The sequence below is a fragment of the Okeania sp. genome (assembly GCF_983059655.1).
This window is the reverse complement of the sequence record NZ_CEZPJD010000001.1, coordinates 18,705-76,375: the sequence shown is the minus strand read 5'-3', so window position 1 is coordinate 76,375 and position 57,671 is coordinate 18,705. Positions and strand designations below refer to the sequence as shown.

Annotated in this window: 38 protein-coding genes and 1 pseudogene (1 of these 39 only partly in view); 25 read left to right on the top strand and 14 right to left on the bottom strand. The window is 36.2% G+C overall.

Features of this window, described 5'->3' with window-relative positions; genetic code table 11:
- From AC3DU7_RS00295 to AC3DU7_RS00280, 4 genes are all read left to right on the top strand, one after another.
- Nucleotides 1-385: the end of a thiazole synthase gene (locus AC3DU7_RS00295; protein WP_488037372.1), read on the top strand. 452 nt of this gene lie to the left of the window's left edge; only the last 385 of its 837 coding nucleotides appear in the window; the start codon falls outside the window, past its left edge; its stop codon occupies nucleotides 383-385.
- A 73-nt stretch (nucleotides 386-458) separates the two neighbouring features.
- Nucleotides 459-632: a photosystem II assembly protein Psb34 gene (gene psb34, locus AC3DU7_RS00290; RefSeq protein WP_124145780.1), complete on the top strand. Its 174-nt coding sequence runs from the start codon at nucleotides 459-461 to the stop codon at nucleotides 630-632.
- Between the two features lie 603 nt (nucleotides 633-1,235).
- Complete coding sequence (locus AC3DU7_RS00285; protein ID WP_488037371.1) at nucleotides 1,236-3,359, top strand: tetratricopeptide repeat protein; 2,124 nt, start codon at nucleotides 1,236-1,238, stop codon at nucleotides 3,357-3,359.
- A gap of 493 nt (nucleotides 3,360-3,852) precedes the next feature.
- Nucleotides 3,853-4,539, top strand: coding sequence for a response regulator transcription factor (locus AC3DU7_RS00280; RefSeq protein ID WP_488037370.1), 687 nt, complete (start codon nucleotides 3,853-3,855; stop codon nucleotides 4,537-4,539).
- 1,311 nt (nucleotides 4,540-5,850) lie between these two features.
- Here AC3DU7_RS00280 and hemG read toward each other — a convergent pair.
- The 3 genes from hemG to AC3DU7_RS00265 all read right to left on the bottom strand — a co-directional run bounded on the left by hemG (nucleotide 5,851) and on the right by AC3DU7_RS00265 (nucleotide 11,034).
- On the bottom strand, nucleotides 5,851-7,287 hold the full coding sequence (hemG, locus tag AC3DU7_RS00275) for a protoporphyrinogen oxidase (RefSeq protein ID WP_488037369.1): 1,437 nt from the start codon (nucleotides 7,285-7,287) through the stop codon (nucleotides 5,851-5,853).
- Between the two features lie 1,144 nt (nucleotides 7,288-8,431).
- Nucleotides 8,432-8,656, bottom strand: a complete 225-nt coding sequence (locus AC3DU7_RS00270; RefSeq protein WP_124145778.1) for a DUF2811 domain-containing protein — start codon at nucleotides 8,654-8,656, stop codon at nucleotides 8,432-8,434.
- 803 nt (nucleotides 8,657-9,459) lie between these two features.
- Entirely contained in the window at nucleotides 9,460-11,034 is a 1,575-nt protein-coding gene (locus AC3DU7_RS00265) for a cryptochrome/photolyase family protein (RefSeq protein WP_488037368.1), read from the bottom strand.
- Between the two features lie 1,514 nt (nucleotides 11,035-12,548).
- Between AC3DU7_RS00265 and AC3DU7_RS00260 the strand changes: the two genes are divergently transcribed.
- The 3 genes from AC3DU7_RS00260 to AC3DU7_RS00250 all read left to right on the top strand — a co-directional run bounded on the left by AC3DU7_RS00260 (nucleotide 12,549) and on the right by AC3DU7_RS00250 (nucleotide 15,722).
- The gene (locus AC3DU7_RS00260; protein ID WP_488037367.1) at nucleotides 12,549-14,669 is read left to right on the top strand and encodes a sensor histidine kinase; all 2,121 of its coding nucleotides are present in this window, start codon (nucleotides 12,549-12,551) and stop codon (nucleotides 14,667-14,669) included.
- 335 nt (nucleotides 14,670-15,004) lie between these two features.
- Complete coding sequence (locus AC3DU7_RS00255) at nucleotides 15,005-15,226, top strand: hypothetical protein (RefSeq protein ID WP_488037366.1); 222 nt, start codon at nucleotides 15,005-15,007, stop codon at nucleotides 15,224-15,226.
- Nucleotides 15,204-15,722 carry a DUF4277 domain-containing protein gene (locus AC3DU7_RS00250; protein ID WP_488037365.1) on the top strand — a complete coding sequence of 173 codons (519 nt, stop codon included), beginning with the start codon at nucleotides 15,204-15,206 and terminating at the stop codon, nucleotides 15,720-15,722. Before AC3DU7_RS00255 ends, AC3DU7_RS00250 begins: the two co-directional genes overlap by 23 nt.
- A 46-nt stretch (nucleotides 15,723-15,768) precedes the next feature.
- Here the strand turns inward: AC3DU7_RS00250 and AC3DU7_RS00245 are convergent, their stop codons facing one another.
- Entirely contained in the window at nucleotides 15,769-16,851 is a 1,083-nt protein-coding gene (locus tag AC3DU7_RS00245) for a TRAP transporter substrate-binding protein (protein ID WP_488037364.1), read from the bottom strand.
- Between the two features lie 105 nt (nucleotides 16,852-16,956).
- Entirely contained in the window at nucleotides 16,957-18,057 is a 1,101-nt protein-coding gene (locus AC3DU7_RS00240) for a TRAP transporter substrate-binding protein (RefSeq protein ID WP_488037363.1), read from the bottom strand.
- A gap of 463 nt (nucleotides 18,058-18,520) precedes the next feature.
- On the opposite strand from AC3DU7_RS00240, the gene AC3DU7_RS00235 reads away from it, so the two are divergent.
- Nucleotides 18,521-19,492, top strand: coding sequence for a protochlorophyllide reductase (locus AC3DU7_RS00235; RefSeq protein WP_488037362.1), 972 nt, complete (start codon nucleotides 18,521-18,523; stop codon nucleotides 19,490-19,492).
- A gap of 250 nt (nucleotides 19,493-19,742) precedes the next feature.
- Here AC3DU7_RS00235 and AC3DU7_RS00230 read toward each other — a convergent pair whose 3' ends face one another.
- The 3 genes from AC3DU7_RS00230 to AC3DU7_RS00220 form a co-directional block, all read right to left on the bottom strand.
- Nucleotides 19,743-20,120: a PIN domain-containing protein gene (locus AC3DU7_RS00230; RefSeq protein WP_488037361.1), complete on the bottom strand. Its 378-nt coding sequence runs from the start codon at nucleotides 20,118-20,120 to the stop codon at nucleotides 19,743-19,745.
- Complete coding sequence (locus AC3DU7_RS00225; protein WP_488037360.1) at nucleotides 20,117-20,338, bottom strand: hypothetical protein; 222 nt, start codon at nucleotides 20,336-20,338, stop codon at nucleotides 20,117-20,119. The genes AC3DU7_RS00230 and AC3DU7_RS00225 overlap by 4 nt, the downstream gene beginning before the upstream one ends.
- A 290-nt stretch (nucleotides 20,339-20,628) precedes the next feature.
- Nucleotides 20,629-20,802: a hypothetical protein gene (locus AC3DU7_RS00220; RefSeq protein ID WP_488037359.1), complete on the bottom strand. Its 174-nt coding sequence runs from the start codon at nucleotides 20,800-20,802 to the stop codon at nucleotides 20,629-20,631.
- Between the two features lie 395 nt (nucleotides 20,803-21,197).
- Here AC3DU7_RS00220 and AC3DU7_RS00215 point away from each other — a divergent pair, with 395 nt between their 5' ends.
- Nucleotides 21,198-21,605, top strand: a complete 408-nt coding sequence (locus tag AC3DU7_RS00215; protein WP_488037358.1) for a hypothetical protein — start codon at nucleotides 21,198-21,200, stop codon at nucleotides 21,603-21,605.
- Between the two features lie 439 nt (nucleotides 21,606-22,044).
- On the opposite strand, the gene AC3DU7_RS00210 is transcribed toward AC3DU7_RS00215, so the two are convergent.
- Complete coding sequence (locus AC3DU7_RS00210) at nucleotides 22,045-22,377, bottom strand: hypothetical protein (protein ID WP_488037357.1); 333 nt, start codon at nucleotides 22,375-22,377, stop codon at nucleotides 22,045-22,047.
- Between the two features lie 78 nt (nucleotides 22,378-22,455).
- Nucleotides 22,456-23,169, bottom strand: a complete 714-nt coding sequence (locus tag AC3DU7_RS00205; RefSeq protein ID WP_488037356.1) for a DUF3747 domain-containing protein — start codon at nucleotides 23,167-23,169, stop codon at nucleotides 22,456-22,458.
- Between the two features lie 458 nt (nucleotides 23,170-23,627).
- Here AC3DU7_RS00205 and AC3DU7_RS00200 point away from each other — a divergent pair, with 458 nt between their 5' ends.
- From AC3DU7_RS00200 to AC3DU7_RS00160, 9 genes and pseudogenes are all read left to right on the top strand, one after another.
- Nucleotides 23,628-25,517 carry an AAA-like domain-containing protein gene (locus AC3DU7_RS00200; RefSeq protein ID WP_488037355.1) on the top strand — a complete coding sequence of 630 codons (1,890 nt, stop codon included), beginning with the start codon at nucleotides 23,628-23,630 and terminating at the stop codon, nucleotides 25,515-25,517.
- Nucleotides 25,518-26,292: 775 nt separating this feature from the next.
- Entirely contained in the window at nucleotides 26,293-28,239 is a 1,947-nt protein-coding gene (locus tag AC3DU7_RS00195; RefSeq protein WP_488037354.1) for a hybrid sensor histidine kinase/response regulator, read from the top strand.
- Between the two features lie 825 nt (nucleotides 28,240-29,064).
- Nucleotides 29,065-29,221 (top strand): annotated as a pseudogene (locus AC3DU7_RS00190) (helix-turn-helix domain-containing protein); the annotation flags it as partial.
- Between the two features lie 907 nt (nucleotides 29,222-30,128).
- Complete coding sequence (locus AC3DU7_RS00185; RefSeq protein ID WP_488037353.1) at nucleotides 30,129-32,819, top strand: ATP-binding protein; 2,691 nt, start codon at nucleotides 30,129-30,131, stop codon at nucleotides 32,817-32,819.
- A 193-nt stretch (nucleotides 32,820-33,012) separates the two neighbouring features.
- On the top strand, nucleotides 33,013-34,362 hold the full coding sequence (locus AC3DU7_RS00180; protein WP_488037352.1) for a hybrid sensor histidine kinase/response regulator: 1,350 nt from the start codon (nucleotides 33,013-33,015) through the stop codon (nucleotides 34,360-34,362).
- A 307-nt stretch (nucleotides 34,363-34,669) separates the two neighbouring features.
- Complete coding sequence (locus tag AC3DU7_RS00175) at nucleotides 34,670-40,090, top strand: trifunctional serine/threonine-protein kinase/ATP-binding protein/sensor histidine kinase (protein ID WP_488037351.1); 5,421 nt, start codon at nucleotides 34,670-34,672, stop codon at nucleotides 40,088-40,090.
- A 97-nt stretch (nucleotides 40,091-40,187) separates the two neighbouring features.
- On the top strand, nucleotides 40,188-40,292 hold the full coding sequence (locus tag AC3DU7_RS00170) for a helix-turn-helix domain-containing protein (protein ID WP_488037350.1): 105 nt from the start codon (nucleotides 40,188-40,190) through the stop codon (nucleotides 40,290-40,292).
- A gap of 139 nt (nucleotides 40,293-40,431) precedes the next feature.
- Entirely contained in the window at nucleotides 40,432-40,920 is a 489-nt protein-coding gene (locus AC3DU7_RS00165; RefSeq protein WP_488037381.1) for an RNA-guided endonuclease InsQ/TnpB family protein, read from the top strand.
- Nucleotides 40,874-41,287 (top strand): zinc ribbon domain-containing protein, encoded by a 414-nt coding sequence (locus AC3DU7_RS00160; protein ID WP_488037349.1) that lies wholly within the window; start codon nucleotides 40,874-40,876, stop codon nucleotides 41,285-41,287. The genes AC3DU7_RS00165 and AC3DU7_RS00160 overlap by 47 nt, the downstream gene beginning before the upstream one ends.
- A gap of 184 nt (nucleotides 41,288-41,471) precedes the next feature.
- Here the strand turns inward: AC3DU7_RS00160 and petN are convergent, their stop codons facing one another.
- Nucleotides 41,472-41,561 (bottom strand): cytochrome b6-f complex subunit PetN, encoded by a 90-nt coding sequence (gene petN, locus AC3DU7_RS00155; RefSeq protein ID WP_124144543.1) that lies wholly within the window; start codon nucleotides 41,559-41,561, stop codon nucleotides 41,472-41,474.
- Between the two features lie 1,213 nt (nucleotides 41,562-42,774).
- Here petN and AC3DU7_RS00150 point away from each other — a divergent pair.
- Entirely contained in the window at nucleotides 42,775-43,263 is a 489-nt protein-coding gene (locus AC3DU7_RS00150; protein WP_488037348.1) for a hypothetical protein, read from the top strand.
- Between the two features lie 213 nt (nucleotides 43,264-43,476).
- Here the strand turns inward: AC3DU7_RS00150 and AC3DU7_RS00145 are convergent, their stop codons facing one another.
- Nucleotides 43,477-43,911 (bottom strand): ferritin-like domain-containing protein, encoded by a 435-nt coding sequence (locus AC3DU7_RS00145; protein WP_202225626.1) that lies wholly within the window; start codon nucleotides 43,909-43,911, stop codon nucleotides 43,477-43,479.
- Between the two features lie 233 nt (nucleotides 43,912-44,144).
- Nucleotides 44,145-44,513: a hypothetical protein gene (locus AC3DU7_RS00140; RefSeq protein ID WP_488037347.1), complete on the bottom strand. Its 369-nt coding sequence runs from the start codon at nucleotides 44,511-44,513 to the stop codon at nucleotides 44,145-44,147.
- Between the two features lie 863 nt (nucleotides 44,514-45,376).
- Here AC3DU7_RS00140 and AC3DU7_RS00135 point away from each other — a divergent pair.
- The 5 genes from AC3DU7_RS00135 (at nucleotide 45,377) to AC3DU7_RS00115 (ending at nucleotide 50,468) form a co-directional block, all read left to right on the top strand.
- Nucleotides 45,377-46,297, top strand: coding sequence for a DUF4382 domain-containing protein (locus AC3DU7_RS00135; RefSeq protein WP_488037346.1), 921 nt, complete (start codon nucleotides 45,377-45,379; stop codon nucleotides 46,295-46,297).
- Nucleotides 46,298-46,572: 275 nt separating this feature from the next.
- Nucleotides 46,573-47,079 carry a carboxypeptidase-like regulatory domain-containing protein gene (locus tag AC3DU7_RS00130; RefSeq protein WP_488037345.1) on the top strand — a complete coding sequence of 169 codons (507 nt, stop codon included), beginning with the start codon at nucleotides 46,573-46,575 and terminating at the stop codon, nucleotides 47,077-47,079.
- A gap of 259 nt (nucleotides 47,080-47,338) precedes the next feature.
- Nucleotides 47,339-47,983: a cobalt transporter CbiM gene (cbiM, locus tag AC3DU7_RS00125; RefSeq protein WP_488037344.1), complete on the top strand. Its 645-nt coding sequence runs from the start codon at nucleotides 47,339-47,341 to the stop codon at nucleotides 47,981-47,983.
- Nucleotides 47,984-48,921: 938 nt separating this feature from the next.
- Complete coding sequence (gene cbiQ / locus AC3DU7_RS00120; RefSeq protein ID WP_488037343.1) at nucleotides 48,922-49,722, top strand: cobalt ECF transporter T component CbiQ; 801 nt, start codon at nucleotides 48,922-48,924, stop codon at nucleotides 49,720-49,722.
- A gap of 11 nt (nucleotides 49,723-49,733) precedes the next feature.
- Nucleotides 49,734-50,468 carry an energy-coupling factor ABC transporter ATP-binding protein gene (locus tag AC3DU7_RS00115; protein ID WP_488037342.1) on the top strand — a complete coding sequence of 245 codons (735 nt, stop codon included), beginning with the start codon at nucleotides 49,734-49,736 and terminating at the stop codon, nucleotides 50,466-50,468.
- 191 nt (nucleotides 50,469-50,659) lie between these two features.
- Here the strand turns inward: AC3DU7_RS00115 and AC3DU7_RS00110 are convergent, their stop codons facing one another.
- On the bottom strand, nucleotides 50,660-51,718 hold the full coding sequence (locus tag AC3DU7_RS00110; RefSeq protein WP_488037341.1) for an ion transporter: 1,059 nt from the start codon (nucleotides 51,716-51,718) through the stop codon (nucleotides 50,660-50,662).
- 2,507 nt (nucleotides 51,719-54,225) lie between these two features.
- Between AC3DU7_RS00110 and AC3DU7_RS00105 the strand changes: the two genes are divergently transcribed.
- Nucleotides 54,226-57,671 (top strand): glycerophosphodiester phosphodiesterase family protein (locus AC3DU7_RS00105; protein WP_488037340.1); only part of this gene is annotated, 3,446 nt, incomplete at its 3' end.

Here is a 57,671-nt window from a genome sequence, read left to right as displayed (position 1 = left end):
TAATGCTGACCCACTATTAGCTCAAAGACTTGAAGAAGCTGGTTGTGTCACAGTTATGCCTCTGGGTTCTCCTATAGGTTCTGGCCAGGGAATCCAAAACGCAGCTAATATTAAAATAATCATTGACAATATTAAGGTTCCCGTAGTTGTAGATGCAGGAATTGGTACTCCCAGTGAAGCAACTCAAGCAATGGAAATGGGAGCAGATGCCTTACTAATTAATTCAGCGATCGCTCTAGCTAAAAATCCAGCAGTAATGGCCAAAGCAATGGGAATGGCAACGGAAGCAGGACATTTGGCTTATTTAGCAGGAAGAATACCCAAAAAAGATTATGCGATCGCCTCTTCACCATTGACTGGAAGGATTAATTCGGCTCAGAGCTAGTAATAATTTCCTATATTCACCAAATTATATGTTAAGCTAAGTAAAGATAAAAAAAAAATAAAGGATCTAAATCATGCCATATACAACAGAAGAAGGTGGACGTCTGAATAACTTTGCAGCAGAGCCAAAAATGTATCAAGCGGACGCTCCAGATCAAAAACAACAAATGAACTATTTAGTTTTAGGAACTCTAGGAGCTGTATTAGTAGGTAGTTTAGTATTTGTTGCTTTTTCTGTTTCTGCTTAAACTTTAGATATAAATTATTTAATGACTCAACCAGGTTCTTGAATTTTCAGGAGTCTGGTTTTTTATTAAGTAGGTAGGCGTTAAAATAGTAATTAGGGCTTGATAATTATTTAGCGGGGGTAGGACATGGGGAAACGGAGACGCGGGGACGCGGAGATGGGAGAACAGGCAACAGTTTAGACTATCTGCTACGGCCAAATCTTCGGCATCGTCAGGGGAAAAATATTAGCATTTTGAGCCTACAATAGCCAAAAACCTTGCACTTTTTCAAGACCGAAAAAGGCTAAAGCCAATATCAGTAAATGCACGCGATATTTAATCGGCAAGCCCTACTTAGTTATTTTTCATGTCTGCCTAACTTACCGAAAGATTCTGGTCTAAAGTATCCCTTTTTAAGGAGATAAAAAGTGGTTGAGGGATAGCGAGGTCCTCGTCATATTCCAATCAACCAAGAGAAAAGAGAATATTTCTGATGTCAAGTCTCCTTATGGCAGAAGTACTGATAACTGATAACTGATAACTGATAACTAATAACTGATAACTGATAACTGATAACTGATATTTAGAACTGTGATAGACATTGGGTTCACAACAATTTCTCAATTGAACTGGCAAATCTATCAACGCTTAAAACAAGCTTTATCATTAAATCTACGTCGCCAAATTTTTATAGCTGTATGTGATAATCAACAACTAAGAAATAACCTAGTTGAAAACTTAGAAGTAGATTTAACCAGTACCATCGACTACACAGAAAAAACGCCCAATAACAATAAAAATATTTTATTTGTTACTCTCAACTTAAATCTAAATCATCCTAATCCAGTAACTCAAATTAACCAATGGCTTACCGAAAATCCTGAATATCAAAAAACACAAGAATATCAAATATTAGGATTTCAAATTATTGGAGTAGAAAGCTTAACCAAACAACCTTCAACAGTTCAATGGTCATTTATTAGTAATCTCAAAAAAATAGAAACAAATCTATCTACCCTAGAATCCAGTATATTACTTTGGATTAATCGACCTTGGCTCAATACTATCAAACAGTCCGCCCCAGAATTTTGGCATTGGCACACAGGAATATTTGAATTTGAAGGAGATCCCACCCCCATAGCTCCTAGAAAAAATAAGTCATCATTGCCAAATCAACAAAACTCTCAATCTTTCTTATATCCAAAAATTAGCCCACCTTCTATCAATACTGTAAGACCATTAATGGCATTAGAACAAAAGTCTTACACTGCTATTGATGTTGAATCAAAAAATCTGACAGTTCATCTTCTTCCTCCCGCTCCACAAAAACTGCCCGAGTTTCCCATTGGCCTTAACCAAGACAGGGAGAATATACCACAGCCACAGTGGGAATTAACTGAACTAGCAAATTTAGTATGGTCAGAAATTTCCAGAAAGTCTGGTGAAGAAAAAACATCCCTAGAAAAACAACAGTTTCAAATTCTCAAACAGATTCAAGATTTAAACAAGTCCAAATATCCATCCCCAGAGCTAGCCATAGGTTATCAAGCTTTAGGGGACTTTCATCGCGATCGCGTCTTAGCAGGGGAAGTCTCAGAACAAAGTCTAATTATTGCCATTCGTGCTTATGAAATGGTAATTGACTGGACATTTCAAGATACAGGACATAAGAGCCAATTTTCTGCATCCCAAATTCCTGTTCTTGACATTCTTAACGATCTTGCCACCCTTTACTGGATGTTATCTCGTCAAATCAAATCTAGTCAGTCTGATTCATTAATTTATTTAGAGCGCAGCATTATTTTATATCAAATGGCTATAGGTGAGATTAACCCATCTCAGGAAGAGACTTATGCCAGATTACAAAAAAACTTAGGTCTAGCTTATGGAGATTTAGCTAATTACCAGGAAGCAGAAAAGAATTGGGAAAAATCAGTTATGGCCTATCAAGAAGCAATCTTGTACTTAGATACAGTGACTCATACTCAAGATTATGCTTCGACTTTAAATAATTTAGGTGCAGCTTATTGGAATTTGGCTCAACATACTCAAGCAGTTGCTCATTTGCAAGGGGCAATTTCAGCTTATGGTGAAGCTATTGATTACTTTACGCCAGAAATTGAACCTCTCAACTATGCTATGATTCAAAATAATTTGGGCATAGCTTATTGGAATTTAGCTCAATTTCAACAAGACTCATCAGAAACTTTGATTTTAAAGGCTGTTGATGCTTATTTAGAAGCTTTAAAATATCGAACTCCAGAAATTGCTCCCCTTGCTTGTGCTGCGACAAAAAATAACTTAGGTACTACTTATTGGCATTTGGCCAATCAATTTGAAAAACCTCAAATACGGAATCAACTTTTTCATCAAGCGATCGCTGCTTATTCCCAGGCTGTTACTATAGCTCAACGTTTTTCTCCTTATCAGCTTACTTTTGATTTATTGGCCACTTATAATAATATTGGACTTGCTTATTATCAAATAGTTATAGAAGCCGACATTACATCAGACAAAGATAGTCAAATGAGTAATTTAAAATCTGCTTTGGATTATCACTTACTGGCTTATACTGAAGAGCAACAAACTAATATTAATAATGAAATAGTACAAGGAAAAGAAACTACTGTGAATTATATTGTTAGGACTATCCGTACATTTTACAATAAGTATGGAATACAAGGGCAAAATGTAGCTCTTACCAAGATTCCTAGGGATATGTTACCTAAAATTTTAAGTATATTGTAATAAAAAAGATAAAAAATATAAGTTATAGTATTATTGCTGCAGAGGGATGAAATCTACAAATTAGTCGATCGTTGTGATAACTCAGACTAAGAATTAGTTTCAGTAAGTTAGTGTTGCTATGATATAATAACTTAGGTATGTTTAGTTGTAAGTATAATTAGTGATGAGTATAAGTACTGTACTTGTCCTATTGCTCATAGTTAGTTAATACCTAACTATTAATCAAATTTCAACTTCTCAAAAATATATCTAAAAAAAATTGTCTCAAGAAAAAATTTTAAACTTTAGTTCTTGATTAGATTAAATAAATGACTAAAATAAATTAATTTAAGCTTTAACTGATCTTTTAGGTTTAGTTATAAGCAATAATCAAAACCATACTTTAGTTTGAAAAGAAAATAACTTTTCCACTTTGTTTGAAGAATATTGCTAATTCTTAATTGAGAAAAGCAATCTAATTATATCGTACTTAGTTTATCCTGATATTTATGTCATGGCCCCTGTAAAAATCCTTGCGGTTGATGACGACCCAGCCATCCGAACTTTAATTCATCGGTATTTGAGTCAACAAAACTATCAAGTAGAGTCTGCTGGAGATGGTAAAACAGCTCTAGAATTATTCAATAAATTTTCACCAGACTTAGTAGTGTTAGATGTAAACTTGCCTGATACAACAGGCTTTCAACTTTGCAAAAAAATGCAAAGTCATACAAACGTATTTGTGCTAATGTTAACCAGTCTTGCAGATGAGGATAGTAAATTACACGGTTTTAAAGAGGGTGCAGATGATTACATCACAAAACCTTTTGGTTTAGTAGAATTAGGCGCTCGTGTCGGAGCCATACTAAAGCGTCAGAGATTAGTTTCCAACTTACAACCTGAGGGTATCCAATTAGGAAACTTGACAATTGATCCTCAGAGTAGAGAGGTGAAAGTAGATGGAGAATTAATTGCTTTGACGGCCCTGGAATTTGATATATTACACTGCCTAGCAGGTAAACCTGGCCGTGCTTGGAAGCGGTCTGATTTAATCCAGGAAGTCTGGGATTATGAATACATGGGAGATGAGCGAGTTGTTGATGTGCATATTGGCCAAATACGCAAAAAGCTAGAGAATAATAACGACAATCCTCCAAAGATCAAAACAGTTAGAGGTATTGGCTATAAGCTTGATGTTTGATTGAGATAATCATACATACATTAAGCTCAGAAAAAAGCTCAATTTGAACAGATAATATTACCAAAAAAAGTTAGGTTAATTGAGAATTTTGTAAGGGTTAACGGCCGTTAACCCCTACCATGATTGTTGATTATGGATTAAGTCCTGATTTAAGTATCAACGCAAAACATTAAGTTTTTCAAACTTACCTTCATCTGCTTACCATTACATTTCAGCAACACCTATTTTTTCTTCTGACATCATGTCCGCTTAATTAGGGCTTGCTGATTAAATACCTTAGCGACAGCTTTGCGTCAGCAAAAGCATTGACTGATATTGGTTGTAGGATTTTTTTGTCTCAAAAAGTGACAGCTTTTCGGTGGCAAGAGCTGCATAAAGCTAGTATTTTGTCAGGCAACGGCGGAAAAATTGGGGGATAATTATTCCAGCTACATATTCTGTAATCCACCATTTCTCCTGACTATTGACTAATGACTACTGACCACTACGAAGACAAAAAGACTTTATCAGCAAACCCTAATTAGGGCTTGCTGATAAAATATCAAAGCTTTGATAGATAAAGGTTTTAGCCTTTTTAGAACGAAAAAAAGTGCAACTTTTTAACCCACATTCCGCACGACAAAATGTAGTATGCAAAGATGGCAAAACTTGAGTAAGTATTTAGACTTATAGTATGGGGTAAGAAGCGATATAGCTGCCGCTAGGCTCCGCCAACGCAAATCATCAGTTGCCGGAACTCACCAATAGACATCTCCAAAAATTGCCAAAATTTCTCTATCACTTGAGCGATCGCATCTTAATCATTGTCAAGTGATTTTGTTTTACACTATTATTCAATCGTTGATTATTTTTGCCGTCTACCTGTTTTTACCTCAAGTTTCTTATTCTTAGAGTAGATAGTATCTTTGACAACTTGGAGGAAAAAACTTTAATAATTCTAAACGTTCTAGAGTCAAATTAGATATACTTTTAACTCCGGAATTAATCAATAAATGAATAGACTGAAAACATTGAAACCTGCATTCCGCACCACAAACATACTACAAGGGTATTTTTAACAAAGAAGGTGGATTACAGCCTCCATTATTGATAATAAGTGTTAAGAATCTGTGTAATATGTATTTTTACTTATAGTCTCCATAATTATTGCTAGCCAAAGCTTTGAATGTTTATTCTAAAAACTACATCTTGTGCTGCGGAATGTGGGATAGATCCGACTACCTCCTCTAAATTCCCTATTCCTTCTAACTTCTGATTTTTAACTTTTGACTTCTAACTGTTGCCTCCCAACTCCTTTCAAACTCTGAAATATCAAGTCTGCAAACCTTGATAAATCTCAGTAGCTACTTCTGTGCCACGGCGAACACAATCTCCCAAAGCTATACCACCAACATAATTACTGCACAGATATAGACCAGGGAGAGATTTTAAACCATTATTAATCCTATCCAATCTAGAATTATGGCCTAAATTATATTGAGGAATAGCACGAGACCATAAATGCACCGCAAGAACTTTTGGTTGTTCGGCATCCTGTTTTAACAGAGTTTGACAAAGGTCTTGATGTACCTGTGCCACGATCGCTTCACTCTCTAACTGAGCAATTTCCGGGTCTGTTGCACCCCCAATAAAATTAGTAAAAATTTGCCATCCTGGAGGTGTTCTACCAGAAAATAAAGTAGAAGACCAAATAGTACCAAGAGTCCGGATACCTTGACTTCTAGGAATCAAATTACCAAAACCGTCTATCTTAACCTTGATAGAAGTATCAGGATATGCCAAGACTACACAGGCAACAGGAGGATAATAAAATTCATTAAAGATAGAAGCAATTTCAGGTTGCAAAGTTTTAAATAACTCTGCACAAACACGAGCAGGAGTCGAAAGAGAAATAGTACGAGTTTCTATTTGCTCAGTACCATTGGGAGTAGAAAATTCTGCTATATAAGTTTGTTGTTCAGTCCGGTGAATACCAGTAAGGTGCCAATTTAATTTAACTGCTTCTCCTAAATAAGAGGCGATCGCTTTTGGTAATGCTTCCAAACCACCTCGAAAAGAACCCAATTCACCAGTTTTAGTCTTAGGAATATTAGGATCGGGAGCAACCTTGAACTTACGATTTCTTTTGGCAGACAGCAAAGCACCAGCTAAAAGTCCACCACCTAAGTCAACCATTCGAGCCATTTTAGCAAAAGCGGCAGCAGCACTCAGTTGACTAGGGTCGCCTGCATAAACACCAGAAACAAAAGGTTCTACAAGTCGCTGCATCACTTCAGCACCAAGATGTCTCTGGAAAAATTGAGATACAGTTTCTTCTCCCCCTTGCTCTGAGAAATTGCCAATAGCAGGTGATACAAAGCCCAAAGCACCAACTAGGGCGCGTAGCTTACCACCATCACTCAGTAACTTAGACTGTAGCATAGCTGTTGGACTCATGGGCACTGGTAATAATTGACCATTCCAGTAAACATAGCGAGGTAGTTTGCGATCGGCAAAAACTAGCTCTTGCTTTAGGCCAACATCTACAGCCAGCTTTAATAATTCTGGTGTGGGAGAAAAACTATTTGGCCCTTCTTCCCAAAGAAAGTCTCCTAAAGAAACTGTTGTGATATTTCCCCCCACTCGATTTTGGCTTTCAGCAACTAAAATCTTTAACGGGGAATTGTTACCTAATTTTGTCAGTGCATGGGCTAAACTTAACCCACTAATACCTGCGCCAACAACTAAGACATCTAAAACTTCAGTCATTTTTTCCTAAGAATATAGTTCTACTATTTAGTATTCAAGCCTAGCTTGTTCAACAATTAATAATTACCTCTTCTATAATAGAAGGATTGGTTAAAAGGATTTTTTTTCGGTTATGTAAATTACTTTAGTCTCAAAGTTTGATGCTTTTAGATCAATTCTGATTTAATTTAGGGCTTGCTAAAAAAGTCTTTTTGCTCTTCGTAGTAGTCAGTAGTCAATGGTCAGGAGAAATGGTAGATTACAGAATATGTAGCTGGAATAATTGTCCCCCAACTTTTCCGCCGTTGCCTGCCAAAATACTAGCTTTATGCAGCTCTTGGCACCGAAAAGCTGTCACTTTTTGAGACCAAAAAATCCTACAACCAATATCAGTCAATGCTTTTGCTGACGCAAAGCTGTCGCTAAGGTATTTAATCAGCAAGCCCTAATTAAGGTAGTGGGAAAAATGTTTCAGATTTGCATTAGTTGAAAATAGTGCAAACTTATACCAATTTCATAAAATATTGCAAAGCGTGAGGACACAGGGAACAGGGAACACCGGAGCTGGGAACAGGGAACAGAGAAAGAAAAACATAAATATTAAAGAGGAAAAAAGGTGGAAATTTTAGAATTTATGGAATTTATAATTTTTTCTTTTAAGAAGAAATCACAAATTAAGATGTAACTGCCTTTTTTGAATTTGGTATTACAACATTTCCTGTTGTTATGAGGTATGAAATTTTAGGTTTGAGGGAACAGCGGCGCGACTGCGTCGGCGTTAGATGCAAGCTGTCAGACCCCGCGTTGCCGTCAGCTCGCTTGCGGAATGCTGACCAAGAGAGGGAACAGAAAAGAATAAAAACGACTGTACCTCATAGCTTCGGAAACTACTATGTTTCATCTTCCTTGTGTAAACATTTCCTGCTAAATGTTTACCTTCTTATTTCAAAATTATTTTCTAGTATTGAACTTTGAAATAGCTCTGCTCTAAAGCAGAGCTGATACCAAATCCGCATATAATAAAAGGTGTTAACTACATAACTAATATAGATACACCTTTTTTTTAACCAGGATTTGGTATGAATCCATACATATAAAAATTTAGTAATTTAGAATACATTAGCATGAGCAGCAAAGATAGGTTCAATATCTGTACCACTACTGCTTATACATGATGTTGGAATAGAGTTTCTAGGTAAACTCTAGCAGCTTGTCGATAACAAAGAGATGTTTCTGGTGTACCGCTATCTCCATTTTGTAATAAGAATAGTGACAAAGCTGCTGAAAATACACGGTCTTGATCCCAGTCAGGGTGGGTTTCTAAGTAGGTTTTAAGAGATTCATGGAGTGCTTCAGGAATTTCGGCCAAAATACTAACGCTTAAGTTCATGTTTAAGTAAGATTCTCTGTATATTTTTTCTTCTTCATAGTCCCTAGTTGTGGCCAAAAGCCACTGACTTTGAACTACCAATGTCGCACTATTGTGTACTAAGGGGGGGTATAGTTGTCAATGTAGAGAAATGTTACAGCAGGCTTTCAACAAATAAAAGATTTACGAAATAATCAGTATTTCGGGGTACTTTTTGTTATAAAACTTTATAAAAACTGGTTAATATGAAGCTGTTTACTACCCACTGAACAAAATCCCCAATTCATTTGCAAGAGTATTATGATGTCGTTGAAGTCTGTGGAAAAACCTGTTTAATCTGTGGAAAACATTGAACTTGCTTGTGGAAATACTGTGGAATCTATGTGGAAAATTATGGCAAAAAATAAGAATTCTGAACTCTTTGCTAAAGTCAAGTTTAAACAGTCAAAAGTCATATAGCGCTATGTACAAGGAAACAGGCAACAGGGGGATACAAAAGGTCTTCAGCTTCTATTCATGCAAAATACCTTAATGCGTAGCGCTATATAGCCAATTTTTCCCTTTTGGCCTCTGCTATAACAGAAGCAATAAGGAAGAATTTGGCGTTGTCTGAGTTTTAAGCTTTTGAGATGTCAAATAGAGTAGACCTCTTGCAAAAGTGTTAATTAAATCAATTCAAGACTATGAAATAAAAAATTTCATCTCTCTATTCCTTATTACCGAATAATTAAGGTTTAAAGCCTTTCCTTTAAAGGGGAAAAAAGAAAAAATTTTCCCTACTGCGTCAATCCTATCCGTTTTCAAGGAGAGGTAATTATTAATTATTAATTATTAATTATTAATTGTTGAACTATTCCTTGACTTCTGCAAGAAGTCCTTTGAGAGTGCCATTTTTCTGCTTTGAGATGAATGTTTTCTAATTCTTCAGAGTCCATTTTATCCAAGTTAGCCAAAACAAAGTTCATACGGCCCTGGGATTTAAGTTTATCCCGATTTCTGGCCAGAAAATCCCAATAGAAATAATTAAATGGACAAGCTTGTGAATTATTACCCTTGTTTTGAGGTGATGCAACTCGAACTTTCCAGTTGTAAACACAGTCTTTACAATAATCGCTCATTTTGTTGATGTAATTTGCAGAAGCAGCATAAGGTTTTGATGCCAGAATACCTCCATCAGCAAATAATCCCATTCCCAGAACATTAGTTTGCATAACCCAATCATAAGCATCAATAAATGCTGCATGAAACCAATTTTCTATCTCTTGAGGAGAAATACCAGAAATTAAAGCAAAATTACTCAATACCATTAAACGTTGAATATGATGAGCATAACCTGTATTTTGTACTTGAATTAGAACTTGATGTAAACAATTCATATCTGTTTTATTAGCATCCCAGAAAAACTCTGGAAGTGGTTGATTATGGTTAAACCAATTAGACTGAGAATATTCATCATCCATGAGAAGATAAACGCCCCGCATATATTCTCGCCAACCTAAAATTTGCCGAATAAAACCTTCTATACTATTTAGTTTTAATTGTTGATTGTAATAAGCTGACTCTACTTTTTTAATTACTTCTAAAGGATTTAGTAAGCCAAGATTAATATATGGAGAAAGTAGAGAATGCCATAAGGTTTCTTCCCCTGTTACCATAGCATCTTGATAATCACCAAAATTAGGTAAGCTATTTTGAATAAAATTGTCTAGTACTTGCAGTGCTTGTTGACGAGTTACCGCCCAACGAAAAGGCTCTATTTCTCCATATTTAGTAAAGTTCAAATCTTTAACTTTATTAATAACTTCTCTAGTAATTTTATCTGGTTTAAACCATAAAGTTTGTGGTGTATTTAATTTGCCTTTGGGATATTTGCGGTTTTCTTTGTCAAAATTCCATTTTTCTCCTACAGGTTTATTTTGATGCATTAAAATTTTCAAACGTTTGCGTCCTTCTCGATAAAAATCTTCCATTAATAAGCGTTTTCTATTTCTAGCCCATTCTTTAAATTCTGTTTCATGCCAAATAAACAAATTATTAGGAATTATTGTAATATCGCAGGGAATTTGGAGATTTTTAATGACTTCAAGAAAAGGTTTGTCATTGGGTTTCATTACCCGTAGTTCAGTAATTTGATTAGTTTCGATCCATTGTTTAAGTGGTGTTTCAAAATCTGTGGATTGTGTGTGTGTCACTTGCCAACCTGCTTGACGTAACTCAACAGCAAAATGACGCATAGCGGACCAAATTAAGACCAATTTTTGCTGATGGTATGGTCGAACTTGGATATGTTCTAAGGATTCAATCATAATCACAAAAATATTATCTTTTTCAGTACAACTTTGAAGAGCTGCTTGATTAATATTGATTTGGTCTCCTAAGACCCAGATTCCTATATTCATAAGTACAGTTTGTTGAGTTTGAAATTTTTAGATATGCTTTTCAGGATATTCTAAAGATGATGAGTATCAACTACAATTATTTAATAATTGATCAAAATACTGGTGGCAGTCTATAAATATTATTGACGAGAGATTTAAAGTTAACAAAAAAATGAAGTAATTATCAATTATCAATTATTGAACATCCCACCCTACAGGAAGCTCTGCTAACGACCGCTTGCTGTGTTGCGCCGAAGGAGGATATGACCGCTTGCGTCTGTCGCCGACACAGGGTTACACCACTTCTTTCTTCCTTCTTCTGCTATGTAGGGTTTGCGCTTCACTAGTCTTTTTTTCAGAGGAGTAGCCAGAATCCAGAATTCAGAATCCAGGAGGAATGAGATTCCGAGAAGAAATAGCCAGAAGAATCTTCCCTTGATTTTCTAACCATATTTTTGCCCAAAACCCAGATTTTTGAACTGGAACTACCTAAAAGCTGATACTCCCTTAGTACCTGCAAAGTCTGAAACCTTTGCCATTAAAAACTTTGATATTTAATCAGCAAGCCCTATGTAAGATTAATCAATTCTACAAAAAATCAATTAAAATTATATTTCTATAGTTTTTTCAAATGAGATGTAAATCTAGATTGAGCTTTTTTCTAATCAAAAAATCTTGTCTTGAGTATCCATGAATTATTGTGCAAAGCTATTATTTAATACTGTTTTTTCTTCTTTATTGTTCCCTTTTCCCTTTTCCCTGTTTCCTTTTGAGTAATAATCTGTTTCCGCATTTCCAATTAAAAGGCTATATAAGTATCCAGTTTAATCTGATTTGCTACCTACTTATTTCATTGTTTGCCTTAATTTGATTCTTCGTTATTTCGTTATTTACTTATTAACCTTACTATAGCAATCAGGAATGAGTTGTGAGAATTGAGATGTTCCTTAAAAGTGTAGAATATAGCAATTATTATATTCATATGATACGTTTTTTTTCTCTTCTCTGTTCCCAGTTAAGTGTTCCCTCCATACCTAAAAATTTCCAATATCTCACAACTCAAATCATATTGCTATATATGGCAGCTATCAAAGAGATACTTTATAATGAGTATAACTACATATAAGAAATTTCTCTGAAAAATCTCTAACATATATAACTTGAAATGTAATTAGTTATGTGATGAAAGTTAATTTGTATTATGAATATCGCAGGTTTTTGAGTTTAGTGCTTTATATTGTCTGGTGCAGGATGGTGGAAATAACTGACCAGTGAAAAAATTCTAAAACAATTACAAATCAATACTTTTAACTTTTAACTTTTGACTTTTAACTTCCGCGTAGCGGTACTAGGCAATATTATCAAATGCGGTATACCATGGAAGAGTAAATATATAAAAAACTCAAATAAAATTAATTGAATTCTGATAAGTTCCATATTCATAGATAATAATTATAGTTTTCGGAGATACTCAGAAGTAAAAACACAAATAATTGTCAAAATTGCTGCAAGTTGCAGCTTGAGTAAAACATCCTATGATTAAGCAAGTTCAATCCTCCTTCCGTAGGATTCTGCTGTCGCGAATTTTACTAATTACTGTACCAGTATTAATACTGGGGCAGTATATCATCTACAGAAAAGCACGTTCTACACTTCTAGACACTGCTCGTCAAAATCTGAAAGAAAGCGCAGACAGAAAGGCCGAAGATATTAAACAATGGGCTAAATCTCTAGAATCTAATCTAGTTAATGCTAGCGAAAGTTATGTACTTCAATCTGGTCAAACTGAAGAGTATCAAAAATATGTTGAGAAGTTATACCAAATGTTACCAACTCAGGTAAGATGCGTTCAATTGAGTAACTTACAGACTTCTGAGATTATAGCTAATACTTGTGATGATGAATCAATAAATCCTCCATCACTAAATATATGGCCTCCGCAGCATAGACAGCTAGTTAGAGAGATATCTAATGTTGACATAAGTTATATATGGCCAGAAGAGTTAAACCCAGATAGTTTCTCAAGTGATGATACGGTTACTCAGAAAAAACAAGTCAGTTTAGGTTTGAGTGTACCAGTATATGTTGCTAAAGGTAGTGAAAGACAATTGCGTTATGCTTTGAGCATCAAGTCAGATTTACCAATGCAAACTAATAGAAGAAGAGGTTCACTGACAGGTTCAACTGTAGTAATCAACTATCAAGGTACAATATTAGCTAGTCCAGATCCTAATAGAGTAGGGCGTAATATTTCTGATGGACCAGGTGCAGAAAGGTTAAAACATATTATCAGAAATGCACAGGAAGGTAGAAAAGATTTTGCCCACATATTCTCTTTTGAAGAAATAGATGTTTCAAAAAATAGTAATAGTAATCCTCTGAGAGAATTTATTGATGAATTTAAAAAGATATTACCTGAATTATTGGGGCTCAAATTATCAGCAGATGATGAATTTTTAGTAGGATATGCACCAACTTCTAGTCCTGTAGATCGTTATGATGATCGACAGTGGATTGTTTTAGCTATTACACCTATAGACTTTGCTTTATCCGGTCTTAGAGAAGTTCAAAAAGTACTAATCATTATGATTTGTGGTTTAGTTGCTGCTAGTGTTATAGCAACTATTTACTTGGCTCGTGATTTAGCTCGTCCTTTGGAAAAACTTAGAGATTATGCTCTTGCTGTCAATGATTTAGACTCTCCCAATAAAGTGCCTAGAAGTTTAATAATTCGTGAATTTAATCAATTAGCAATTGCATTAGAGAGTATGGTATATAGACTTAAAAGGTGGGCAGATCAACTAGAAGTTACTTCTAAAGAAGCTCAAGTTGCTAACCAACTAAAAAGTGAATTTTTGGCTAATATTTCCCATGAATTAAGAACTCCTCTCAATGGAATTATTGGCTCTATTCAATTGATTTATGATGGATTTTGTGACACGAAAGAAGAAGAAATGGAGTTTTTGAAACAAGCTAATGATTCTGCCATTCATTTACTAGGAATTATTAATGACATCCTAGATATTCGTAAAATTGATTCAGAAACTTTATCGATATATTTGAAGGATGTTGATATTGGTAAATTATTACACGAAACAATAGATTCATTTAGAAAAGATATTGAACAAAAATCTTTATTATTAAAATTAAATATTCCTGAACAAGTAATAATTGTTAACGCCGATCAAGAAAAGTTGAAACAGGTATTTGAAAATGTGATTGGTAATGCAATTAAATTTACGGAAAAAGGAAGTATTAATATTTATATTATCCAAGAATACAACAACTATATTGTTGCTGACAATATCAATAATTTATCTGATAATTATGCTGGGAAAGAACATCGAGTTTTAGTTAAGATTGAAGATACGGGAATTGGTATTAGTCCAGAGGAGCAAGATAAACTATTTCAGCCTTTTGTGATGGTAGATGGTACAAAAACTCGTAAGTTTGGAGGAAATGGGTTAGGGTTAGCTATTTCTCGTGGTCTAATGGAAATGATGAATGGCAGTATTCATCTCTACAGTGAGGGAGTAGACCTAGGAACCACAGTTGATATCATGATGCCAATCAAGGAAAAACAAAGTATTCAAACTGAAATGCAATTAAATTCTCAGAGTGAATTAAACATTGCAGAAAGACGGATGAATTACTAAGGTAGTCATTTAAGTTATCAGTACCTCTGCAATAAGGAGGCTTAACATAAGGAACATTATCTTTTTTCTTGGTCGATTGGATATGGCGAGGAGACCCGCTCTTATCAGAGCCGCTCCGCTTTACATGTTGCGAAGCAAAACGCCATCCCACCCTATGGGAAGCTACTGGATCGTTTCATCTTAAAAATGTGCATTAGATCCACATTCTGCACGACAAAATGTAGTATGTAACAGTGAGAAAATTTGAGTAAGTATTTAAACTTAATCAAAAAAAATCTTGAACTGTCATTTGGTAATATTATTATCAACAAGAAAGTGAGAAAAAAGAGTAAAAAATGTCAGTAGAAGTAAGTAATTTAGACAATTTAGGATTAGTAGCAGGAATCATTGATGAAATAGACATCTCCAAAAATCAAAAAGACAATCAATTCTTATCCATAAATCATCAATTTCTGTTCCCTGTTCCCTGTTCCCTGTTCCCTATTCCCTTTTTTATGGAGATGTTTAATAGGGATAGAAAAGAAGATAAATCAGTTGATTGGAGAAGACAAGAGTGAAAAAGTAACAGCAGGTCAGGTAGTAAAAGGAATGCTCTTGAATAGGTTAGGATTAGTCTCCTCCCCATTGTATTTATTTAACAGATTTTTTCAAGGTATTACCATAGAAAATTTAATTGAACCAGGAGTGAAAGCAGAGTATTTTAATGATGATAAATTGGGTAGAGTATTAGAGCAACTGTATCAAAAAGGATTGAGTAAAATTTTTATGTCTGTGGTGTTGGAAGCAGTAAAAACTTATCAACTAGAAACAGAAACAGTTCATATAGATTCAAGTTCGTTTGAATATCATGGATATTCTTATGCCTGTATCACTCCCGGAGTTTTTTTGATGGAAATTTTTACCCAGATTCTACTTCAGACATTATATTTCGGCACACTCATGGTTGAATTTACACTCAGCCATAGCAAAAAAGTCCTTTTTGAACAGTATCAATATTTACTCAAGTTTTCTCATTGTTGCATACTACCATTTTGTCGTGCAAAATGTAGGTAGCAATATTCCCTTCTGCCTTCTGCCCTCTGCCTTCTGCCTTAGTTTATTATTTGCTATCAAGAAAAGAAAACTGAGAAAAACTTAACTCATTAACTTTATTCCAATTAAAAACTTGGTCTCTAAATTTTTTCCACTGCTGATAAACTTTCTTGAAGCTCCCATTTTGACTAGCACTTTCCTCATAGAATTCAAAAGCAGCCTTCTGAGCAGCTTGCATGATTTCTGGGCTAAAAGCTCTCAATTGGACACCTTTTTCTATCAATCTAGCTAAAGCCTCACGATTTAAGGCATCATATTGAGCTAACATATTCAAATTAGCCTCATAAGCAGCAGTCTGAAAAATTTCCTGATATTCTTTTGGTAACTGATTCCAAGCATCTAAATTAACCAATACATCTAAAGTAGGACCAGGTTCCCACCAACCAGGATAATAATAGTATTTTGCTGCTCTATATAAACCCAACTGTTCATCATCATAAGGTCCGCTAAATTCAGCCGCATCAATAGCTCCTCGCTCCAAAGCTAGATAAACTTCCCCACCCGCTAACACCTGTACATTTACTCCCAACTTGTTCATCACATCGCCCCCTAAACCAGGGATACGCATCTTTAAACCATTAAGATCGGCTACGGTATTAATCTCTTCTCTAAACCAACCACCCATTTGTGCCCCAGTATTACCAGCAGGAAAGTTGATGATATTAAACTGAGCATAAACATTTTGGATAGCTTCTAGACCCCCACCATGATATAGCCAAGCATTTTGTTGTTGGGCAGTAAAGCCAAAAGGAACAGAAGTAGCAAACACCAGAGCAGGATTTTTGCCTTTATAGTAATAACTGGAAGTATGACCACACTCTACAGTTCCCTGTTGCACGGTATCCAAAACTTCCAATCCTCCCACTATTTCACCCGCTTGATAAGGAGTAATAGTAAATTTGCCATTGCTCAAAGCTTCTACGCGATCGCACACTTTTTGTGCCCCACCAAACAAAGTATCTAGAGATTTCGGCCAACTTGTCGTCATTTTCCATCTAATTTGTTCGGATGTGTTTTGACTTAAAGCAGGCAAAGCTACTGCACTGGAGCTAGCAAGAGCCACATAACTAATTAGGTTTCGACGTTTCATGATTTATTTACGATTTATCTTTTTATTTTGGTTTAATACCCGACCGTCTACATGGTGTTGACAATTCGTTGGGGTTTGAGCTCCCTACCCATTTCTTCTTTCTTCTTAATTATTGAAAGTAAACTCAGCAAAACTCAATTCATTAATAGTATTCCATTGATAAATTTGTTCTCTGAACTTTTTCCACTGCTCATAGACTTCCTTAAAAGTTTCATTCTGACTTGCCTTCTCTTCATAAAACTCAAAAGCTGCTGTTCGTGCTGCTTGTAAAATTTCTTGACTGTAAGGACGTAATTCAGTACCACCTGCTATCAATTCTGCCAATGCTACTCCGTTTAAAGCATCATATTGGGCGAGCATATTGATATTTGCTTGATATGCAGCTGTCTTAAAAGCTTCCTGATATTCTTTTGGTAACTTATTCCATTCATTCAGATTAACTTGTACATCAAAAGTCGGACCAGGTTCCCACCAACCAGGATAATAATAGTATTTCGCAGCATTATTTAAACCTAATTTCTGGTCATCATAAGGACCTACCCACTCAGCAGCATCAATAGCACCCCGCTCTAAAGCCAGATAAATTTCACCACCAGGAAGAACTTGAGTATTTACTCCTAATTTTTTCATGACCTCACCACCGAAACCAGGAATACGCATAGTTAAACCTTTGAGGTCGTTAGTAGTGTTAATCTCTCGCTTAAACCAACCTCCCATCTGTACTCCACTATTACCAGCAGGGAAACTAATAATGTTAAAGTCAGAATAAAGTTTGTGCATTATTTCTAGCCCTCCACCATGGTAATACCAGGCATTTTGTTGTTGGGCAGTTAAACCAAATGGAACAGTTGTGCCAAATGCAAGGGCTGGATTTTTGCCAACATAATAGTAGCTAGCAGTATGGCCACATTGTACTGTACCTAGTTGGACAGCGTCTAGAACTTCCAACCCTCCCACTATCTCGCCTGCGGAATAGGGTGTAATTTCAAATTTGCCATTGGTCATTGCTGCGACGCGATCGCAGACTGTTTGTGCCCCACCAAAAATTGTATCTAGGGAGCGAGGCCAACTCGTGGTCATTCTCCATTTTATAGAGGGTAAGCTATCGTCGGTAGAGGTAGTTTCAGTAGTGGTTTGACTACAAGCTGCCAAAGTTGCAACGCTTGTAGCAGTTGCAATATGGTTGATAAGTTTTCTTCGTTTCATTAGATTTATATCAGTTGTAATTTCAAAGTTAGTCTTTCAAATTTTTCTGTATTTTTAAGCACATTTTATTGAAAATAGCACGTTTATATTACCACAGCCTTTCACAAACATCTAAACCTATTAGAGATCGGGACTTACGCAGAGACTCTACTTATGGCTAGGGCAAATACCATTCGCCCCTACAAATGGTGGTTGAAAAGTCAATTTTCGTAAGTCCTAGAGATATTTAGAGCTTCAATATTTTTTAGTTGTAAATACTATATGTAGTGTATCAGAATAGTTTGAACCAGGCTTATGTAGTGTTTTATGTAATATTATGTTTGGGTCCTCAATTAGATTCAATAGACTTCTCCGGAAAAAAGGGAATAGGGAGTAGGTGAAAAGAATTGATAATTTCTGTAGACCATGGTTTCTGGTAAAATCATGAGATTAGTCAATCGCATTTTACAAAATCTCATTGAGAATGGAACAAAATCACAAATCAACAGTAGTAATTACGGGCGCATCGTCAGGGGTGGGTTTATACGCAGCGAAAGCTCTGGCTAAAACAGGTGAATGGTATGTAGTGATGGCTTGTCGAGACCTCTCAAAGGCGGAAAAAGCTGCTCAAGAAGTGGGTATGGCAAAAGATAGCTATACTGTGATGCACTTAGACTTGGCAAGTTTAGATGGTGTAAAACGATTTGTCAATACTTTTAGAGAAAGTGGTAGGTCTCTGGAAGCTTTGGTATGTAACGCTGCGGTATATTTGCCTCTATTAAAAGAACCGATGCGTAGTGCAGATGGCTTTGAATTGAGCGTGGCGACAAATCATCTGGGACATTTTCTCCTATGTAACATTATGTTAGAGGATTTTAAACAGTCTCCTGCTGCAGATAAAAGGTTGGTGATTTTGGGAACTGTTACAGCTAACCCGAAAGAGTTGGGAGGAAAGATTCCAATTCCAGCACCTCCAGATTTGGGAAATCTTCAGGGTTTTGAAGCAGGTTTCAAAGATCCTATTTCTATGATTAATGGTAAGAAGTTTAAATCTGGTAAGGCTTATAAGGATAGCAAACTCTGTAATGTATTGACAATGCGGGAGTTACATCGGCGTTATCACGAGTCAACGAGAATTGTTTTTAGTTCTCTGTATCCTGGATGTGTGGCAGATACACCTTTATTCCGAAATCATTATCCTTTGTTCCAGAAAATTTTCCCGCTATTCCAGAAGAATATTACTGGGGGATATGTTTCTCAAGATTTAGCAGGAGAAAGGGTTGCTGCTTTAGTGAAAGATCCTGAGTATAAGGAGTCTGGAATGTATTGGAGTTGGGGAAATCGACAGAAGAAAGATCGTCAGTCTTTTGTGCAAGAAGTTTCTGATGAAGCGAGTGATGATGATAAAGCGATTAAGCTTTGGGAATTAAGTTCAAAGTTGGTAGGGTTGAGTTAGTTTTTGAATTGAGACAGTGAGAATTCCCGCGTTCTCTTGTTAAGAGGGTGTGGGAATTTTTGTTAATCATAGAATTAGCTAAATCTATAACTGATATCAAGTTCGGCTTTCAAATTCCCAATCATTTCAGGTAAACGAGAGAAAATAGAAGAGTTTTAGTTCAAAGGTGTTGTACTAAGTTAAACAATTTAACTGTGATCGCTACCTTTATGCAACAAATCAGTTTTCTAGTTTTAAATCTTCAAAATTTTCACTCGTCAGCTACATTGTTAGTTACTAAAATTAGATTGTTAGTAGCAGCAACAGAGGCAATTTGACCATCAATAAAACTAGCAGTTTTACCTATTTTAGATAATCTAGTTCTCTCTTTTGCATGGTATTGTGCCGATTTTAAATTATAATCAAATATAGGGATATTTAAAATTAGATCGTTAATATATTCTTCAAAAAAATCACGTCTCTTTGATTCTGGTAAACGCCAGCAACCATATAACAATTCGTGAATAACTACAGTAGCTGTACAAATTTGTAATTTATTTATCCTCAATTTATTCACTACTTGGGTATCAGGAGAAGGACGCATAGATTCGGAAATTATATTAGTATCTAGCAAATATTTTAAACTCATAAATCCACCTCTCTCCCTGGTGACTTATCTCGTAAGTTATCAAAAGTATGATCGTCAAAAGTAATTCCTTCTTGTTCTATTTTTGCCCTAAATTTTTGATAGGCTGACCAAAAATCATTAACCTCTTTAATTTCTATTAGAATTTCTTGGTTATCCGGTAAATTTACTTCCTCTAATAACTCAATAATTTTTCCTTTTTTAATTCCTTTTACTAACATAAAATTAGCTCCTTAAATATATGTTTATTTCTAAAATAACTGATTTACCAAGAGGGTATTATCATAGAATTTCACGGAAGTGAAAAGTCAAAAGTAAGGTTTTATAGGCTTAAAACTTGTAAGCATTTAGCTATTAGCTGTGAGATCTCAGCTCTAAATTGTCTAATAATGATAAAGCAAGCTCAGTATGAATTGCTGGAATAACCCATTTAATTGCTACATTTGCATCTACAAAAAACTTACTCACTTAGACGATCCTCTCGTAATAATTCAGCACTATTAGTAAAAATCTAACCTTTGTATTGTTGTAATAAATGTTCAAATTTTATTTTTGAATCTTGATGGTTTTGTTTGATAATGGGTTGATACACAACCATAGCTTCAATTTCTTGATTAGTAATTGGTAAACGAAGAGATAATATTCCATCTTCGCCAATATGTGTTTTTATCTTGATACTTTTCATGATTTCTCAATTCTCTTTCAAATATGACTAAATTTTATTTTAAGCGAATCAATATCTATAAGTATAGAGGAAATAGAAGAGTTTTTAGTTCAAAGGTACTTTACTAAGTTCAAAAATGACAACATAAATCAAAAAGTAAACCAACTATTCCTGACTAAACTCTAGTTAATATACACCTTTTTTTTACCTGGATTTGGTATCACAATAGTTTTGAGGTAGTTGTCACCCTCTTTACTTCTTATTGGTTCAATTCTAAAAAAATCTTATATATATTTCAAAATATATCATTATACATTTATAAATTAAAAATAAAGAAAGCTAACTGCGCCAACAGTTAACTTTCTGTCAAAAAAATATGTTGTTTCACTCTCCAGCCTAAGCTGAAGCTTTTTACCATGTACATTAACCGTAGCAGAAACCAAACAAAATCACAACCTTGGCCATCTGATAAAATTAAAGCTGTCACTGATTTACTAACCACAGCTACTCAAGCAGCAGGTGGTTCAATTGGTAAAAAGACTGTAATTGCTATCATGGAATGGCCAGTCGAACAAATTAAGTCTGTTAATGAGTTACTAAGTACAGCAACTCAAGCCGCAGGTCATCCACTGGGAAAAAATGATGTAGTTCATATCATAAAATCTTTTGGGATATCTAATACGTCTACTCCTAGACTAATTTCTTTGTTCAAAAGTTTTTCAAACAAGAACGTACAACTTGCCATCGCTATATCGCTATACATAATACGTATAGCAAAAGCACTATCAAAAATCTTTCCAGTTCATTTTATAAGGTTGTTTTGAATGGGAATGATAATGCAAGCCTAAATTAAGTGTCTAATAAATAAAAGTGGGGTGGGTAACATCATCCCACTAAAACTAAAACCTAACTACGCACCAAAAACTTCTTTGGCAGTATACACAATTTAACTGCGATCGCCACCTTCATGCAACAAACCAGTTTTCTAGTTTTAAATATTCAAATTTAATCAATTTCTATGATGATGAAAGTCTTGATGCTTATTTTGGGATGTTAATAATGATTAATATCATCAGGAGGAAAAGCAAATACAATTCCTATTCCCCAAGCAATACTTGGTACTAAAGCAAAAATTATTATTTCTAAACCTGTCATAATTAATTTCCTAATTTATTGTAATGTTGTGTGTATAGCAGTTGAAGAAAAGGTTGGGACATTTCAAAAGTTTAAAGCTCAGACAAAGTAAGACTTTTCCTTATTCAACTAATTATTTATTTGTAAATTTCTCTGGTTTTCTATTCGATCGATTTTTGCTGTTAATCTAGTTAAGTTACTGTCAATAATTCGTTGATTGGTAATATGATCGTAAGCTTCCCATTCTTGAGTAACTTCTGTATCTTGCCAAATAAACCAGTTCCGATAAATTTCTCCACTATCAATATCGTTACATAGAGGCAACCAATCATCTCCTGTAAAATACTCTGTTTCTTGAATGACTAAATCTAGACCAATTAAAGTTAATAATGTTTCTAAATTATTCAATTCTGTCTGAGGTGCTTTATTGGTTTTTCTATGGTTCATTAATCTAATTTTCATGGTTTTTATTGATTTTGTAAAAGAAATTTTTAACGTATTAACTATTTGAAAAATTAGAAAGTAGGGCGTACAAATTTTTCAAGGAATATTAAAAAATACTTCTGTAATTTCTGACTCTTCAGTTTCTGAACCTTCTGCTATTGCTAAATTAGTATTATCATCAAACTCTAAACTATCTGGAATTTGAGCCTCAATCTCAGATATTCTTTGTTCAACCTCAGCTTGTTTAGCAGCAAAACTATCATGACTAAAATAAAAATGACCAAGGACTTTTCCTTGATAACTACGTTTGGTAAATTGCCAACCAGGTTCTAGAAAAATTTTCATCATTCCATTACTAAGTCCGCGACTTCTACCAATCAATTTTTTATCTCCTGTCAAGGAAATGCCAAATAATTTAATTTCACCACCAACATTTTGCAAAATTACTCTATGACTAAGTGATAAATCATTACCATCTACTCGAATTGAATAACCATTACTATCAGTAGCTCTTCCACAAATGCCAGAAAAATTAAAGTCTAACAGCAAAGGCTCAACTAAAATTGGATATAATCCTGCTTCACTTTCACTCCAGCAAGGTCTTTGATTAGAACGCTGTTCTAAAATAATTAGTTTATAACCAGAATATCCGTTTAGATCGCTCAGAGGCATTGCCATGGCAATAACTTGATTTTGATCAATTTCTACTTCATCAAAAGTAAAATTTGCTTGGGCAGGGGTAACAGCATTAATAGTAAAAAATATTGTGCTAAAAACAGTTAAAATTGAACGATGAAAAATATTTTTCATTGGCTTACTCCCTGTTTTGTGTTCATATAAATACTTTAAAAAATTCAGATTTTTTTGGTAGAGAACATTAGGAGTTTAATTAAGCAAGCATTGAAAAAAATCTAGAAACGTGTCAATTATGTTAGGTAGTATGACTTCCAGAGAACAGTAGTTAAAATGTTGTTAATTAGTTAACTTCCTTAAATTAGAAAAAGTTAGCTATCTTCGTTAAAGTAGCACTCAGCACTCAGCTATCAGCAATCAGCTTCTCAAGGTGTATAATGGGGGTTTGAATCCCCTATTAACACGCACCACGAGCTTTTTCAAATATAGTGTGGGACTAAATCCTTGAATTTTTAGCTGACAGCTATTTGCGTTTGCGTAGCATTCCGTAGAAAAGTATTTCGGAACAGAAAAGCTGATAGTTAGTTAAAATCATTTACAATAAATAACAATAAAATTATAAACAGGAAGAAACAGTGGAAAAAAAATCAAAGCGCGATCGCGGACGAATTCTCACAACTTCTGGACTGAAAAAATTGAATGAAGCTATTGAAGAATGGAAACAACAATATAACCTCAGAGCTACTCTTGCAGAAATTGAAGCTGAGTCTGGGGTGGGTTCCGATACCATCAGTAAAATTAGACAAGGGAGAGTGGGTGCAGACCTGAGTAAAATTCAACAGCTCTTTGCCTCCTTTGGCCTGACATTGGATGAAGCAGACCATCGTTCGGGAAAACAGGGTCAAACTTCAAATGAAACAGAACCTCTAGGAGAACTTTTGCCACTGCTAAATAACGAAGAAATAGTTAGTCACAATAGTTCCCAAGTTTTCATCAGTTATCGCAGTCAAGACCCGGATCGAGAATTAGCACGACAGTTTGAAACAGCATTGAATGCTTCTGGTCATCAGGTATTTATGGCAGCAGATAGCATCCGTCTGGGAGAAAATTGGTTTCGGCGCATTAATGAAGAGTTGAAACGGTGTGATTATTTGCTGTTGTTTTTGCCTCCCCAGTCAGTGCAAAGTGAGTTACTGACCTATCAAGTACAACTGGCAAGAGAGTTACAATTTTCTCGACCTAACCGTAAACCTGTAATTTTGCCGATACGAGTAGGGTTTTCCCTGAGTACGCCCCTCAACCACGATCTACGGGGTTATCTCTATCGCATTCAACAACGGGAGTGGCGATCGCCTGAAGATAGTGTGGTTATTCTGAAAGAAGTTTTGACTCTTTTAGCTACTCCACCGGAGAATATTGCGTCGGAAGTAGAGGAGCAACAAGAGAATTTACCTGCTGAAGAAATTAGTAGCATTGCGTCAACAAATAGTGCTCCTTTACCATCTGCCGAACCTGAAATACCGGGGGGACAAATTGATGTGGCATCTACTTTTTATATCGAACGTCCGCCTATTGAAGAACGTTGTTATCAAGCTATTTTGCAACCAAGTGGGTTGATTAGAATTAAGGCTCCACGACAGATGGGTAAAACTTCTTTAATGGCAAGAATTTTACACCATGCTACACAGGAAGGATATCGAACTGTTCCTTTAAGTTTTCAGTTAGTAGATAAAGAGGTTTTTAGTAATCTTGATAAATTCTTAAAATGGTTTTGTGCTTATGTGGGGCGAGAGTTACGTTTACCTAATCAATTAGATGATTATTGGGATGATATTTTTGGTAGTAAAGTTAATTGTAAGGATTATTTTGAGAAGTATTTATTAGCTCAAATAGATAATCCTTTGGTGTTGGGTTTAGATGAAATTGATAGAGTTTTTCAATATCCTGATATTGCGGAAGATTTTTTGGGATTATTACGAGCTTGGCATGAGGAATCAAAGCGACGAGTTATTTGGAAAAAATTGCGATTATTGGTAGTACATTCTACGGAAGTTTATATTCCTATGAATATTAATCAATCTCCTTTTAATGTAGGATTGCCTATAGATTTACCAGAGTTTAATTCACAGCAAGTTCAGGATTTAGCATCTCGACATAATTTGAATTGGTCGGAGTCAGAGGTAGATAAATTAATGGCAATTGTTGGCGGGCATCCTTATTTAGTTAGGGTAGCTTTATATCATATTTCTAAACAAGATTTAACTCTGGAAGATTTGCTAGAAAATGTAACTGCTGAAACTGGAATTTATAGCGACCATTTACGACGACAGTTGTGGAATTTAGAAGAGTATCCAGAGTTAGCTGAAGCGATGAAAAATGCGATTTCTGAAAATTATAATGGGCAGTTAACAGGAATGTTAGGTTTTAAGTTAGATAGTTTAGGTTTGGTGAAATGGCAGAATAATAAATGTTATCCCAGGTGTGAGTTATATCGTCAGTATTTTCAAGCTCATTTAGATCTTTAAAATAGAGGTTGAATACTTATAAATAATGATGGAGGAGTCATTTTAGTTATCAGTTATCAGTACCTCTGCCTGTTTGCGCAGCATTCCGTAGGAAAGTCAGAAGCTTGAAATATTGACTGGTAGTAGTTGTAGCATTTTTTTGTCTCAAAAAGTTTCAGCTTTTCGGTGGCAAGAGCTGCATAGAGCTAGTATTTTGGGACGATTATAGCAGAAAAATCAAGGGACAATTTTTTTTACTACTTCCTAATTAAGCCCTAACTCCTGAATTCTGTTTGCGGAGCATGACCTAGAAAATTCTGACTCCTACCTCTACCAAAAGACTTTATTCAACAAACCCTAAGTATTCAACCGAACATGATATAAGCTAGATTTAACGAGCAATAGTCATCCTTTTCATTAATGGATAATGGATAATTACCTCTAGTTAAAACCGTTCTTGATTGAATGTCAGGAAATATCCTAGCACTTTTTTTCCCCTTGAAAGGGGAGGCTAATAAAACTGAATTATACCAAATTGATAAATGTTTTCTACAAATAGTTAGGGTATTTATTAGAATTCTGAATTCAGAATTCAGAATTTAGGAGTCAGAATGAACAGATTTAATACCATTTTTGATGTTGTAAATTATCTTTTTCGTCAAATATACTTTCTGATGAAGTCTTTTGATAGTGCTTATTATTCGTAACATTATTTTTTCAAAATGGTATTATTTAATTAATAACTATTAATTTTTCGGTAAGAAATGTTAACAATATAAATAAGTAGGAGGGATTAATGAACGCTTACGATCGCAATATTTGGGTCCTTGATGACGACCGACATACAATTCCACTTGCAAAATGGCAAAAGACTATTAATGTGATGGCTAACATTTTTCAAGCACCTGCAGGGTTTATCGTACAGCATACGAACCAAGGATATCAGGTTGTCACTGCCAGTCAGCAAGACTCCAATCCATACTCTCCTGGTGGAGTCATTCCCCTCAACTGTAATATCTTCTGCCGGAAAATCGTGCAAACTCGTGAACAGCTCTATGTAAAAAATGCCAAAGCCGACCCCTATTGGGATGATAATCCTGAAGTCGCGCAAGATGGTTTTATGTCCTACTATGGCTTACCGATAAACTGGCCTGACAATAATCCCTTTGGAACGATTTGTGTCATGGATTTCAAAGAGACAGATTACCAACAAGACTATTTGAACTTGATGGAAGAATTGCGAAATCTCATTGAATACGATCTCCAACTCTTTGAACAATATCAAACCACAGCCAAACTTGCAGCTAATCTGGAAAAAGTTAATCACGAATTGATGGAGGCCAAAAAACTAGCCGATCTGGCTAATCAAGCCAAAAGTTCATTTATTGCCAATATGAGTCACGAGTTAAGAAGTCCATTGAATGCCATTCTTGGGTTCACCCAAATTATGACCTGCTCCCAAAGCCTCTCCCCTGACCAACAAGAAAACGTCGGCATCATTTCTCGCAGTGGAGAACACCTTCTCACCCTTATTAACAACGTCCTCGACCTCTCTAAAATAGAGGCTGGTAAAACCACTCTCAACGAAAAGAACTTCGACTTGTACCGACTCCTTGACGACCTCCACGATATGTTCCAACTCAAAGCCGACAACAAGGGATTGCAATTGTTACTCGAACAAGAGGAAAGCATACCCCGCTACATTCGTACCGATGAAGTGAAACTGCGCCAAGTCTTGATCAATCTGTTGAACAATGCCATCAAATTTACCGAAACAGGAGGTGTTACCCTGCGAGCAATCTCTGTTGAGACCTCAAACAATTCCCAGCCCAAACGAATATCCTTTGCTGTAGAAGACACTGGAACCGGAATTGCTCCAGAAGAACTCGACAAGCTTTTTGAAGCCTTCGTCCAAACCGAAACTGGTAAACAGGCACAAGAAGGAACAGGATTGGGCTTGCCCATATCTCGTAAATTTGTGCAGTTAATGGGCGGGGATATCCAAGTCACCTCTCAAGTAGGAAAAGGGACAACGTTTAGTTTTGAGATTCAGGCTGAAGAGGTAGAAGCCACAGCCGTAGAAAGTCAAAAACCCAAACGGAGAGTTATTGCCCTCGCTCCCAACCAACCCCGCTATCGTATTCTCATTGTTGATGATAAAATCCTCAATCGCCAGTTGTTAGTGAAATTGCTTAATCCTCTGGGATTTGAACTCAAAGAAGCAAGTAATGGCAAAGAAGCTATCGAAATTTTCGAGTCATGGGAACCTCATTTGATTTGGATGGATATGCGGATGCCAGTCATGGATGGTTATGAAGCCACCCAGAGGATTAAAGTTAGCATCAAAGGACAAGCCACGGCAATAATAGCCTTGACAGCAAGTGTTCTAGAAGAAGAAAAAGCAGTAGTCTTATCGGCAGGGTGCAGTGCTTTTATGAGGAAGCCATTTCGAGAGGAAGATATATTTGAGGCGATGCACAAACATATTGGTGTCGAGTTTATCTATGAAGAAGTGCAAGAAAAAGAAATCAAATTAACAGGGGAGATATTAACGCGAGAAAATTTAGCGATATTACCCGAAGAATGGCAAAGAGAATTAGAGGATGCAATTGTGAATTCAGATCGTAAAACCATGAATAGTATACTGGAGAAAATTTCTCTGAAGTACGAGGAGTTAGCGGAGGCTTTAAAAAAATGTCTTTATAACTTCGAGTATGAAAAAATCTTGGCGTTGCTGAATTAGTGTATGATATTAATCTTACAGCAGTTTTGGAGTTGATGAGGTACAAAATTTTAGGACTTTAGGGAGTAGGGAGTAGGGAGTAGGGAGTAGGGAGTAGAAAAATGCTTTTGGGTTGCCCATACTAACTGTAGTCTATCCATGTGAAAAGCGCTATAAATAGAGTTTGCTGAATAAAGTATTTTTGCTCTTTGTAGGGAGTAGGCAATAGGAGGAAAATAATTGATGATTTCTGCATGAGAATTTATTTAATTTTTTATTATTGGAGATGTCTAATAGTAAGAGTGATTTTTTGGCTTTTGCTTCCCAAAAATCCTCACTTTTTTAACTATCACTTCTGAGTAAAACATGTAAGAGGAGGTAGAAAAAAATCTTAAAAGTCGAGGAATAAATTATCTTAACTTTATACTATTTACATCATATACCTACATTTACAGCGCTTTTCGCTCTTGATGAACCACATCTTCACACATCAAACCTTGTAGGGACGTTCCATGGAACGTCCTTACTGTGGTTTACCCAAATGAAAACCGCTGTAAAATACTAGGAATAAACTTTGGTGTAATACCAATTTGAAAAAAGAATGTTATGAATAATCAGTGCAATAAAAAGATTTTGCATGAAATGTCCCTTTGACAAAGCGGTGCGACCCCGCGACGATGCCAGCTCGCTTGCGGAACGCCGACCAAGGGAGGGAACGCGCACCAAGAGAAAAAGAGAATTTATGAATTGAAAACTGGTATTAAATCTATTCATTCTGGCTCCTGAATTCAGAATCCAGAATTCTAAGAAATACCCTAGCTATTTGTAGCAAATATTTATCAAATTGGTATAAGTGAATCTACAGCCAATAATATTTTTCATCATTGGATAGACATATTACAAGAACTATTGCCTGGTAGCTTGTGAGAAAAATTCCAGAAAAAAGAAGATGAATTTTATGGATACAAGAGTTTTTAATAGAACAATAATTAATTTTATATAGTATAGAACAGAGTATGTATTGATCAGATAATCATGATAAACAGAAAAAATATTACTCTGGAAAAAAGAAAAATAATACATTAAAAAAACAAATCATAACTACAGAAATAGTAGACGTAATAGTGGTAGGAATAAAACCAGAAAATGATGTAAATTTACTCATACAACAGCAAAAAAAATTGATAAAACACAAAGATTTCAGGGAGATAAAGGATATCAAGGTGCCGAGAGAACTACAATACCGAAAAAAAAGCCAAGAAAACAAGAAAAAATGGGATAAAGATGATAAATAATTAACAATAATTATCTCTAATCCTCTAAAGTACGTAAAAAATGACTATTGGGAATTACACAAAATAAAGGCAGAAAATAGACTCAAATATTTATGGGCAGAGGATTTCACGTTAAAAAGGCATAAATCCTGAATTATCAAGGGTTCTAGCAATTTTGAAGGGTTTGGCGTAATTCCCTTGCATAGACTGACTTTGAGGCATTTTTCCTACAAAAAAATGTCTAAGTACCACTATCTGGAGGATTTGGCGTTGGCGGAGCAAGTGCGGCAGCTATATCTCTCCCTAAAAGATAGTTACAGTCAGTGCTTGATAATTTTTGGAGATGTTGAATATTCCCTTCTACCCTCTGCCTTCCTACCTCTAAAGTGTAAGTATTTAAGCAGACATGATATTATACCATTTCCCAAAAATAATGCTATACTTCATGAAGACTTCAGTTATTAAATAATAATAATGGTTCAGCAATGTTTGTAACGATTCTCGGTATTAAACAAAGATATCTTATTTCTTTTAACCCTACTGTCTACTGCCTACTGTCTACTGCCTACTCTCAAAAAGATGTAGCAAGACTTTTGAGATTTGGTATTAGTTATAATTGAAAATAAAGATAAAAAAATGAAAAAACTCTTTTCCTCCATTTCTCTTCGCACAGTTTTTGTTATCCCATTTATTATTCAAATTGTTTCTGCGGTTGGAATTGTTAGTTATCTGTCATTTAAAAATAGTCAGAAAGCAATCCGGGAAATCACTCAAGAACTGCGGGAAGAAATTACGTCAAGAGCAACGCAGTATGTTGATGACTATCTCGAAATTCCTCACTCTATCAATACATTGAATGATTCGGCTTTCAATATCAATATTCTCAATGTCAATAATTCCGAAAAAATCAGAGATTACTTTTGGAAACAAGTTAAATTAACTCCAAAAATTAATACCATTCAAATTGGCATACATGAACAAGAAAAGTATACAGGAGTAGGACGAACGGATGGAAAATTAGTCTACAAGATATCCGATCCATTAACCACTCAACGAGAGTTTCAATCCTATGCCATGGATGATCGAGGTCGTCCCACGAAAAAAGTTAGTGGTCGTCCTAACTATCAAATGCGACTGCGACCATGGTATCAAGAATCATTTCAATCTCAAATTTCTATATGGAGTCTTTATATTTTCTTCTCTCACAAAGCCTTGGGGATGACACTTTCAAAACCTGTTTATAATGAATCTGGAAAATTATTGGGTGTAACGGGAATTGATATTACTCTTGAAGAAATAGGTGATTTTCTCAAAAATTTACGTGTTGGTCGAACGGGAAAAATTTTTATTATGGAACGTGATGGCAATATTGTTGCTTCCTCAACAGAAGAACAGCCATTTCTAAGTCAAGGAGAAGATTTAGTCCGTCTCAATGCAACCGATAGTCAAATTCCCACCATCCGATCGACAACAAATTATTTACAAAATCATTTTGGTGATTTAAACAAGATTGAAAAATCTCAACATCTCGAATTTTTTATCAATGATGAACGCTATTTTCTCCAAGTTACTCCTTTTGAAGATCCCAATGCTAAGGGTTTGGACTGGTTAATTGTCGTGATTATTCCAGAAGCAGATTTTATGGCACAAATTAATAAGAATACCCGAATAACAATCATTCTTTGTATTATTGCATTGGTTATTGCTGCCACAATAGGAATTTTAACAGCTCGTTGGGTGACTCGTCCTTTAATTGCGTTGAACCAGGCAGCTAAAGATATTGCTAAAGGCAAATGGGAGCGCACTGTTCATTTGGAACGTCACGATGAATTGGGAGAATTAGCCCAATCATTCAATTGTATGGGCGCTCAATTAAAAGAATCTTTTCAAACCCTTGAAAAAACCAATGCTGAACTTGTAATTGCCAAAGAAAAAGCCGAAGTTGCTAATCAAGCGAAAAGCAGATTTATTGCCAATATGAGTCACGAATTGAGAACTCCATTAAATGCCATCCTGGGTTTCACCCAAATTATGACTCGTTCCCAAACCCTCCCCCGCGACTACCAAGAAAACTTTGCTATCATCTCTCGCAGTGGAGAACACCTCCTCACTCTCATTAACAATGTTCTCGAATTCTCCAAAATTGAGGCTGGTAAAATAACCCTAAACGAAAAGAACTTCGACTTGCATCGCCTTCTCGATGATATTCATCATATGTTCCAACTCAAAGCTGACGGCAAAGGATTGCAATTGTTACTGGAAAGAGAGGAAAGCGTCCTTCGCTACATTCGCACCGATGAAGTGAAACTGCGCCAAGTCTTGATCAATCTGCTGAACAATGCCATCAAATTCACTGAAGCAGGAGGTGTCATTCTGCGAGCAACCCCGATCGAAACCCCAGGCAATTCCCAGTCCAAACGAATATCCTTTGCTGTAGAAGACACCGGAGCTGGAATTGCCTCAGAAGAACTTGAGAAACTCTTTGAAGCCTTTGTCCAAACCAAAACTGGCAAAGAGGCACAAGAAGGAACGGGGTTAGGTTTGCCCATCTCCCGTAAATTCGTGCAGTTAATGGGCGGCGATATCCAAATCACCTCTCAAGTTGGAAAAGGGACAACCTTCAGTTTTGACATTCAAGTCGAGGAAGTCGAAGCCAAAGTCGTAGAAAGTCAAAAACCTAAACGGAGAGTTATTGCCCTTGCCCCCAACCAACAACGCTATCGCATCCTGATTGTAGATGACAAAATCCTCGATCGCCAGTTTTTAGTAAAATTACTTAATCCCCTGGGATTTGAAATTAAAGAAGCCAGTAATAGCAAAGAAGCTATCGAAATTTTCGAGTCATGGCAACCTCATTTAATTTGGATGGATATGCGGATGCCTGTGATGGACGCTTATGAAGCCACCCAAAATATCAAAGCAACGGCCCAAGGACAAGCAACGGCAATCATTGTCTTGACTGCCAGTGTTCTAGAAGAAGAAAAAGCGGTAATCTTGTCCTCAGGGTGTGATGCTTTGATGAGGAAGCCATTTCGAGAGGAAGATATATTTGAGGCGATGCACAAACATATTGGTGTCGAGTTTATCTATGAAGAAGTGCAAGAAAAAGAAATCAAACTAACAGGGGAGATATTGACGCGAGAAAATTTAGCGACATTACCTGAAGAATGCCAAAGAGGATTAGAGGATGCAATTGTGAATTCAGATCGTAAAACCATGAATGGTATACTGGAGAAAATTTCTCTGGAGCACGAGGAGTTAGCGGAGGCTTTACAAACATCTCTTTATAACTTCGAGTATGAAAAAATCTTGGCGTTGCTGAATTAGAATTTAGAATTACCTCTCCTTTAAAAGAAGAGGATTGACTCAAAGGAAAATTTTTCTTTTTATCCTCTTATAAAGAGTAGGCTTTCAACCAAAATCTTTCGGTAAGAGAACTAAAAGTTCCTCACAAAATTATTTTCCGTACTTTTTCCTAAAAATATCTTCCCTGTTGCCTGTTGCCTATTCCCTATTAGTTATGATTGAAAATAACGGTCGAATTATTGTTGTTGACGATACCCCCGCTAATCTACATTTATTATCCAATCTTTTGGAGGAACGCGACTATGAAGTTAGAGCTTTTCCCAGTGCTAAATTAGCACTAATGGGAATGAAAAATTTCCTTCCGGAGTTGATTTTATTGGATATTATGATGCCGCAAATGAATGGTTATGAAATGTGCGAGTGTCTCAATAAAGATGAAAAATGGCGAGATATTCCCGTGATTTTTATTAGTGCATTGAACGAAATATTTGACAAAGTTAAAGCATTTAGTGTAGGGGGAGTAGATTATATTACCAAACCCGTACAAGCTGAAGAAGTTTTAGCTCGCGTTGAAACTCATTTACAACTTTTTCGCTTGCGAGAAATGCTCCAAAAAACTAACTTTATTCAGTCTGAAAAATTAGCCCAACAAAATCAACAACTCAAGACACTCAATCAAGAACTGGAAAAGGCCAATCAAGAACTTAAAGAGAAATATTTACAACTTGAAGAGGCACAACTACAACTCGTACAAAATGAAAAAATGGTAACCTTAGGCAATCTCGTGACTGGAATTGCCCACGAAATCAACAATCCCCTTGGGTTTATCGGTGGCAATGTCAGGGTAGCACAAAAATATCTGCAAAATTTATTGGCAGGATTTTCTCTCTATCGCAAACATTCCCACCTTGACGATCGAATCGTCGCAGAAATTGAAGACCTCGACCTAGAATTTGTTGTTGAAGACTTCCCAAAACTGATTGCGTCAATGCAAAGGGGATACGATCTCATTCACAATATTAGTACATCTCTACGAACATTTGCTCGTAAGGATACCAATCAGAAAAACGAATTTAATTTGCACGATGGGATAGATAGCACCTTATTAATCTTAAAATATCGTCTCAAAGCTAATGAAAACCGTCCAGCTATCGAGGTTATTAAAAATTACGGTAATATGCCACCAGTCAAATGCTATGCGGGGCAACTCAATCAAGTATTTATGAATATTTTAGCGAATGCGATTGACGCTTTAGATGAAAGTAATGCTGGAAAAACTTTTCAAGAAATAGAAAAAGAACCAAATAGAATTACTATTAGAACGGAATTAAGCGACGATAAACAGAAGGGGATAGTGCGAATTGCTGACAACGGAATGGGAATGCCAGAAGAGGTAAAAGCGAAAATATTCCAGCAAGGGTTTACTACAAAAGAAGTAGGAAAAGGAACAGGTTTAGGCATGGCGATCGCTCATCAAATAGTCACAGAAAAACACGGTGGTGAGATTAGTTGTGATTCAATAGTTGGGCAAGGTACAATTTTTACAATTATAATTTCCAGGTAAAATCTTGCATTTTTTTTCCAGCAAAACCAGAAAGTACGCATTCCGGTTGCACTAGATTCTTCAAACAGACAACTGTAAATACAGGGCAAACGCATCTTATTTTGAAGTTCTGACAGGGTAAGGATGTCAGACTTATAAATATTTATACTCATTACTATTCTAAAGCTTAACGGCAGAAGCTTCCAGAATTTAGATGCGTTTGCCCTGACTGTAAATATATCTAAATAGTTGGACTTTCGGCCAAAAAATAAGTAAACTAAATTGTAAGATCATCAAAATTAGATTCAACGACTGACAAACCAAGTCAATGATTAAGACAAACACAATTAAAATAGCAAATTATCAAGCCCTTAAACTCATTCATGACAGTAGTCGCACCGAAGTCTATCGCGGTTATAACGTGGAGAATGGACAACCAGTTATTATCAAATTGATGCGCAATCAATATCCATCTTTCAGAGAATTGGTGCAGTTTAGAAATCAATATGCAATTAGCAAAAATCTAGAGATAGAAGGCATCATCAAAACCTATACCCTTCAACGCTACGAAAACCGCTACGCCATAATTATGCAAGATATGGGGGGTATATCCTTAGCCGAATATGAAGGAAAATCTTCCTTTTCTATGCCCCAATTTCTAGATATTGCCATCCAACTATCAGAAATTCTACACCAGCTCCACAAGAACTCAATTATTCATAAAGATATTAAACCAGCAAATATACTAATTCACCCAGAAACCAAACAAGTAAAATTAATCGATTTTAGTATTTCAAGCCTCTTACCGAAAGAAACTCAAACCGTTCAAACCCCTAATGTCTTAGAAGGAACCCTAGCTTATTTGTCTCCAGAGCAAACAGGACGGATGAATCGAGGAATTGACTATCGCAGTGATTTTTATGCACTGGGAGTCACCTTTTATGAATTACTGATAGGAGATGTACCCTTTAGCAGCAATGATGCCTTAGAACTGATTCATGCTCATATTGCCGTTTCTCCCGATCCTCTGAATAACTGGGTAGTATTGGGTGGAGATTTATGTCCGCCAATTCTCTCGAATATTGTTCTCAAGCTGATGGCGAAAAATGCAGAATACCGCTACCAGAGTGCTTTGGGATTAAAATATGACTTAGAGAAATGCAGAAAGCAATGGGAGGAAACTGGAAAAATAGAGTTTTTTGAGTTAGGAGAGCGAGATATTTGCGATCGCTTTATTATTCCCGATAAATTATATGGACGAGAAACCGAAGTCAAGGAATTACTGGATAGCTTCGAGCGAGTGGCAGAGGGAAATAGGGAAATGATGCTAGTGGTGGGTTTTTCTGGGATTGGAAAAACAGCAGTGGTTAATGAAGTACATAAACCCATTGTCCGACAACGGGGCTATTTTATTAAAGGTAAGTTTGACCAATTTAATCGTAATATTCCCTTCAGTGCGGTTGTGCAAGCATTCCGTAGTTTGATGGGGCAATTGTTGAGTGAAAGCGATAGTGAGTTGCAACAGTGGAAAGCCAAAATCCTAGAAGCGGTTGGTGAAAGTGGTCAGGTGTTGATAGAAGTGATTCCGGAACTTGAACAGATTATTGGTCAACAACCAGACGTACCAGAATTGTCAGGTAGTGCAGCTCAGAATCGCTTTAACTTACTGTTTCAAAAGTTCATTGCCGTTTTTACGACAAAAGAGCATCCGCTGGTGATGTTCCTAGACGATTTACAGTGGGCTGATTCTGCTTCCCTGAATTTGCTGAAACTGCTGATGGGGGAGTCAGAAACGGGTTATTTACTTGTGTTGGGTGCTTACCGAGATAACGAAGTGTTCCCAGCCCATCCGTTGATGCTGACATTAGAGGATATCAGAAAACACCAAGCACAAATCCAGACATTGACCTTAAAACCTCTAGCCACAGAGCATATTCACTACCTGGTTGCTGATACCTTACTCTGTTCGATAGAACTGGCTGCACCGCTAGCGGAACTCGTCTATCAGAAGACTCAGGGGAACCCTTTTTTCGCCACTCAGTTTTTGCAGGGACTCTACCAAGACGGTTGCATTAGCTTTGAGGCGACGGCTCGATATTGGCAATGTAATTTTGCACAGGTACGGCAGTTGGCGCTGACTGATGATGTGGTGGAGTTTATGGTGGGGCGGTTGCAGAAGTTACCGGAGGCGACTCAGGAGGTGTTGAAGTTGGCGGCTTGTATTGGTAATCAGTTTGATTTAGCTACGTTAGCGATTGTTAGTGAAACTAATCAAGAATATCTGGCGGATGATTTGTGGCGAGTGCTACAAGAGGGTTTGGTGATTCCTGAAAATGAAACTTATAAGTTCTTTCAGGGAGACAATTACAACACAGAAAACATCGAAAATATCTCTGTAAGCTATCGTTTTCTGCACGATCGAGTGCAACAAGCTGGTTATTTGCTGATTCCACCGGAGCAAAAACAAGCCACACACCTCAAAATCGGCAGACTGTTGTTAAACAAGACATCAGCCACAGAATTAGATGAAACTCTGTTTGAAATCGTTAATCAGTTTAATGTTGGCCAGTCATTAGTGACTGATTTATCAGAGAAAATCCAACTGGTTGAACTCAATTTGAAGGCTGCACAGAAAGCGCGGGTAGCCACAGCCTACGTTGCCACCTATCAGTATGCGACGACAGGGATTGACTTACTCACGTCTCCTCAACTAGAGCAATTAGCCTGGCAAGCTCACTATGACCTGGCTTTACCGCTGCATGAACTTGCAGCAGAAACCGCTTATCTTAGCGGGGATATGGCCGAAATGGAGCAATGGGCAGAGATTGTTTTACAGCAAGTCAATAGTGCCGTAGACAAAATGGGTGTTTATTCCACCAAAATCCAGGCTTATATGGCACAAGCCAAAAAGATAGAAGCTCTAAATATTGGGTTTGAGGCTTTAGAGTTGCTTGGTGTAAGCTTTCCAGAATCACCAACTCCGGCTGATATTGAACAAACGTTAGCGCAAACTGCCAGCAATCTACAAGGCAAGAAAATAGAAGATATCATTCACCTACCAGTGATGACCGATGGTGAAAAATTAGCGATCGCCAAGATGTTGCTGAGTCTGGGTTCACCCTCCTTTCAGGCAGCTCGCAGCTTTTTCCCCTTGGTTATCTGTGCATTGGTCAATTTATCACTCGAATATGGCAATTCACCCTTTTCTGGTTATGGTTACGCTTGCTACAGTGTTTTGTTAGAAGCCATTTTCCAAGATTCTGAGTCGGCGTATAAATTTGGTCAATTAGCCTTAAATATATCGCAAAAGTTCAATGCTTTAGATATGAAGTCTTCTGTGTGTATGCCAGTAGGAGCATCGACAATTCATATTAAAGCTCATGTGAAAGAAACGCTGCCTATTTTGCAGGAGGGATATCAAAGTGGACTAGAGGGTGGCAGCTTTGAATTTATGGGTTATGCTGCCGTCCATAAATGTCAATATTCGTATATATCGGGACAAGAACTCAGTAGCCTTGAATCCGAGATGGCAGCGATCAGCGAGACCCTATCTCGCTTCAAACAAAACAATGCTTTAGCGTGGAACCAAACTTTTCATCAGGCAGTTATCAATTTACTCTACCCCTCAGAAAATCTCTGCAATCTAGAAGGTGCAGCTTATAGTGAAAAAAGTTCTTTACCTCAGCTTCAAGGGGATAATCATAGAAGTGAAATTTATTATGTTTATCTCAATAAGCTGATTCTCAGCTATCTCTTCGGGGACTATCTGCAAGCCCAAGAAAATGCTCTAAAAGCCGAACAGTATTTAGATGCGGTAGAAGGATTTTTAATAACCTTTATTTCTAATTTCTATGACTCTTTAGCGCATTTGGCGGTTTGTTCTTCTATAGCAGACTCGCAGCTAGACCCTATTCTGAATCGGGTTACAAGTAATCAAGAAAAGATGAAGCAATGGGCAACCAATGCCCCTATGAATTACCAACATAAGTGGGATTTAGTAGAAGCAGAGAGATGCCGCGTTCTAGGAAAGTCTTACGAAGCATTCGACCTTTACGACCGAGCCATAGCAGGAGCTAAAGAAAACGAATACATCCAAGAAGAAGCCTTGGCCAATGAACTTGCTGCCAAGTTCTACCTTGAATGGGGCAAAGAAAAATTTGCCGCACTTTATTTACAAGAAGCTTACTATTGCTATGCTCAATGGGGCGCAAAAGCTAAAAACAACGATCTTGAGCAAGGCTATCCCGAATTGTTGAAACCTCTCCTGCAACAAAATATCCAGTCCTTATCTTCAAATATAAGCATTTCTCAAATCACCAGTAATTCTCATCATCAAACTGCAACTGTTGCCAATATTTCTTCGATTCTTGACTTTTCTTCTCTCTTAAAAGCCTCTCAAACCTTATCGGGAGAAATTGAACTAGATCGCCTGCTCTCCACTATTATCAAGATTATTTTGGAAAATGCCGGAGCCACAAAAAGTGCATTATTATTAAGCAGTGAAACCGGATTGACAATAGAAGCGATCGCCACTCGTACTGAAGATAGCAGTCAATTAACCATAGATTCATTAAATCAATCCATTCCCCTGGAAGAAAATATTGACTTACCTGTAGGATTGATTAACTATGTCCGACGCACCACAGAAACTGTACTTTTAGATGGTAAAGCTGCCCAACAACAGTTTGCTGCCGATAACTATTTACTAAGTTTTCATCCTCAAAGTTTACTATCTATACCTTTACTAGAGCGAGGGAAATTAATCGGCATTCTCTATTTGGAAAATAGTTTAACTGCTGATGCGTTTACCAGCGAGCGCGTAGAAATTCTTGATACTCTCTGCGCTCAAGCAGCAATTTCTCTGGAAAATGCCAGACTGTATCAACAAGCACAACAAGCTCTCAAGGATTTACAAGAGGCTCAACTGCAATTAGTCCAGAATGAAAAAATGGTAACACTGGGTAATTTGGTGGCAGGAGTTGCCCACGAAATTAATAATCCTGTTGGGTTTATTGGCGGGAATATTCACGCAGCTCTTGAGCATTTGCAAGATTTACTCAATGGTTTGTCTCTGTATCAAAAATATGCCTCTATCCCCAATGAAATTATTGAAGAGATTGAAGAGCTAGATTTAGATTTTGTAGCGACAGATTTTCCCAAACTGATGGCATCAATGCAAGAAGGAGTCGAGCGTATTGCGGATATCAGTACATCTTTACGCACCTTTTCCCGCACGGATACCACTAGCAAAATTGAGTTTAATCTGCACGATGGGATAGACAGTACTTTATTAATCTTAAAATACCGCCTCAAAGCTACCGAAAACCGTCCAGCTATTGAGATTATTAAAAATTATGGCGATATTCCCCTAGTGAAATGCTATGTGGGGCAACTAAATCAGGTATTTATGAATTTGTTTGCCAATGCGATTGATGCTTTAGATGAAGGCAATACCGGAAAAACCTTTCAGGAAATAGAAAAGGAACCAAATCGAATTACTCTTGAAACAGAGTTAGATAATGATCGACAGAGTGTAATTATTAGAATTTCAGATAATGGTACAGGAATGCCAGAAGAGGTAAAAGCGAAAATCTTCCAACAAGGATTTACCACCAAAGAAGTGGGCAAAGGAACAGGTTTGGGCATGGCGATCGCTCATCAAATAGTAACAGAGAAACATGGAGGAAAGATTAGTTGTGATTCAAGAGTTGGGCAAGGTACAATTTTTACAATTATTATTCCCAGATAAAATATTGCCTTCCTTTAGAGAGCATTGACTTAATCAACGAATAACGATACAATACGTATTTAAGCATACTATTTAGACTGGCTGCCAATACGCATACATGAAATCCATTAAAACAAAGCTCAAACTTAATAATAAACAGAAAACGCTATGCGCTCAACACGCGGGCTACTCTCGATGGTGCTATGTGCGACTCGTTGGCTAGTAAAGACTGCCAAAAAGCAGATGTAACAAGCCTTCTAGGTCATACATGAAAAGGCAGGCATTACTATAATTCTTTTAGTTATCCTCAACTATCAAATGCAAATCTTGCCAAAAATGCTAAGGGTCGTTTTTGTCTAAATCTGCCAAAGATAGGTTTAGTCCCTTTTGTATACAATCGCCCAATACCAGAAGGATTCAAGGTTAAGACAGGAACAGTAATTCGTGAAGTTGATGGATACTATATCAGCTTAACTATAGAAGATAAGACTGTACCTGTAGAGGTCGTAGAAATTCAACCCACCTTAGAAAACTCCAAAGGTATCGATCTAGGATTGTTGCACTATGCTGTTACATCTGATGGAGAATTTATAGAAGTTCCTAAATTTTTCAGGCTCTGTGAGCATCGCTTGTCTAAACTACAGGTGAGATTGGCTAAAAAACAGAAACATTCAAAATCTTGGAAAATTCTCAAAGGTAAAATAGCAAAACTGCACCAACTTATAGCTAGACAACGACTGGACTGGCAATTCAAACTGGCTTACCATCTGTTTTCAGATATTAGTGTGATTTTCGCGCGAAGATTTGCAGCTGTCAAATTTACTTCGACGTTGCAAAGCGAAATTAGGTGACAATGGTCAGTTCTTACCAAACGGCCAATCTGCAAAGTCAGGGCTGAATAAGTCTTTACAAGATGCAGCTTTTGGTCAATTCATCCAAGTTTTAGAGTATGTGGCTTGGAAACTGGGTAAACGAGTTATCAAAGTAGACCCAAAAGGTACGTCTCAATATTGTTGGGAGTGCTTGAGAAAAGTTTCTAAAAGCTTATCTGAGCGCTGGCATTCTTGTAGTAATTGTGGTCAAGAATTAGACCGTGATTATAACTCAGCACTCCTAATACAAAAAATAGGATTGCTATCAACACAGAAGGAGGGCATCACTTCTGTTAAAACTGCGGTCAGGGCTTCCCTGACTGAAGAATCCCGCGCTCTCCCGTAGGGGAGCGTCGGGAGTATGTCAAGTTTTAGTCTTTAAATAAAATAATTATTGCTTAAACAATCTGATTTTCCAAGGTTGATGGGGAGAGGCAACAAACCCACCCCATCTCTGGTATTGCTCAGAAAAGCTATTTAGTGCGATCGCATCAAAAAAAATTAGGTTTATAAAAACTGATGCTTAGTTTCTAGAAACCGTTACGACCCCAAACTACCATTGAAATAGAGAAGCCGAACACAACTAAAAGTGAAACCCAGCCTAATGATAAAATATCCATAACCGCATTTAGAAAAAGGTAAACATTTACTGCTTCATAAACCTGATACAAAGCGTCACATAAAGTGACAATTTGATAGCGTAGCTCCTCTGCTAGGAGGCTGTTTACTTCCTGCTTCTACTGAGACCGTCGGCGGTTACTCATCCACAGGCATTGACGGTCAAGCCAACCGCATCTCTACACTCTATACTTACATTTAAGTCTTTGTCAATTAACATAACTAAAAAAGTCCTCAAACCCTTACTAAACCCTTCCTAGTAGGGAACGGGATTTCTTCTGAGGTCTATGTCTATATAGATAGACTGCCAGAAATGTTTCAGCTGCGATTAGTGCAGAAGATACAAAGCGTCACCATCGTTACTACTTGCCTGTGATAACTAGCGTATTATATTGCGCTCCGTATCGCAAATTGTTAACTAAGTCGAAACTCTATACCTATATTTAAGTCTTTGTCAATCAACATAACTAAAAAAGTCTTCAAACCCTGACTGTGTCGTTCCTAGTAGGGAGCGGGATTTCTGGAGAGGTACTATGTCTATAGAAGCCATTTGGTATCTATTAGACATCTCCAGAAAAGAGGCAGTAGGCAGCTTTACTGTAGGCAGTAGGCAGTAGGGAACCCACCCCTAACCCCGACCGTGGAGGGGAAATAATTGATAATTTATGTGTGATAATTGATTTTATTTTTGATTTTTACGCCTATGTCTATTTAAGAAGTTACAAGTTCAATACCCACCTGGGCTTTATGATTCTGGCAGTCATTTTTCATGATTTTTTGGTCTCTTGAACCCTTATAGTTGTTAGGCTCCTGAAAATGGCTTTCCTAAAGCTTTTCTATTTCAATAAAAGATACGCTTAGGGGTTCTATAATAGTATAGACTGCCAGAAATGTTTCAGCCGCGATTAGTGCAGAAGATACAAAGCGTCTACCCTGGTTACTACTTGCCTGTGAGAACTAGGGTATTATATCGCGCTCCGTATCGCAAATTGTTAACTAAGTCGAAACTCCAAATCTTATCATATTTGATTTAGGGTATTTTGACTATCAAAAGTATCAAACAAAATAATAATATTAAGTTTATCGCAATTTGTGTATAAATTTAAATATTTTAAGCCGTCTTCAAAACAAGATAAGATTAAGTGAGACAAAAAAACTGACGGCTGATAGCTGTTTGCGCAACATTCCGTAGGAAATGCTAATCACTATATATATATGGTCAAATACTCATCAAATTTTACCTTCCCAGAAAGAATAGAATCTCTCAAAGCAGGAACTATAGCTGGTATCTCTCTATTTTTAACCTCTGGGGCGATCGCCTTCGGTAACAGCCTATTTATGGCCCAAAAGTTTGAGTTATTAGCAGATTTAGAAATAACTGCTCTAGGTTGGAATGTTTTGTTTCAGGGCGCGATCGCTTTTATTAGTGGATTTCTGTTTGGCGTGACTTATCGTTATATTATCCGTCAGGATAGCAACCCCCATCTAAAATCTGGAGCAGTTGTGGCCTTTGGCAGTGTCAGAGGTTTGGGAGAAATTGATGTGGGATTAAGTTATGGGGATACGTTTCTTGATTTATGGCCTTTAACGGTCTTGGGAATAGAAAGTGTAGTGGCTTTTGCTGTGGCTGGCCTTGTTTTGGATTGGAGTATTAATCAAAAGTGGATTAAATCTTTTCCTTCTCTACCTAATGAAGATGAATAAATATTTAGCAGTCAAAAAGAGGAGAATTTTTGGTAAATGATCGAAAAATTTTTCTCAAAATAGTTGATATTTTTTCTTTGGTGTTGGATAAAAATGAAGCAATCCGATTGCTCTTTCTCTAATCCTAAATAATATGTAATTTATGGGCAGATATTCACATTTTTTAGACGGATTGCTACGATCAATTTAGATATTTACTCTAAGTTAAATTAATCAACTATAATCACGCAACATTTTTTTGATTTCCATATTATGTAACTCTTCTTGACCAATCATGGTGCGAGCATATTCTTCTAAATAGATACTTGCGTTTTCTACAGTTCCCAAGAAGCTTTTATATAGTTCTAAAGCTTTAGCTTCATGGTTAAGACTTTCTCTTAAAAGATCGGGTACTGAATGTTGATTTGTTTCTTCAATTGGAGCTACTCTTAATGTGGGATGACCTTCTAAGCCTGTTAATATCTCTCCTGCTTGTTGAGCATGAAGTAAGGATTCATTTGCTTGGGCTTGAAAAAATTGTACAATTGGTATGCGATTAGGTCCTGTCACCATTAGGGAGTAGTGAGTATAGCGCACGACACCTGCTAGTTCAAATTCCATAATAGAGTTTAATAACTCTACTGCTTTTTCTGTATTAAGTTCTATCATTTTAGCGTCTCAAGTCTTAGTTTTTTCAGCTTAATTGTCACTTCTGAATTATATACATTTAATCTATAAAATAGATTATTTTAACTTTTATTTAAGGATGAAAGATATTAATTTTATCTATAGATAATTTCAATACAAAAGTTTTTTAACCCCTACTACTAAGTTATTACTAATTAAATAGGTAATATATTAGTAGGGGTAAATAGTACAATTAAAAAAAAACTTTTTTAAAATTAATTGTTTTCTGGTTGTGGGGTAGGTTTTGCAACAGTTATATCATTCTTCACAAAGTCTAATTGTTGAGGACTGATGACTTGTTTGACCGCCAGTTCATTAATATCTTTGTAAGGACGATTTTCCTTGATTTTTTCTGGTAGATCGGGTACGTTTAACTTGATTGCTAATTTTTTTAAGTCTGAGTCTGAAGCATCATTTATGTCTATTTTGCCCATGTTTTCAGGAGCAGTAGATACTGGTGAATTTAAACTATTAGGACTAGGGTTAGGATCTACATTTGGAGTAGTTGTATTTGCACAGGAGCTCATAGCAATTAAGCTAGCAATGATTCCAGATAAGGATAGAAAACGAAAGTGATTCATCATATTAGTTAAGTAAGTTTTTGGGTTAATGCTAAGACAGTTAAATATTGTAATGGCTCTCAAAAATATTGACAATTTTTTACATATTAGTTTTTTTTATTTTATCTTTATTAAAGTCATAATTCTATCATCTTATTTCTGATAGTAATAGTTATTAACTCAAAATTTAAAAGCAATTTTAAATCTTTAAAAGATAAATAATGACAGAGGTGGCTAAAAGTGAATAATGAATGGGTGCGCTATTTAAAAGTCAAACCTACATTCCGCACGACAAAACGTAGTATAAAAAATTAGGAGTCAGAATCGGTGAATTTCCTAGGTCATGCTCCGCAAACAGAATTTAGGAGAAAATAATAACGCACAAATTGAGTATTTATGCTTAAAAGTTTACTGAGAATTTAACTTTTGAGAAGTAATTTATAAAGTATAAATATTTACCAATAATAGAAATTGTATACTACTTTTAATATTACAAATTGAATGCGGAATGTGGGTCAAAAGTCAAAAGTTAGAAAAAAAAATCATAGTGGTCAATAGGAGTCAACTATTTAGTAAGTATTTATGCTGAATATTTGAATAAGAATTTGACTCTTGATTGAAGTAAATGAAGATAATTTATATAGTATAAATACTTAGGCAAGCTACGGATTTTATACTAATTTTTCATGTTACAAGCGGAATGTGGGATCGGGGATTACTTCTGACTTGCACGTAGCGCTATAATGCCCTCCCCAGGGATTGTTAATTTTTGTAAAAAAGTTTTTACTAAATAACAGAGATGTGTAATAAAAAGAAGGCCAAAAAAGTAAGCAATATAGATTTTGAGAGAAATGGTCACTCATGTCCATAATTTCCTGTAAATCAAAATGCCATGGCTAAAATTTTCTTACTTTCAACATCCTAGCTGTACAACTGTAAAAGTAATGAAGATGAGAAAACAGCTATTAATATGGTCAACATTGGCCTTTGTTATCCCTAGTGTTCTACTGAGTAGTTGTCAAACCCAAACAACTGAAACTGAAACTGAGACCGAGCAAACTCAAACAACTGATAATACTCCAGGCACTCTCCAACTTCGTGCCAATGGAGAAGACTTTGTCAGGGAAGGTTTCGTTACTAAAGATGGTTGGAAAGTGACATTTGACCAACTCTATGCGAATTTAGTCGAAGTCACTGCTTACCAAACAGACCCACCCTATAATGCTGAAACGGGAGGAAAACCAGAGGCAAAAGAAAAAGTCATTCTTGCTCAAACTCAAACAGTAGACTTGGCAGAGGGGGATGAAACTGCGGAAGCTATTTTGGTAAGCGAGGTATCTGCACCTCCAGGTCGCTACAATGCCCTCTCTTGGAAAATGCTCAAAGCAGCTTCTGGCCCAGCTCAAGGTTACTCTTTATTAATGAATGGTACAGCAACTAAAGATGGTCAGACTATACCTTTCACCCTAAAAGTTGACCAGGAGCTAGAATTTACCTGTGGAGATTTTATTGGAGATGAGCGCAAAGGTATTCTCCAGGGTGGAGATACTGCAGAATTGGAAGCAACATTCCATTTTGATCATCTTTTTGGTGATGGTGGTGTGGCCTCAGATGACGAAATTAATACAGGAGCATTAGGTTTTGTACCTCTAGCAGCGATCGCTGAAGGAGGAAAAGTTGAAGCAGATATGGGTACATTGAAAAGCAAACTTTCCCCTGCTGACTACCAAAAATTAATGGCAATTTTACCCAGTTTGGGTCATGTAGGTGAAGGCCATTGCCATGAATCGGAATTAAATCAAAATTAAGAAGTCAAAGATAATTTTTATCTGGTAATTTATTGGACTTTTAGCTTTGTCAGAAGTCTATTGAAAAAGGTAGAAGGCAGAAGGGAAAATTGCATCGAGATTCAAATCTCAAAAAATTTTAAGCTCCCTCATTAACAGTGGGGGGTTTTATACCCCACAGAAAAGATAAATCAAATTGGGTAATTTTAGTAATTAGGGAATTTCTATAAAATAAATCTCATTTCATTGTAAATAATGGCAAAATTGCTAAGGCCAAAGTTATACAGAGGTAAGATATGAAATGGCAATTTGTTATTCCTTTAATATTTTTATCTTCAGTAAATTTACAGGGAAAAGCCATAGCTCATGGAGTGAAAATTCAACATCAAATTACTCAGGCAATTGAGATTAATGCTACTTACGATACTGGTACTCCTTTACCTAATGCTTCGGTCACAGTTTATGCTCCTATCGATCCAAGTAAAATTTGGTTAAAAGGTACAACTGATGAGCAAGGAAATTTTATTTTTTCCCCCGATCCTTCTCAGTCTGGAACTTGGGAAGTCAAGGTGCGTCAAGCTGGTCATGGTGGGCTGGTTAGTATTCCTTTTCAAGTAGAAAAATATAACAATTATCATAATCATAATGTTAGTAATGATAATCAGTATTTAGCCCATACTTCTAACGATTATAACCCTCTACAAAAAGGATTAATGATCGGTTGTACTATGTGGGGTTTTGTGGGAACTGCTTTATTTTTTTGGCGATTTAAAACTCAAGATAGACCACAAGAAGAACATTAGAATAATGTGGTAATCTTCTTTCAATATTGTAAGTATTTCCTGTGGAATGCTGTGCAAACTGCTTTTGACAATAAAAACTTACTAAAGTTAGCTTGTTACCTTTTTCTTTCGGTGCAAAATTCTACGCAAACGTAATTCTGAATTATCCTTCTAGGATAATAAATTAATAGCTGATAGCTGACTGCTGTTTGCGTAGCATTCCGGAGGAAATGCTTACTCAATATTTCACCTTTGTCGGGATAATTTTAACTCTTCAATAATGCACATTTCAGAAGGCATTTTGCCTGCGCAACTCTGTATTAGTGGCTATGGGCTTACTTCTTTAATTACCTGGTATTCTCTACGCCAAATTAATCGTTTACCAAATCCTCAAGCTAGCATTCCTAAAGCTTCTTTATTAACAGCAGCTTTTTTTGTGGCTTCTAGTATTCATATTCCTGTTCCACCAGCTAGCGTTCATTTAGTATTAAATGGTTTGTTAGGAACTGTGTTGGGTTATTATGCTTTTCCATCTATACTAGTTGGTCTCTTTTTTCAAGCAATAATGTTTGGGCATGGTGGTTTAACTACTTTAGGAATTAATGCTTTAATTATGGGAATACCTGCCCTTTTGGCTTATCAAATATTTCAGCTACGTCATGTTTTAGGAAATGGAATTAAGGAAAATTTATCTATGAGTATTTTTGGATTTATTGCTGGAGCTAGTGCTATTGGAGTTTCTAGTTTAATATTTTTTACGATAATTATTACAAATGTACCTTCTGGGTTTGACAGCTCTTTAGAGCAGAGAGTAATTTATGGATTAATGATTTCTCATATTCCTTTGATGGGAATAGAAGGTATTTTGACTGCAATGATTATCAGTTTTTTGCGTCGAGTTATGCCAGAGCTTTTACCTTCTTAGAACTGTTGTCATAAATCTATAATAAAGTTATGGAGTAGGGGAATAGGGAAGATTAAATATTGAAGTAATTGGGGTTTGCTGAATAGAGTATGTATTAATGGTAGGGGTAGGAGTAAGGAGTCAGAAGTCAGGAATTAGGGGAATTATAGAGGAGGTAGTCGGAGAAATTGTCCCAAGATTATTCTGCCATAATCATCCCAAAAAACTAGCTTTATGCAGCTCTTTTCACTAAAAAAATGACACTTTTTTAGACAAAAAAATGCTACAACCAATATCAGTTAATGCTTTGATATTTAATCAGCAATTCCTAATTATAGAATTATCAATATATATTATATAACCGGATTCTATATAAAACCCTTATCAAGGAATATTGTGATGAAAAATAGGGAGAAAATTGCATAGGTTATCCTTCAGATCAATTTTGACTAACCAAATATTTATTCAAAATTTTCACTACAAATTTTTCCTTTTTTCACCCCTAGTGACTACTAGAAACAACCGTGGGTATTTGCAGCAAACATTGATCGTGTTTGGTATAACTGAGGAAAACTTTTAACTTTTAAAAAATCACCAATAATTAATATTTAAAGCCTCTTATTCAAAATATAAATAAATAACAATTATGCTAATCATCTCCTTAAAACGGATAGGAGAGAATTAATATAGAAGTTTCCGAAGCTATGAGATACAGTTATTTTTATTCTTTTCTGTTCCCTGTTCCCAGCTCCGGTGTTCCCTCAAACCTAAAATTTTGTACCTCATAACAACGGAAAACGCTGTAAATTGATTGTGGAAAATTTACTACCTAATATTTACTATAGTAATATACATCTCCAAAAATCAAAAATAAAATCAATTCTTATCCATAAATTATCAATTATTCTTCCCTGTTCCCTGTTCCCTGTTCCCTGTTCCCTCTTTTCTGGAGATGTCTAATGAAGTTCGCCCTAGATGAATATGCCAATTTAAACTCTCCAATACATCAGTGGGATGTGAGATATAAATTTATTGCGTTAATGGCATTAATGTTTGCTTTTGCTACTGTTAATACTTGGTATTTAATTCCATTAATGCTTTTAGTAACTATGATGCTTTATGGAGTTTCCAAATTACCTTTATCATTTTTAGTTAGTCGATTACGTTATCCAGGATTTTTTTTATTAGGAGTAATCGTATTATTACCTTTTTTATCTGGTCAAACAATTATTTGGCAATACGGATTTTTGACAATTCGTCAAGAAGGATGCCTGGCAGTTATATTAATTGTTAGTCGTTTTTTTGCCATTATGACTACTTGTTTAATTTTATTCGGCACAAGTTCGTTTTTAACAACAATCAAAGGAATGAGACAGTTAGGAATTTCCCCCATTCTTACCGATATACTGTTGTTATCTTATCGTTATGTTTTTGAAATATCTAATCAACTTAGTCTGATGCTGAAAGCTACTAGATTAAGAGGTTTTCAAGCCAGCAAAATTAGTTGGAGAAATTTATCAGTTTATGCTGCTCTTGCAGGTAGTCTTTTAGTGCGAAGTTATCAACAAGCAGAACGAGTTTATCAGGCAATGTTGTTGCGCGGTTATGGCAATGTGTTACATAATAAAAATAATAGAATAGATTCTAGTTCTAGAAATAATCTTAAATCTAGTTATGACTCAATATATCTATTCTTATCTCTGATAATTGCTGCTAGTTTTGTTATGGCAGAAATATATTTTTTTACTGTTAATAATTAGTCATAGATCAAATGCAAGACGATTACCCACCAGCTGGAGTCTATGTTAAGGATTTATTATTTGAATATCCACAAAATGAACCTATTTTACGGAGTATTTCATTAACAATTAAGCCTGGAGAAAGAGTCGCTTTGTTAGGACCTACAGGTACAGGAAAAAGCACTTTTATGGAAACTTTGGTAGGCTTAAAAAAACCTGTATCTGGTGAAATCTGGATTCAAGGAATTCTCCTAGAAGAAAAAACTTTATCTCAAGTACGTCGTCAAATAGGTTTTTGTTTCCAGAATCCTGATGACCAACTGTTTATGCCTACAATTTTAGAGGATATAACTTTTGGTCCGCTTAATTATGGTTTATCTCCAGAAAATGCTACAGAAACTGCTCATAACTTGTTAGTAAAATTTGGTTTAGAAAAGTATGCAGATCGATCTGTTTATGAACTTTCAGGAGGTCAAAAAAAATTGGCTGCTTTAGCCGCTGTTTTAGCATTAAAACCAGAAATTTTAATATTAGATGAACCCACTAATGGTCTAGATCCTTTATGGCGAAAAAATTTAGCTAAAATTATCTTAAAATTACCAGTTAAAATTATATTAATTGCTTCCCATGATTTAAACTGGGTTGCTAAAATAACTCAACGTGCTTTGATTTTGCAATCTGGTCAAATTCAAGTAGATACTTCTACTCAAAATATTATTCAAGATAGTTCAACTCTTGAATACTACGGTTTACCCATTGATTATTAAGAAGGTCTTATATAATTAATAATTAATAATTAATAATTAGGATTTGCGCTCAAAAGTCTTTTAGTAGGGTTAGGAGAAAGGAGAAATGGGAACGAGCGAGGAGGAATGAAAACTGCTATAAAAGAAAGAGGGCATATTTTGGTTTATTTCCTACTCCCCTACTCCTCTACTCCCCATCTCTTTCCTAACTTTTAACGATGAAATTTGTGTATTGTTTCCTGATAAAGAACCATGGCAAAATCTTTAATAATTTCCTCATTTTGAAAATAATTTCCGTATTTTTTCTTTGCTGTCTCTATGCAAAGTTTCATAATCTCAGATGATTCCTCAATATAGTCAGTGATCGCCTGTTTTTGCTCTTGTTTTGTATGATGATGTCTAAAGTCTGGGTGTATATGATGTCTGACATCTGAGTGTAAGGGGAATGTAGTTTCTGCAGTTATTTTAATATCTTTTCCTACTGGATGAACTATTTTTTTCCCCCTTCTTTTTTGAACTTCTTCAGCAAAACCAGACGCAATTATACCTGCTGGTAGACCAAAAATTCCTATACCTAAAAATGCTACAGCAGCACTTAATAATTTGCCTACATTAGTCGTAGGATAAACATCTCCATAACCCACAGTTGTTAAAGTTACTACTCCCCACCACATAGTTTCTAAAATACTAGAAAATTTTTCTGGTTGTGCTTCATGTTCTGCAAAAAACATGAGACTTGAAACAAAGACCAACACAAAAATTACTACCAGTAATGTAGCTATTAATTCCTCTTTTTTGAGAACTATAACTTTAATAATAGTCCGCAGTGACTCAGAATATCTACTAATTTTGAATAAGCGAAATAAACGCAGTAATAACGTAAATTTTATAAATTCTAAACCGGGAAATAATACTTGCAAATAAAACGGCAAAATAGCTATAAGATCTATTACAGATAAGGGGGTAATTATATATTTTAGTCTACCACTAATGGGATGACGATATTTAGGATTAATTGTACATACCCATATTCTGAGAAAATATTCTAAAGTAAACAATCCTGTTATCATTATTTCGACTAATTTTAAATCTTGAGAATAAACATCTGAAAAGCTGGGAGAAGTTTCTAAAATAAACGCACCGACACTAATACTTGTTAGAATAGTAATCAGCAAATCATCTAGCAAACTTAAAAGATTTTTATGGTCTGAATATTCAAAAATATAGTAAATTTGCTCTTTCAAAGATTTACGTTTTTTCTCTATTTTCATAGCAATTCATTTAAGTAGACGACACAATTCTTTTGAGTTAGGGAGTAGGAAGTAGGCAGTAGGCAGTAGGAGAATATTTTGGCCACTGTAGTCTATCTATTTGAAAACCGCTATAAGAAGGGAATATGGAATAGTGGTACTACCTAGTATCGGCGAACCACGTTAGCTCCTTTGTAAGAGGTTATAAAGTACCAGTGCATCAAGAGAACAAGCAGGGAATAAGAAAATTATGATAGATATAGCAGTACGTTCTTTGGGGTTTGACAATAAATTTGAGTGAAAAGGGAGTAGGGAGTGGGGAATAGGAAATAGATGAAATTTATGTAGTGCTATAAATTCTGTAGCGCTGTGAGTTAAGCATAGGGGTTTAGAGATTTTCTTTAGTACGGATTTTTTTTGGTGCTGCGTAAAAAAAAAAATAGGGTTTATAATAATCTAATTTTATTCTAGCAATAAATATTTCCATATTCCTATACAAAAATGTATTTACTAATAATTTCAAATATAGCGTTTTTATCTGGGATATGGAGACTAAGTTCTATGAAAAAGGTATGTAGGGATTGAAGAAGGCAGAAGGCAGAAGGGAAAATTACTTATGGATTCTTACCCCAAACAATTTTGAACACTGTGTAGACAGTGAGGTATTAAACCCATAAGAGAAATGATAATAAAGGAAGGAAAACAGCATTAAATAGTAGCAAACACAAGGATATAAGGTACTCAAACAGTATTCTTTTTTTCTTATAAAAAACCTCAATCTAGATTTATATATCAAAAAAAAATACTATATTAGATTGAAAATTGTTTCTTTTAATACTTACTCATTGATGGCAATAAGTTAAAATATAAAGGTATGCTTTTCCTGACAATTGCTAAGAACCGAAGTGGTCATTTCAGTTATCAGTTAGCCTCCTAACGGAGGAGCTTTGCTAACAGTACCTCTGCAATAAAGAGTCTTGACATAAGGAATATGCTATTTTCTCTTGGTCTATTTAGAGATGGCGAGATTTTAGACCACAATTTTTCAGTAAAAGTTAAGTTATCTCTATGTTTTTCAAGATAGAAAAAATCAGACTGATAGATGAGGTGAAAATTTCTATAGTCAGACATTAAAAAATTTCTCTAAGTAGGTAGTAGGTTGATATAAATTAACCTAAAATAATAATTTTTATTGATTTACAAAAAACCAATATTTATCAAGTTAGCCATTTTTCAGATCACCAAAATTATTTAGTATTTCCATGAAGATTAGCAAAAAAATTTTGATGTTAAGCGACTAACTTAATTTTTATAACTGTAAGCATTTCCTGCGGAATGCTGCGCAAACAGCTATTAGCTGTCAGCTAGCCTCCTAGGTCGGAACTGCGGACTTCAGCAACAAGATTCTCTCATATAGGACAGTGTTTAAATTAACAACTGACTTTGAGAGCAAAGGAAGCAACTTTTGTAGTATAGCAGAAGAAAGAAGGAAGAAGAAAGAAGGAAGAAGGAAAAGTCTTACGTTGTCTGAGTTTTAAACTTTTGAACTGTCAAACACCTTTCCTTCGACTGCTATAAGACAATTAATCAAGCTTTATATCCTAAACTAAAAGTAATAGCTGACTGCTGAATGCTTACTTATAACTTAAGTTTAGTAGTAGTACAAAAAAATCTTTATACAACTACCTCTGTAAACACTTAGATAGAGAAGTTAATATCGTATTCAAAAGAAAAGGTGCGGACAGATTAAAAGCTTAAAACTCAGACAACGAAATTTTTCCTTCTTTATTCTTCTATACACAATTAATTTTTCTGAAGTACCTATACTAAACTTTTTCAAGACTGAGGCATAACCACCACATATAGTTAGGGTTTGCGCTCATAAAGTCTTTTTGTTAGGGTAGGGAGTAGGCAGTAGTTAAGAGTTAGGATTTAGAGGAGTTGTAGAAGAGGTAGTTATTCATCATTGCCCCTGAGTTTTTCTCTCATCATTACCCCAAAATTATCACTTTTTTCCCTTCATCAATCGAAAAGCTGCTACTTTTTCAGTACCTAAAATACTTCAAACCAATATCAGTCAATGCTTTGATATTTAATCAGCAAGCCCTAGTTAACGGCCGTTAATCTCCTAAAAATGGTGTATAATTAACCCTTTTGTTTAAGTCCTGTTTTCTTTTTGTAGCTTAAAAAATATAGATAAAGTATTTCCTATTTTCTGTAACTTAACTATTTCTTTAACCGAAAAAAATCTTTTCTTAACCTCCTGGAAATATTGATTTAATGTTCACCCAATAAAATGTGCTGGGAATTAGTAAAAATTTCCAATTGATTTATAGATCGAAGCTTAAAAAGTCAAATAGACATTTTAGCTTGTTCAAAAATTTGGATTTAGATTGATTCCTAAAAATCAACTACAAGGCATATTATTTGAACTTTATTTTTATGCCTTAGATGAAACTTTTTTTTTACCAAGTTTCCAAATAGAAAATCAATCTAAAACATCAATTTTAAGGTGAGAGGAGAATCAAATGGCAGAATTAAAAGGCTTTGCTGTATTACCAGCAGATACATTTGCAGACGGTCCCCCATCAGGAAACTTCATTAATACAAATAATCGAGAAACACCATTTGATAGTCAACCAGTCCAAGGTTTTAGTGGCGTTCAATTTGCTCCCGGTAGCGAAGATGGCAGCAGTTATTGGTTTCTCTCTGACAATGGTTTCGGTTCTCAAGGAAATAGTGCAGATTATTTACTCAGACTATATCAAGTTGACCCCGACTTTGCTGGAGCAGAAGATGGCGATGCTAGCGTTGACGTTCAAGCATTTGTCCAACTTGCCGATCCTGATAATCTTATACCCTTTGATATTGTTAATGAAGATACAAGCGATCGCCTCTTAACCGGAGCAGACTTTGATATAGAGTCTTTTGTTATCGATAATAATGGAGATATTTGGATTGGAGAGGAATTTGGGCCTTATATCTTACACTTCGATAGTACTGGAACTTTACTAGAAGCTCCTATCGCTACACCCAACCCAGAATTCCAGTTCGATACCCTCAACGGTCAAGTTCCTCTGGTTATAGGACACCGGGGTGCAAGTGGCGAACGTCCAGAACATACCCTAGAAGCTTACGAACTAGCGATCGCTCAAGGTGCAGAATTTATCGAACCAGACCTCGTACCCACCAGTGACGGTGTATTAATAGCTCGCCATGAAAATGCCCTAGCAACAGTTGAACTTGACGATGATGGTAACATTGTTCTTGATGCTAATGGCAACCCAATTGTTGAGTCAGAAACAACAAACGTTGCTGACTTGCCTCAATTTGCCGACCGCCTCACTGTTAAAGAAATTGATGGCGACCTCATTGGTGGTTGGTTTTCTGAAGACTTTACCTGGGAAGAAATTCGTGATAACTTGTTAGCTCGCGAACGCATTCCCGGCACTCGTCCAGACAACACAGCATTTAACGACCAATTCCAAATTCCCAGACTCGAACAAATTATTGACTTAGTTAACGAAGTCGAAGCGGAGACTGGAGAAGAAATTGGTATATATCCAGAAACCAAACATCCTACCTTTTTTGCCGAAGAAGGAACTTTACTTGATGGCACTACCCCCATCGATATCAATACTTCTCAAATCTTAGCTGAGACTCTAGTTGCCGAAAACTTCACAGATCCTGACCGTATTTTTATTCAGTCCTTTGAATTTGCCAACTTAATCGAACTACAAGAATTACTTGACAATGCAGTTGTGGGTGATATTCCCTTAGTTCAACTGTACGGCAATACCACTGCTGGAGCTAACCCCAATAGCAGTTTCTCCTTTCCCTACGATATCCGCTTTAATGTAGCTGAAGGTAACGACTTAACAGCTATCTACGGTCAAGAATTCTTAGATGCACTAGATGAACCTCTCTCTGAAGATACAGTTTATGCAGACCTTGACAGTCCAGAGCTTTTAGAAGTTCTTGGTGACTTATACGCGGAAGGTGCAGGACCTTGGAAAAATAACATTCTGTTGCGTGACTCCATCGATCCTCCAGTTGATGGTAATGAAGATGGCGTAGCAGAAATCAGGTCTCAGTTGACAGGAGAAATTACTTCCTTTATTGAAGATGCTCACGATGCAGGTTTACAGGTTCACCCCTACACCTTACGCAACGAAGAAAATTTCCTAACACTCAACCCTGATGGCACTCCTCAAACTCCTGAAGATGAGTTCCGGCAATTAATACAAATAGGTGCAGATGGTTTCTTCACTGATTTCCCAGGAACAGGTCGAATTGTAGTTGACCAAATAACATCTGATGAAGTTCGCTCTCCCCAAAACCCAGATATTCAGTTTGACTCTCTGAGTGGGGAAGCGCCTTTAGTCATTGGACACCGGGGTGCCAGTGGTGAACGTCCAGAACATACCCTAGAAGCTTACGAACTAGCGATCGCTCAAGGTGCAGAATTTATCGAACCAGACCTCGTACCCACCAGTGACGGTGTATTAATAGCTCGCCATGAAAATGCCCTAGCAACAGTTGAACTTGACGATGATGGTAACATTGTTCTTGATGCTAATGGCAACCCAATTGTTGAGTCAGAAACAACAAACGTTGCTGACTTGCCTCAATTTGCCGACCGCCTCACTGTTAAAGAAATTGATGGCGACCTCATTGGTGGTTGGTTTTCTGAAGACTTTACCTGGGAAGAAATTCGTGATAACTTGTTAGCTCGCGAACGCATTCCCGGCACTCGTCCAGACAACACAGCATTTAACGACCAATTCCAAATTCCCAGACTCGAACAAATTATTGACTTAGTTAACGAAGTCGAAGCTGAGACTGGAGAAGAAATTGGTATATATCCAGAAACCAAACATCCTACCTTTTTCGACAAAGAAGGAACTTTCCTGGATGGCACTACCCCCATCGATATCAATACTTCTCAAATCTTAGCTGATACTCTAGTTGCCGAAGACTTCACTGACCCTGACCGCATCTTTATCCAGTCATTTGAAATTGAAAACCTGCTGGAATTGCAAAATGAAATCTTACCAGCAGCAGAAATAGACATTCCCTTAGTACAACTTACGGGTGATTTTGAGGGAACATTTGTTGATGATGGTGCGTTTTCTGTTCCCTACGACGTTGTCTACAACTTCACTCCTGGTAACGCCAACGCTGAACCAGATACCTACGATAACTTCCCAATTGAATTTGACATTGAAACTAACTACGGAGACTTAGCAAATGCTGAAGTTATTAGTTTCATTGGAGAAACTTATGCCGAAGGTTTAGGACCGTGGAAAAATAGCTTCTTGTTACGAGAAAATATAGATCCACCAGTTGATGGGGACGGTGATGGTAACGCACAAATTAGGACTCAATTAACTGGGGAAGTATTACCTCTGATAGACTGGGCACACGATGCAGGAATACAGGTTCACCCATACACCTTACGCAACGAAGAAAACTTCCTAACTCTTAATCCTGATGGTACTCCTCAAACTCCTGAAGATGAGGTCCGACAGTTAATTGATTTAGGTGTAGATGGTTTCTTTACTGACTTCCCTGAAACTGGTCGTATCGTAGTCGATCAAGAAACTGAACTACCTAACTTACCTCGTACTCGTGGTTATGAGGGGATGGCGTTCAGTCCCGATCGCGAAACTTTCTATCCTTTATTAGAGGGTGCAGTTGCAGGCGATCCAGAAAATGCTCTGCGGATATATGAATTCGATCCTGCCTCTAGCTCTTTTGAAGGTCTAGTCGGTTTCTACCCCACAGATGTTGCTGGTCATGCCATTGGTGATTTTACTCCCATCAATGAAACTGAATTTTTAGTTATTGAAAGGGATGGAGGTCAAGGAGATACAGCTCAATTCAAGAAAATCTTTAAAATTGATATTTCTGAAGTTGATGATGAAGGTTTTGTTGCGAAAGAAGAAGTTGTAGACTTACTAGATATTGACGA

What these genes read in the sequence shown, in the direction of transcription:
- AC3DU7_RS00145 (WP_202225626.1), bottom strand. Translation starts at nt 43,911, where the DNA reads ATGATAGAACTTAATACAGAAAAAGCAGTAGAGTTATTAAACTCTATT.
- AC3DU7_RS00135 (WP_488037346.1), top strand. Translation starts at nt 45,377, where the DNA reads ATGCCATGGCTAAAATTTTCTTACTTTCAACATCCTAGCTGTACAACT.
- AC3DU7_RS00215 (WP_488037358.1), top strand. Translation starts at nt 21,198, where the DNA reads ATGTACATTAACCGTAGCAGAAACCAAACAAAATCACAACCTTGGCCA.
- AC3DU7_RS00220 (WP_488037359.1), bottom strand. Translation starts at nt 20,802, where the DNA reads ATGAAAAGTATCAAGATAAAAACACATATTGGCGAAGATGGAATATTA.
- AC3DU7_RS00180 (WP_488037352.1), top strand. Translation starts at nt 33,013, where the DNA reads ATGATTGAAAATAACGGTCGAATTATTGTTGTTGACGATACCCCCGCT.
- AC3DU7_RS00175 (WP_488037351.1), top strand. Translation starts at nt 34,670, where the DNA reads ATGATTAAGACAAACACAATTAAAATAGCAAATTATCAAGCCCTTAAA.
- cbiM (WP_488037344.1), top strand. Translation starts at nt 47,339, where the DNA reads ATGCACATTTCAGAAGGCATTTTGCCTGCGCAACTCTGTATTAGTGGC.
- AC3DU7_RS00140 (WP_488037347.1), bottom strand. Translation starts at nt 44,513, where the DNA reads ATGATGAATCACTTTCGTTTTCTATCCTTATCTGGAATCATTGCTAGC.
- AC3DU7_RS00210 (WP_488037357.1), bottom strand. Translation starts at nt 22,377, where the DNA reads ATGAAAATTAGATTAATGAACCATAGAAAAACCAATAAAGCACCTCAG.
- hemG (WP_488037369.1), bottom strand. Translation starts at nt 7,287, where the DNA reads ATGACTGAAGTTTTAGATGTCTTAGTTGTTGGCGCAGGTATTAGTGGG.
- AC3DU7_RS00240 (WP_488037363.1), bottom strand. Translation starts at nt 18,057, where the DNA reads ATGAAACGAAGAAAACTTATCAACCATATTGCAACTGCTACAAGCGTT.
- petN (WP_124144543.1), bottom strand. Translation starts at nt 41,561, where the DNA reads ATGGATATTTTATCATTAGGCTGGGTTTCACTTTTAGTTGTGTTCGGC.
- AC3DU7_RS00195 (WP_488037354.1), top strand. Translation starts at nt 26,293, where the DNA reads ATGAACGCTTACGATCGCAATATTTGGGTCCTTGATGACGACCGACAT.
- AC3DU7_RS00115 (WP_488037342.1), top strand. Translation starts at nt 49,734, where the DNA reads ATGCAAGACGATTACCCACCAGCTGGAGTCTATGTTAAGGATTTATTA.
- AC3DU7_RS00230 (WP_488037361.1), bottom strand. Translation starts at nt 20,120, where the DNA reads ATGAGTTTAAAATATTTGCTAGATACTAATATAATTTCCGAATCTATG.
- AC3DU7_RS00235 (WP_488037362.1), top strand. Translation starts at nt 18,521, where the DNA reads ATGGAACAAAATCACAAATCAACAGTAGTAATTACGGGCGCATCGTCA.
- AC3DU7_RS00170 (WP_488037350.1), top strand. Translation starts at nt 40,188, where the DNA reads ATGAAATCCATTAAAACAAAGCTCAAACTTAATAATAAACAGAAAACG.
- AC3DU7_RS00150 (WP_488037348.1), top strand. Translation starts at nt 42,775, where the DNA reads ATGGTCAAATACTCATCAAATTTTACCTTCCCAGAAAGAATAGAATCT.
- AC3DU7_RS00185 (WP_488037353.1), top strand. Translation starts at nt 30,129, where the DNA reads ATGAAAAAACTCTTTTCCTCCATTTCTCTTCGCACAGTTTTTGTTATC.
- AC3DU7_RS00255 (WP_488037366.1), top strand. Translation starts at nt 15,005, where the DNA reads ATGTCAGTAGAAGTAAGTAATTTAGACAATTTAGGATTAGTAGCAGGA.
- AC3DU7_RS00265 (WP_488037368.1), bottom strand. Translation starts at nt 11,034, where the DNA reads ATGAATATAGGAATCTGGGTCTTAGGAGACCAAATCAATATTAATCAA.
- AC3DU7_RS00245 (WP_488037364.1), bottom strand. Translation starts at nt 16,851, where the DNA reads ATGAAACGTCGAAACCTAATTAGTTATGTGGCTCTTGCTAGCTCCAGT.
- AC3DU7_RS00130 (WP_488037345.1), top strand. Translation starts at nt 46,573, where the DNA reads ATGAAATGGCAATTTGTTATTCCTTTAATATTTTTATCTTCAGTAAAT.
- AC3DU7_RS00110 (WP_488037341.1), bottom strand. Translation starts at nt 51,718, where the DNA reads ATGAAAATAGAGAAAAAACGTAAATCTTTGAAAGAGCAAATTTACTAT.
- AC3DU7_RS00270 (WP_124145778.1), bottom strand. Translation starts at nt 8,656, where the DNA reads ATGAACTTAAGCGTTAGTATTTTGGCCGAAATTCCTGAAGCACTCCAT.
- AC3DU7_RS00225 (WP_488037360.1), bottom strand. Translation starts at nt 20,338, where the DNA reads ATGTTAGTAAAAGGAATTAAAAAAGGAAAAATTATTGAGTTATTAGAG.
- AC3DU7_RS00205 (WP_488037356.1), bottom strand. Translation starts at nt 23,169, where the DNA reads ATGAAAAATATTTTTCATCGTTCAATTTTAACTGTTTTTAGCACAATA.
- AC3DU7_RS00280 (WP_488037370.1), top strand. Translation starts at nt 3,853, where the DNA reads ATGGCCCCTGTAAAAATCCTTGCGGTTGATGACGACCCAGCCATCCGA.
- cbiQ (WP_488037343.1), top strand. Translation starts at nt 48,922, where the DNA reads ATGAAGTTCGCCCTAGATGAATATGCCAATTTAAACTCTCCAATACAT.
- psb34 (WP_124145780.1), top strand. Translation starts at nt 459, where the DNA reads ATGCCATATACAACAGAAGAAGGTGGACGTCTGAATAACTTTGCAGCA.
- AC3DU7_RS00260 (WP_488037367.1), top strand. Translation starts at nt 12,549, where the DNA reads ATGATTAAGCAAGTTCAATCCTCCTTCCGTAGGATTCTGCTGTCGCGA.